General features: G+C 44.4%; 53 protein-coding genes and 2 pseudogenes (1 of these 55 running past the window's edge). 41 read left to right on the top strand and 14 right to left on the bottom strand.

Going from position 1 to position 57,671, the window contains the following annotated elements; translation table 11 throughout:
- On the bottom strand, positions 1 to 506 hold the 5' end (the start) of the coding sequence (locus NLX67_RS02575; RefSeq protein WP_254310243.1) for an efflux RND transporter periplasmic adaptor subunit. Its footprint begins 748 nt before the window's first position; 506 of the gene's 1,254 nt are visible here — the first part of the coding sequence; it begins with the start codon at positions 504 to 506; its stop codon lies beyond the left edge, outside the window.
- Between the two features lie 18 nt (positions 507 to 524).
- Positions 525 to 1,187 (bottom strand): hypothetical protein, encoded by a 663-nt coding sequence (locus NLX67_RS02570; RefSeq protein WP_254310242.1) that lies wholly within the window; start codon positions 1,185 to 1,187, stop codon positions 525 to 527.
- A 227-nt stretch (positions 1,188 to 1,414) separates the two neighbouring features.
- On the opposite strand from NLX67_RS02570, the gene NLX67_RS02565 reads away from it, so the two are divergent.
- The 3 genes from NLX67_RS02565 to NLX67_RS02555 all read left to right on the top strand — a co-directional run bounded on the left by NLX67_RS02565 (position 1,415) and on the right by NLX67_RS02555 (position 4,051).
- The gene (locus NLX67_RS02565) at positions 1,415 to 1,963 is read left to right on the top strand and encodes a 3D domain-containing protein (RefSeq protein WP_254310241.1); all 549 of its coding nucleotides are present in this window, start codon (positions 1,415 to 1,417) and stop codon (positions 1,961 to 1,963) included.
- A 358-nt stretch (positions 1,964 to 2,321) separates the two neighbouring features.
- Positions 2,322 to 3,077 carry a LysM peptidoglycan-binding domain-containing protein gene (locus NLX67_RS02560; RefSeq protein WP_254310240.1) on the top strand — a complete coding sequence of 252 codons (756 nt, stop codon included), beginning with the start codon at positions 2,322 to 2,324 and terminating at the stop codon, positions 3,075 to 3,077.
- Positions 3,078 to 3,412: 335 nt separating this feature from the next.
- Positions 3,413 to 4,051: a protein kinase family protein gene (locus NLX67_RS02555; RefSeq protein WP_254310239.1), complete on the top strand. Its 639-nt coding sequence runs from the start codon at positions 3,413 to 3,415 to the stop codon at positions 4,049 to 4,051.
- A 23-nt stretch (positions 4,052 to 4,074) separates the two neighbouring features.
- On the opposite strand, the gene NLX67_RS02550 is transcribed toward NLX67_RS02555, so the two are convergent.
- From NLX67_RS02550 to NLX67_RS02540, 3 genes are all read right to left on the bottom strand, one after another.
- Entirely contained in the window at positions 4,075 to 5,199 is a 1,125-nt protein-coding gene (locus tag NLX67_RS02550; protein ID WP_254310238.1) for a M20 peptidase aminoacylase family protein, read from the bottom strand.
- 79 nt (positions 5,200 to 5,278) lie between these two features.
- The gene (locus NLX67_RS02545) at positions 5,279 to 6,421 is read right to left on the bottom strand and encodes an MFS transporter (RefSeq protein ID WP_256519517.1); all 1,143 of its coding nucleotides are present in this window, start codon (positions 6,419 to 6,421) and stop codon (positions 5,279 to 5,281) included.
- Positions 6,422 to 6,538: 117 nt separating this feature from the next.
- Positions 6,539 to 6,949, bottom strand: a complete 411-nt coding sequence (locus NLX67_RS02540; RefSeq protein ID WP_254310236.1) for a helix-turn-helix domain-containing protein — start codon at positions 6,947 to 6,949, stop codon at positions 6,539 to 6,541.
- Between the two features lie 187 nt (positions 6,950 to 7,136).
- Between NLX67_RS02540 and NLX67_RS02535 the strand changes: the two genes are divergently transcribed.
- From NLX67_RS02535 to NLX67_RS02525, 3 genes are all read left to right on the top strand, one after another.
- Positions 7,137 to 7,559 (top strand): hypothetical protein, encoded by a 423-nt coding sequence (locus NLX67_RS02535; protein WP_254310235.1) that lies wholly within the window; start codon positions 7,137 to 7,139, stop codon positions 7,557 to 7,559.
- Between the two features lie 73 nt (positions 7,560 to 7,632).
- The gene (locus tag NLX67_RS02530; RefSeq protein WP_254310234.1) at positions 7,633 to 9,630 is read left to right on the top strand and encodes a penicillin-binding transpeptidase domain-containing protein; all 1,998 of its coding nucleotides are present in this window, start codon (positions 7,633 to 7,635) and stop codon (positions 9,628 to 9,630) included.
- A 135-nt stretch (positions 9,631 to 9,765) separates the two neighbouring features.
- Complete coding sequence (locus NLX67_RS02525) at positions 9,766 to 11,223, top strand: peptidoglycan endopeptidase (protein WP_254310233.1); 1,458 nt, start codon at positions 9,766 to 9,768, stop codon at positions 11,221 to 11,223.
- Between the two features lie 43 nt (positions 11,224 to 11,266).
- On the opposite strand, the gene NLX67_RS02520 is transcribed toward NLX67_RS02525, so the two are convergent.
- The 4 genes from NLX67_RS02520 to secA2 form a co-directional block, all read right to left on the bottom strand.
- Entirely contained in the window at positions 11,267 to 12,310 is a 1,044-nt protein-coding gene (locus NLX67_RS02520; protein ID WP_254310232.1) for a hypothetical protein, read from the bottom strand.
- 12 nt (positions 12,311 to 12,322) lie between these two features.
- Entirely contained in the window at positions 12,323 to 12,490 is a 168-nt protein-coding gene (locus tag NLX67_RS02515; RefSeq protein ID WP_254310231.1) for a hypothetical protein, read from the bottom strand.
- A gap of 463 nt (positions 12,491 to 12,953) precedes the next feature.
- A complete protein-coding gene (locus tag NLX67_RS02510; RefSeq protein WP_254310230.1) occupies positions 12,954 to 13,853 on the bottom strand; it encodes an accessory Sec system S-layer assembly protein in 900 nt (299 codons plus the stop codon).
- Between the two features lie 3 nt (positions 13,854 to 13,856).
- A complete protein-coding gene (gene secA2, locus NLX67_RS02505) occupies positions 13,857 to 16,208 on the bottom strand; it encodes an accessory Sec system translocase SecA2 (RefSeq protein WP_254310229.1) in 2,352 nt (783 codons plus the stop codon).
- A 320-nt stretch (positions 16,209 to 16,528) separates the two neighbouring features.
- Between secA2 and NLX67_RS02500 the strand changes: the two genes are divergently transcribed.
- Positions 16,529 to 17,596, top strand: a complete 1,068-nt coding sequence (locus NLX67_RS02500; protein ID WP_046178111.1) for a glycosyltransferase family 4 protein — start codon at positions 16,529 to 16,531, stop codon at positions 17,594 to 17,596.
- A 47-nt stretch (positions 17,597 to 17,643) separates the two neighbouring features.
- Here the strand turns inward: NLX67_RS02500 and NLX67_RS02495 are convergent, their stop codons facing one another.
- Positions 17,644 to 18,714, bottom strand: a complete 1,071-nt coding sequence (locus tag NLX67_RS02495; RefSeq protein ID WP_254310228.1) for an LCP family protein — start codon at positions 18,712 to 18,714, stop codon at positions 17,644 to 17,646.
- An 83-nt stretch (positions 18,715 to 18,797) separates the two neighbouring features.
- On the bottom strand, positions 18,798 to 19,436 hold the full coding sequence (locus tag NLX67_RS02490) for a YigZ family protein (protein ID WP_254310227.1): 639 nt from the start codon (positions 19,434 to 19,436) through the stop codon (positions 18,798 to 18,800).
- A gap of 323 nt (positions 19,437 to 19,759) precedes the next feature.
- On the opposite strand from NLX67_RS02490, the gene NLX67_RS02485 reads away from it, so the two are divergent.
- The 9 genes from NLX67_RS02485 (at position 19,760) to NLX67_RS02445 (ending at position 28,479) form a co-directional block, all read left to right on the top strand.
- Positions 19,760 to 20,926 carry a sensor histidine kinase gene (locus tag NLX67_RS02485; protein ID WP_046178114.1) on the top strand — a complete coding sequence of 389 codons (1,167 nt, stop codon included), beginning with the start codon at positions 19,760 to 19,762 and terminating at the stop codon, positions 20,924 to 20,926.
- Between the two features lie 13 nt (positions 20,927 to 20,939).
- Positions 20,940 to 21,620 (top strand): response regulator, encoded by a 681-nt coding sequence (locus tag NLX67_RS02480; RefSeq protein WP_046178115.1) that lies wholly within the window; start codon positions 20,940 to 20,942, stop codon positions 21,618 to 21,620.
- Positions 21,621 to 21,649: 29 nt separating this feature from the next.
- A complete protein-coding gene (locus NLX67_RS02475; protein ID WP_254310226.1) occupies positions 21,650 to 21,832 on the top strand; it encodes a hypothetical protein in 183 nt (60 codons plus the stop codon).
- Complete coding sequence (locus tag NLX67_RS02470; protein WP_052728211.1) at positions 21,829 to 22,389, top strand: YybH family protein; 561 nt, start codon at positions 21,829 to 21,831, stop codon at positions 22,387 to 22,389. The genes NLX67_RS02475 and NLX67_RS02470 overlap by 4 nt, the downstream gene beginning before the upstream one ends.
- A gap of 29 nt (positions 22,390 to 22,418) precedes the next feature.
- A complete protein-coding gene (locus NLX67_RS02465) occupies positions 22,419 to 22,886 on the top strand; it encodes an S-ribosylhomocysteine lyase (protein WP_046178117.1) in 468 nt (155 codons plus the stop codon).
- A gap of 315 nt (positions 22,887 to 23,201) precedes the next feature.
- On the top strand, positions 23,202 to 25,022 hold the full coding sequence (locus tag NLX67_RS02460) for a sigma-54-dependent Fis family transcriptional regulator (RefSeq protein ID WP_254310486.1): 1,821 nt from the start codon (positions 23,202 to 23,204) through the stop codon (positions 25,020 to 25,022).
- Between the two features lie 141 nt (positions 25,023 to 25,163).
- Positions 25,164 to 26,183, top strand: a complete 1,020-nt coding sequence (locus tag NLX67_RS02455) for a thiamine pyrophosphate-dependent dehydrogenase E1 component subunit alpha (protein ID WP_254310225.1) — start codon at positions 25,164 to 25,166, stop codon at positions 26,181 to 26,183.
- Positions 26,180 to 27,208 carry an alpha-ketoacid dehydrogenase subunit beta gene (locus tag NLX67_RS02450; RefSeq protein ID WP_254310224.1) on the top strand — a complete coding sequence of 343 codons (1,029 nt, stop codon included), beginning with the start codon at positions 26,180 to 26,182 and terminating at the stop codon, positions 27,206 to 27,208. Before NLX67_RS02455 ends, NLX67_RS02450 begins: the two co-directional genes overlap by 4 nt.
- An 11-nt stretch (positions 27,209 to 27,219) precedes the next feature.
- Positions 27,220 to 28,479, top strand: a complete 1,260-nt coding sequence (locus NLX67_RS02445) for a dihydrolipoamide acetyltransferase family protein (RefSeq protein ID WP_309143100.1) — start codon at positions 27,220 to 27,222, stop codon at positions 28,477 to 28,479.
- Positions 28,480 to 29,085: 606 nt separating this feature from the next.
- Here NLX67_RS02445 and NLX67_RS02440 read toward each other — a convergent pair.
- Complete coding sequence (locus NLX67_RS02440; protein WP_254310223.1) at positions 29,086 to 29,331, bottom strand: EamA family transporter; 246 nt, start codon at positions 29,329 to 29,331, stop codon at positions 29,086 to 29,088.
- A 388-nt stretch (positions 29,332 to 29,719) separates the two neighbouring features.
- Between NLX67_RS02440 and NLX67_RS02435 the strand changes: the two genes are divergently transcribed.
- Positions 29,720 to 30,568 (top strand): DegV family protein, encoded by an 849-nt coding sequence (locus NLX67_RS02435; protein WP_254310222.1) that lies wholly within the window; start codon positions 29,720 to 29,722, stop codon positions 30,566 to 30,568.
- Positions 30,569 to 30,703: 135 nt separating this feature from the next.
- Here NLX67_RS02435 and NLX67_RS02430 read toward each other — a convergent pair whose 3' ends face one another.
- Positions 30,704 to 32,986 (bottom strand): S-layer homology domain-containing protein, encoded by a 2,283-nt coding sequence (locus NLX67_RS02430; protein WP_254310221.1) that lies wholly within the window; start codon positions 32,984 to 32,986, stop codon positions 30,704 to 30,706.
- 147 nt (positions 32,987 to 33,133) lie between these two features.
- Between NLX67_RS02430 and NLX67_RS02425 the strand changes: the two genes are divergently transcribed.
- From NLX67_RS02425 to NLX67_RS02345, 18 genes are all read left to right on the top strand, one after another.
- Entirely contained in the window at positions 33,134 to 34,441 is a 1,308-nt protein-coding gene (locus NLX67_RS02425) for an ATP-dependent helicase ComFA (RefSeq protein WP_254310220.1), read from the top strand.
- On the top strand, positions 34,438 to 35,100 hold the full coding sequence (locus tag NLX67_RS02420; RefSeq protein ID WP_254310219.1) for a ComF family protein: 663 nt from the start codon (positions 34,438 to 34,440) through the stop codon (positions 35,098 to 35,100). Before NLX67_RS02425 ends, NLX67_RS02420 begins: the two co-directional genes overlap by 4 nt.
- Positions 35,101 to 35,158: 58 nt before the next feature.
- Positions 35,159 to 35,572 carry a TIGR03826 family flagellar region protein gene (locus NLX67_RS02415; RefSeq protein WP_254310218.1) on the top strand — a complete coding sequence of 138 codons (414 nt, stop codon included), beginning with the start codon at positions 35,159 to 35,161 and terminating at the stop codon, positions 35,570 to 35,572.
- Positions 35,573 to 35,690: 118 nt separating this feature from the next.
- On the top strand, positions 35,691 to 35,960 hold the full coding sequence (flgM, locus tag NLX67_RS02410) for a flagellar biosynthesis anti-sigma factor FlgM (protein WP_046178133.1): 270 nt from the start codon (positions 35,691 to 35,693) through the stop codon (positions 35,958 to 35,960).
- Between the two features lie 76 nt (positions 35,961 to 36,036).
- Positions 36,037 to 38,286 carry a hypothetical protein gene (locus NLX67_RS02405; RefSeq protein WP_254310217.1) on the top strand — a complete coding sequence of 750 codons (2,250 nt, stop codon included), beginning with the start codon at positions 36,037 to 36,039 and terminating at the stop codon, positions 38,284 to 38,286.
- Positions 38,283 to 38,567 (top strand): EscU/YscU/HrcU family type III secretion system export apparatus switch protein, encoded by a 285-nt coding sequence (locus tag NLX67_RS02400; protein ID WP_254310216.1) that lies wholly within the window; start codon positions 38,283 to 38,285, stop codon positions 38,565 to 38,567. The genes NLX67_RS02405 and NLX67_RS02400 overlap by 4 nt, the downstream gene beginning before the upstream one ends.
- A gap of 43 nt (positions 38,568 to 38,610) precedes the next feature.
- Entirely contained in the window at positions 38,611 to 39,048 is a 438-nt protein-coding gene (fliS, locus tag NLX67_RS02395; protein ID WP_254310215.1) for a flagellar export chaperone FliS, read from the top strand.
- Positions 39,049 to 39,051: 3 nt separating this feature from the next.
- Positions 39,052 to 39,864 (top strand): flagellin N-terminal helical domain-containing protein, encoded by an 813-nt coding sequence (locus tag NLX67_RS02390; protein ID WP_254310214.1) that lies wholly within the window; start codon positions 39,052 to 39,054, stop codon positions 39,862 to 39,864.
- 19 nt (positions 39,865 to 39,883) lie between these two features.
- Entirely contained in the window at positions 39,884 to 40,321 is a 438-nt protein-coding gene (locus NLX67_RS02385) for a YaaR family protein (protein WP_254310213.1), read from the top strand.
- Positions 40,322 to 40,334: 13 nt separating this feature from the next.
- A complete protein-coding gene (locus NLX67_RS02380) occupies positions 40,335 to 40,775 on the top strand; it encodes a flagellar protein FlgN (protein ID WP_254310212.1) in 441 nt (146 codons plus the stop codon).
- Positions 40,776 to 40,786: 11 nt separating this feature from the next.
- Positions 40,787 to 42,466, top strand: coding sequence for a flagellar hook-associated protein FlgK (gene flgK, locus NLX67_RS02375; protein WP_254310211.1), 1,680 nt, complete (start codon positions 40,787 to 40,789; stop codon positions 42,464 to 42,466).
- A gap of 16 nt (positions 42,467 to 42,482) precedes the next feature.
- A complete protein-coding gene (gene flgL / locus NLX67_RS02370; RefSeq protein ID WP_254310210.1) occupies positions 42,483 to 43,367 on the top strand; it encodes a flagellar hook-associated protein FlgL in 885 nt (294 codons plus the stop codon).
- A 16-nt stretch (positions 43,368 to 43,383) separates the two neighbouring features.
- Positions 43,384 to 43,944: a DUF6470 family protein gene (locus NLX67_RS02365; protein ID WP_254310209.1), complete on the top strand. Its 561-nt coding sequence runs from the start codon at positions 43,384 to 43,386 to the stop codon at positions 43,942 to 43,944.
- Positions 43,945 to 43,956: 12 nt separating this feature from the next.
- Positions 43,957 to 44,391, top strand: coding sequence for a flagellar assembly protein FliW (gene fliW / locus NLX67_RS02360; protein WP_254310208.1), 435 nt, complete (start codon positions 43,957 to 43,959; stop codon positions 44,389 to 44,391).
- Between the two features lie 3 nt (positions 44,392 to 44,394).
- Positions 44,395 to 44,622 carry a carbon storage regulator CsrA gene (csrA, locus tag NLX67_RS02355; RefSeq protein ID WP_254310207.1) on the top strand — a complete coding sequence of 76 codons (228 nt, stop codon included), beginning with the start codon at positions 44,395 to 44,397 and terminating at the stop codon, positions 44,620 to 44,622.
- Positions 44,623 to 44,843: 221 nt separating this feature from the next.
- Positions 44,844 to 45,068 carry a helix-turn-helix domain-containing protein gene (locus NLX67_RS23160; protein ID WP_375143341.1) on the top strand — a complete coding sequence of 75 codons (225 nt, stop codon included), beginning with the start codon at positions 44,844 to 44,846 and terminating at the stop codon, positions 45,066 to 45,068.
- An 834-nt stretch (positions 45,069 to 45,902) separates the two neighbouring features.
- On the top strand, positions 45,903 to 47,093 hold the full coding sequence (locus NLX67_RS02350) for a flagellin N-terminal helical domain-containing protein (protein ID WP_254310206.1): 1,191 nt from the start codon (positions 45,903 to 45,905) through the stop codon (positions 47,091 to 47,093).
- Positions 47,094 to 47,195: 102 nt separating this feature from the next.
- Positions 47,196 to 49,949 (top strand): hemoblobin-interacting domain-containing protein, encoded by a 2,754-nt coding sequence (locus tag NLX67_RS02345; protein ID WP_254310205.1) that lies wholly within the window; start codon positions 47,196 to 47,198, stop codon positions 49,947 to 49,949.
- A 41-nt stretch (positions 49,950 to 49,990) separates the two neighbouring features.
- On the opposite strand, the gene NLX67_RS02340 is transcribed toward NLX67_RS02345, so the two are convergent.
- The gene (locus NLX67_RS02340) at positions 49,991 to 51,010 is read right to left on the bottom strand and encodes an IS110 family RNA-guided transposase (RefSeq protein WP_254310204.1); all 1,020 of its coding nucleotides are present in this window, start codon (positions 51,008 to 51,010) and stop codon (positions 49,991 to 49,993) included.
- Positions 51,011 to 51,097: 87 nt separating this feature from the next.
- On the opposite strand from NLX67_RS02340, the gene NLX67_RS22980 reads away from it, so the two are divergent.
- The 6 genes and pseudogenes from NLX67_RS22980 to NLX67_RS02315 all read left to right on the top strand — a co-directional run.
- The gene (locus NLX67_RS22980) at positions 51,098 to 52,321 is read left to right on the top strand and encodes a flagellin N-terminal helical domain-containing protein (protein WP_375143340.1); all 1,224 of its coding nucleotides are present in this window, start codon (positions 51,098 to 51,100) and stop codon (positions 52,319 to 52,321) included.
- A gap of 428 nt (positions 52,322 to 52,749) precedes the next feature.
- Positions 52,750 to 53,012 (top strand): annotated as a pseudogene (locus NLX67_RS02330) (flagellin); the annotation flags it as partial.
- 101 nt (positions 53,013 to 53,113) lie between these two features.
- A complete protein-coding gene (locus NLX67_RS02325) occupies positions 53,114 to 53,413 on the top strand; it encodes a flagellin N-terminal helical domain-containing protein (protein ID WP_375143339.1) in 300 nt (99 codons plus the stop codon).
- Entirely contained in the window at positions 53,364 to 53,816 is a 453-nt protein-coding gene (locus NLX67_RS23155; protein ID WP_375143338.1) for a flagellin N-terminal helical domain-containing protein, read from the top strand. The genes NLX67_RS02325 and NLX67_RS23155 overlap by 50 nt, the downstream gene beginning before the upstream one ends.
- Positions 53,817 to 54,488: 672 nt before the next feature.
- Positions 54,489 to 54,733 (top strand): annotated as a pseudogene (locus tag NLX67_RS02320) (flagellin); the annotation flags it as partial.
- A gap of 365 nt (positions 54,734 to 55,098) precedes the next feature.
- On the top strand, positions 55,099 to 57,671 hold a 2,573-nt coding region (locus NLX67_RS02315; RefSeq protein WP_254310203.1), incomplete at its 3' end, for an Ig-like domain-containing protein.

Here is a 57,671-nt window from a genome sequence, read left to right as displayed (position 1 = left end):
TCAATCGATGTGCTCGCATCGCCGTTTTGAATAATCATTGTACTGCTGTCACTAGTAGATGAAGGTGTCTGCGTGCTGGAAGTGTTGCTTTCTTCACTCTCAGCTTGTGACAGCAAAATCTGCAGCTGGCTTAACTGGTTATCAATTAACGAGATTTGCTGCTGTGTTTCTTCTTTTTCAGCGGTCAGGCGGTCAATTTCTTCATCTACTTCAGTGGATGAATACTTGAAAAGATTCTCACCGGGCTGGATCGCATCGCCCTCTTTGACAAGGACTTCCTCAAGTGTACCTTTCGTTTCGTCAAAATAAATCGGATATTCGTCAGATGGAACGACAACGCCTTCTGCAGAAAAAGCTTCTACCACATCACCCGTTTTGGAGCGGTCCCATTCCGTCAGCCATTCTGTCCGGCTCGTCTTGCTGTCTTCTTTGAAAATCAAATATAAATTGCCGGCTATTACCGCAGCGCTTGCCGCGAGCCACACTTGTTTTTTTATTTTCTTCACTGTATCCACCTCTTTTCGTTAAAACAAGTTTTCGACATGAATCGATGTAAATAATGTCGCTAAAATCCAAAATGCAAGCCCGAGCAAAAAAACCATGAAGAAAACAAAAAGAGGTTTTCTTGCCTGCGATGTACGCAGAAAACGATATTGGATCACAAGAATCCAAATTTGAAAAATCGTAATGAAACTAAAAAAACGAATGGCAATCGCATTTTCTGTTGCATATTGGGCGACGACGCCAAGTGAGAAAGGCGATGAGTCACGTGGAATGGAAAAAAACACATTCCAGGCGATAAGCAAGGCAAATTCAATTAAATAAATAGAAAACGTTATGCATTGCAGGGCAATGAGTTTCTTGAATTCGAGTTCAAGGAACGTCCAAAATAAAAGAGCTGGAATAAAAACGAAGAAAAAAGGAAGCAGAAGGCCAGCAACTCCGGACCCTGCGGTAAATAATAGTTTCAGCCATTCATATGTATACATATCGGATTCGGCCATATAAGCAGAAATGCTTTCGCTTTGTATACCTAACGCGCCGGCAAGCAAAGACAAGAGCACACTGATTAGAACCAATAATGAAAACTTTGTCCATAAACCGCGGATTTTTTCGGCCTGTGACAGCTGTGCGAGTTCATGGGTGGAGCGAAACAGCCCTTTCAAAAGCTGAAGCCGATAAGCCATTGTAAAATCTCCCATCAAATAGAATAAATAAAGATCAATCTTCATTATATACAACTATTGTTGGATGAACCAATAATAATTTCATATTATTGGTCTATTCATCAATTGTCAGAATTATTAAACTCTTGAAATATGAATGTAATGTAACGAACATCCTAGTGTAATAGTCTTGAAATAGAACCGTGATACAATCAATCTCGTGTTACAAAACTAGGGGGTAATGATACGTGAAAAAAATGGCCATGTCTTTCCTTGCTGCAATGATGATTTTCTCAGCTTCTGCGGCACAAGCAGCAGCCGCTACTTACACGGTTCAAAAAGGTGATACACTTTACAACATTTCAAAACGTTACAGCACGACTGTGGATCAAGTGAAGAAATGGAATAACCTTTCCTCTAATACTATTAATATCGGACAAAAGCTTTCCATCGGCAGCACGGCAGCTGCAACTTCTGCTCCTGCGCTGAAATCAAGTAAAAATGTTTCAAAAGAAATTACCGTTAAATCAACCGCTTATACTGCAGATTGCAGTGGATGCTCAGGTGTCACTGCAACAGGCATTAACTTAAAGAAAAACCGGAATGCAAAAGTCGTTGCCGTGGATCCGAAAGTGATTCCGCTCGGCACAAAAGTATATGTTGAAGGATATGGAGAAGCCGTTGCCGGCGATACTGGCGGCGCGATTAAAGGAAATAAAATCGACGTACATATGTCCACAAAGCAAAAAGCGACAAACTGGGGCGTTCGTACAGTGAAAGTTCAAATTTTAAAATAAATCATTAAGGGAGCTGGCTGAGGTCGCTTCCTTTTTTGTCTCTAAATGGCTTCTATATGTCAAAATTATTACGAATCCGAGATAAAAGCTTTTATGTAACATGAACGTCATATTTGAACATGTAAGCGTAATGTTCTTTTAAAATCATTACACTCCTGGGCGTGTTACAATGAATCTCGTTAGGCCGATGAAGACGACGGCCATCCGAGGAAAAGCGTCCTCATTTAAGCGTTTATCGCTTTTATTTTATATAGATTAGCTGTTGTCCCTACAGTCACGGAGAAGTACAGTACTAAAAAATTCTTGCGTACGCATGCTCAGTCATGCCGGCAGGAACAATCCAGGAGGTTTTTTTATTATGAAAAAGCAAATCATGGCACTAGCAGCAACGACAGTAATCGGCGGCAGCGTATTCGGCACTGCTGCATCAGCTAGCTCATATACAGTACAATCAGGCGACACATTATGGAGCATTTCTCAAAAAACAGGTACAACTGTAGATCAGTTAAAATCATCGAATGGCCTTTCATCTAACATGATTTACGTGGGAGAAACAATCCAAACATCCGGTTCAGGCAGCACAGCTGCAGCTTCGTCTAATGGTACATATACTGTTAAAGCAGGCGATACACTTTATAAAATCGCAACAGCGCAAGGTATTTCAGTTGACTCATTGAAATCAATCAACGGTCTATCATCTAATATGATTTACCCTGGTGATCAGTTGTCTACAAACGGATCAGCTGCACCGGCGAAAGCAGCATCAGCACCACAATCAACACAAGCAGCCGCTGAACCTGCGCAAACATCATCAGCACCACAAGGCAAAACATTAACAATGACTGCAACAGCATACACAGCAGAATGTGCAGGCTGCTCAGGTGTGACAGCAACAGGAATTGACCTTCGCAACGCACCGAATAAAAAAGTCATTGCCGTTGATCCAGGTGTCATTCCACTAGGTTCACGCGTATACGTTGAAGGCTACGGTGAAGCCGTTGCCGGCGATACAGGCGGCGCAATTAAAGGCAATAAAATTGATCTTCACGTACCAAACAATGATGCAGCATACAACTGGGGCGTACGTACAGTAAACGTTACAATCCTCGACTAATATAAAATGAAAGAGAGGCTGTCCCAAAATGGGGCAGCCTTTTTGATTAGGGCGGTATTTATTATTTTAAGGCGGTATTTTTTGCACTAGGGGCGGTAAAACTTTTTAACGCCCCTAGTGCAAAGGAAACCGACCCAAATTTCATTATACCGGCCCAAGAAGTGCACCTTGCTTCTTCATGATGAAAAAAGAAACCATGGAGCCACAGGACGTAGCAGCTTTGAAGCGTTGCGGCACGATGCCATGTTCTTGGGCCTACAGGATATATAAACAAATGAATCGTTTTTAAGGGATTGCCCGTATATAATAGAAGAAAGAAGAAAAGAGGAATGAGCATGAAACGGTATAAGCATTTTGCCGAAAGCATCCGATTCAAGCGTCAGGGGGGGCATTGGCGGTCTGTTGTAAGTGACTCAAGGCTTTTATTTGCCGGTGAAGGAAGGAGCGCAGTCGTTTTTCGAATTGCGGAAACCAATAAAGCGCTGAAGGTTTTTTATCCTGATAAAGTCCATATTGCCAAAGAAGAAGCAGATATATATCGCCTTCTTTCAGGTGTTCCTCATTTTCCGGTTTTACATGAAGCCGGTGGAACGTACATTGTCATTGACTGGGTGGAGGGCAAAACATTTTTTCAATGCTTGGAAGAAGGGATTGAGATTTCTACCCGGCACATTCAAGAAGCTGACCTGGCGCTTTTGGCGGCACGAAAGCGGGGCTTAAATCCATCTGATGTGCATTTGAGAAATATTATGATTACAACAGCGGGCAGTGCAATGATTATTGATGTCGCCCGTTTTCGCCAAACGAAAGACTGCATGAACTGGGAAGACATTAAAACGGCACACTCAACCTTTTACATGAAACCTTTCTTCCCGAAAAGATTGCCAAAACGACTGCTAAATATGCTTGGCATTTTGTATAAAAAACGATTGCTGCCGGTTCATCGGACAGCACACGCAAAAAATCCGCAGTGACGCCGGTCTACTGCGGATTTGCTTTATTCACTTTTCAGTGCATGTTTAACACTGGCAGCCAGTGTTTCAGCACCGATTTTAATAATGCGCCTGTCAAATGTCATATTCGGGTGGTGCAGACCCGGTGTGAGACCCGAACCAAGCCCCATCATACACGCTTTAATATGAGGCCGTTTAATCGTATAAAAGTGAAAATCATCACTGCCGGATGTAATAAGCGGATCAGCCAGTGCTTCTTCACCACATACTTCAATGATTCCTTTTCGTAAAAGAGCTTCTGCATCCTCAGATACTTCAGCGGCCGGCGTGAAATCCATCCACTCGTAATCAATTTGCACTTCATACAGCAGGCTAATCTGTTCGATTTTATGCTCCACTGCTTTTTGAAGTTCCAGTAGTACTTTATTGCGCTGCGCTCGAACGTCGAGGCCGAACTTTCCTGAGCCGGGAATAATGTTTAAGCTTTGGCCGCCCGCTTCAATGCGTGTCATTTTTGCTGAATATGGCTCAAATGGCGAAAAGTTAATTGTGTTCAGCTGCCGGCTTAATGATGACATGACTTCAATGGCATTAATACCTTGATGTGGACGCGCTCCATGTGCATCATCGCCGATCACTTTTCCGTTTAAAAAAGCAACAGCGCCATGGTGAACCGCCGGCGTGATTTTTCCAAATGGCACTTCTTCAATTGGACGAAGATGGATGCCGAATAAGTAATCGACATCATCGACAACGCCCTTGCCGACCATTTTCAAGGCCCCGGTGCCTGTCTCTTCCGCCGGCTGAAAAATAAACCGGACAGTCCCATTACCATCCGCTATTTCATTCTTTAGAGCTAAAATCGCGCCGATGACGATCGACATGTGCGCATCGTGTCCACACGAATGGTTGGCGCGAAAATCCCCGTTTACTTGCTGCCAAAGAGCATCAATATCGGCCCGAACCGCTACAACCGGTGACCCACTGCCAATTTCTGCAATGAGTCCAGTACAGTCGTCAAATGTATAAGATCGGACTCCTTCTTCTGTCAATAGCCGCGATATATACGCGGTTGTTTCAGTTTCTTTCCAGCTGATTTCTGGATGTGCGTGCAAATGTTCGAAAATCTCAAGAAGTTTATTTTCAAATGTCAATTCCGTTTGAGCCATCGCAAGCCCTCCCCCAGTCATTCTTTCTATTAGTATAAGCGAAAACCATACGTTTGGCTTGAAAAATAACTGAAAATTCTTATCTTTTTCCTTTTGTCATCCAAAAACTAATAAAAACAGCCGGCAGTGCAACCATTGCCATGCTTAAAAAAGCAAGGCGGGGCTCTATGTCATATAAATAGCCTGCCCCAAAAGTTAAAATTGCTGTACTTAATCCCATTCCAAGAGAGGAATACACTCCTTGAGCAGCTGGAATTTCGAACGAATCAAACTCTTGGTATAAAAGGCGAATGAACGCATAGTGTGCAAGACCAAATGTGAAAGCGTGAAATACTTGGGCAAAAACGTAAATGGTGACGGTCGGAAATAAAAACATGATCGACCAGCGGAAGACAGCTGCAAACGCCGCGCCCATAAACATGACTGGTACCGAAACATGACGTAAAAAACGGTCCGCCACACTGAAGAAAATAATTTCTGCTGCAACTGCAATATTTAAAATAACGCCTGTCCAAATGCTGCTTACACCAAGGTGCTGCAAATACAACACGCCATAATTATAATAAGCGGCATGCGCTCCTTGAATCAGCACACAAACAATGAGTGCCGTCACAAACCGCTTTGAACGAAATAATTGGCGGAAGGGAACGCGCCGAAGATCACCACGTTTCACGAGTACAGGCGGCGTATAATAGAAAGCAGCTGCTGTCATGAAAATTAAACTTCCGATTAAAATGTATAAAATGGCTGCATCTGTAAAAACAGCGGTTGCGATGCCGATGAGAAACACAGAGACTGTGTAGCCAATCGAGCCCCATGAACGGCTTTTTCCATAATGAACGCGATCTGTTTTCATCAAGAGCGCACCCATGCTGTCTGCCATTGGCATGATAATCGGATAAATGATGCTAAACACCACCATGACAAGAAGCAGCGGGACGTAGCCAGAAGCCGGGATAAAGAAAAGCGAGATAAGAGCCGCCATGACCGTGAAACATTTCAGAAGCGTACCGGCCGGGAATTTAGCGCTTACTGCAGGATAAAGAAAAAAGGTAGACGCAGCCCGGACGAGCAAGCCGATCGCAATGAGTGAAGAAGCCGCTTCAACGGGCAAACCTTTTTCAGAAACAAGCCAGGCATTCCAGTAAGGCATAAATACGCCCCATGAGAAATAAAAAGCAAAAAACGTAATAGAGAGCCAAAACTGAGAGGTGAAAATCATCCAATCTTCCTTCGTTTAGTAAGTATTTATCCATTATAGCGAAAAATCAATCCTTTTGTGCCACATTGAAAAAAGAAGAAGATGCTGTCTCAGATTTTTTTGAGACAGCACCTTTTGTTAAAGGGTGGACATATGGGCTTTAATCATATCGCTAATTGCTTTTATATGTTTCTCATATTCTTTTGGCTGAAGTGTGGCAAGGCGGAGAAGTTCACGTTTTAAGATCGGCTGGTCTAGTAAGAGCGTTTCGAAAAACTTCCATTCTTCTTTAAACACATCTTGCTGCCGTTCATGTACAGAAATAGTGTCATAATAAATAGGCTGCTCTAAAATAGCTGCCGCAAATTCATCTTTTGGAATCTGATACGCGCTCATGATCTTCTGCAGCATTCGGCTGTCGATGCCTGCTTCGCCTTTTTCATACTTAGAAATGCTTGACTGTGTAATATTCAAACGTTCAGCCATTTCTTTTTGTGAAATATGGAGAACGTGCTGGCGATAATAGCGCAATAGTTCATTCAACTGCATAAAAACACCCCATGCGTGTAATGTTCGTTCTTTACACCTTACCGGTCCGAGAAGTAAAAAAGGATAGAATATTCCCTTTTGGAATTTATTTTTATATTCTTTATTAGTATAAAAAAATTAAAGGAAATTGGAGGAAATTGTCGAAATAGGAAAAAGGGATGATTAAGACAATTAAAAGGAGAATTGGATGGAGAAACCAAATGAATCAATGGAGAGTTCGCTCGTTTTTGTCAATGGACGGCAAGAAGACTGCATGATTCGCTTTATGACGGTATATCAGGAAGGGCTTGTGATCGATGCTAAGTTCACAAAGCGGGCTGCCCCAACTGAAAAAGAGTGGAGTCTCGGGATAAAAGGTGCGGTAAAAATGATCGTGTCTGAAAAAGATTCCTGGCAGGAAATTATAATTGATTACAGTTTGCCAGAAGGCTACCTGCATTTAACAGCTGTTACCGCTTTGTCTTTATCCAAGTCAGTGGTTCTATCAATCGCGAATCAATTTTTTATTCGAAAAGGAGAAGCTGTCCAATATTTATCGACCCGGGCTTTGCTCGAACATGCACCGATTCAGTGTGAACGTTTTCTCACCATCCGAATTCCTAAATCATAAGGGTACGCCACAGCCTTTTTAAAGGGCTGTTTTTTTCTGTTATACTAATAGAAAGATGGAAAGGAGCGGGATTATGAAACGTTTCGCAATTCTTTTAACAGTGGGAGCTGCTGCTTTGCTCGGTGGCTGCGGCGGACCAGATGCGCCGGAAGCGGAGCTGGAAGCGTATATGAATGATTGGCAAGAAGGCGATTACAACGGCATGTATGCACATTTCACAAATGAAACAAAGTCAGCAATAACGAAGGAGCAATTTGTGGAGCAGTATGAAAAAATTATGACAGATATTGAAATGAACAAGCTCAAGGTGGAGCTTCCGAATGAAGAAGATGTCAAGCAAGACAACGAGCAAACAGTACGTCTCCCATTTAGGGCAGATATGGAAACAATCGCTGGGCCGGTTTCATTCCAAAAAGAAGCGGTCATGAAGCTGGAAGAAACAGAAGAAGGGGAAGAATGGCTCATCGACTGGGATCCTTCTTTTTTGCTGCCCAATTATGCAGAAGGCGACAAAGTCCGCATTCAAACGCTTGAAGCAGAAAGAGGCCTTATTTTAGACCGGAATGGCAGCTCGCTTGCTGTGAATGGGACAGCCGCCCAAATTGGCGTGAATGCCGGAGCGATTGACGAAGCGGGGAAAGCGGCGCTTGCAAAAGTGCTTGGCATTAAGACGGAATTCATTGATGAACAGCTGGGGCAAAGCTGGGTACAGGACGGGTATTTTGTCCCGCTTAAAACGGTTGATGAATTAAATGAATCAATCATACAAAAAGCGACCGCTATTTCAGGAGCCACGACGTCTTCAAAACCAGTCCGCAAATATCCGTATGGTGCATCTGCCGCTCATTTAACTGGCTACACAGGTGAAATTAATGCGGAGGAGCTAAAGGAAAATAAGGGATACGAACAAGGGGACCAGATTGGCAAAAGAGGACTTGAGCAGCTGCTTGAAGAACAATTAAAAGAAACAGACGGTGTTCAAATTTTTATTGAAAAAGAAAAAGGAGAACCGGTCGTTATTGCGAAAAAAGAGCCGCAAAACGGCCAGGATGTGAAAGTCACCATTAACGCGGAAATGCAAAAGCTTTTGTTTGAACAGTATGGGGGAACGGCGGGGACGGCTTCGGCAGTAGAACCGAAAACAGGAGATGTGCTGGCGCTTGTTTCATCTCCATCTTTTGACCCGAATGAATTTGCACTTGGAATTTCCGGAGAACGGTATACGGCGCTTCAGGATGATCCTAAACAGCCGCTTTTGAACCGGTTTGCAGCTGCTTACTCACCGGGGTCAACGATGAAACCGATCACGGCATCGGTTGCGATGAAAGCAAAAAAGCTTAATCCGGCGGAGGGCAAAACGATTACCGGCCTTCAGTGGCAGAAAGATTCTTCATGGGGCAACTACCGGGTTACGCGCGTAAGTGAGTCAACGGCGCCTGTCACGCTGGAGTCAGCGCTTGTGGCATCGGATAATATTTATTTTGCGATGGCGGCACTCGAGGCAGGGTCAGACCAAATGAAGACGGGGCTGCAATCATTTGGATTTGGAACAGAGTATCCATTTGCTTATCCGCTGCGGGATTCACAAGTGTCGAACAGTGGCGAATTTGAATCTGATATTTTGCTTGCTGATACGGGGTACGGGCAAGGAGAGGTTTTAACAACGATGACGCATTTAGCCAATGCATATGGTGCTTTTTTAAATAGCGGCAGCATCATGAATCCTCTTTTGAAGCTCGATGATGAACCGTCCGTTTGGCAAAAAGAGCTTGTGACAGACGATCAGTCAGCGATCATTAAAAAGGGATTGCGCGGCGTAGTAGAGCATGGAACAGCGCAGGCGGCGAATATTGAAGGAATCGCTGTTTCCGGCAAAACAGGAACGGCTGAAATCAAAGCAGAGCAGGGAACAACCGGCAAAGAAAATGGCTTATTTGTTTCGTATGATGCGAACAATCCAGCCGTTGTTTTAGCGTTTCTGGTCGAAGATGCTGCCGGGGCAGGAGGCAGCAAATTAGCGGTCGAAAAAGCAGGGGCTTTTTATAAAAAATGGATGGTATATAACAAATAGGGGAATATAGGTTTTTTTATAGATAAATAGAACCAAAAAAATCAGATTTACAGGAATCCTATGAAAAAGATAGAATATAGGACGATAGAATGAGAGAGTATAAAAGTAGAAGAGTGTGAGTGGGGGAGCGATTGAATGAATAAAACGGTTATTTCTTTAGCAGCGGCGGCTGTTATTTCAGCAGGCACAGCTGCGGCTGCAGAAGCTTCAGAGCTACACACAGTAAAGCAGGGAGACACGCTATTCAGCATCGCCAATCAATATAAACTATCGGTTGTTCAGCTGAAGGAGCTGAACAATCTTGAATCCGACGCGTTGTCAATTGATGATCCGCTCATTGTATCAGAGGAGGAGAACGATCTTTCGGCTGAGTCAGGGCAAACAGAAAAAGCAGAAGAAAAATTGGTGTTTTCAGCAGCGGCGTCTTCGTCTTACACGGTTCAAAGCGGCGACTCGCTCAGTGTAGTCGCATCGCGTCATAAAATGAGTGCTGCTTCGTTAAAACAGCTGAACGGGTTGAAGTCCGATGTTATTTTTGTGGGCCAAAAGCTGAAAGTGAGCGGGAAAGCGGCTGTCACAAGCAAGCCATCGTCTACGAAAACGACGAAAAAGCCGGCTGCATCAACCGGTACGTACACAGTTCAAAGCGGTGATTCGCTCGGATTGATCGCGGCGCGTCACAAAACCAGCTTGGCTTCATTGAAGCAGTTGAACGGGTTGAAGTCTGATGTTATTTTTGTGGGCCAAAAGCTGAAAGTAAGCGGCAAAGCGTCTGTTACAAGCAAGCCGTCGCCGACGAAAACGACGACAAAGCCGTCGTCATCGACTGGCACGTATACGGTTCAAAGCGGTGATTCACTTGGCGTAATTGCGTCCCGTTATAAAACAAGTACAGCATCTTTAAAGAAGCTGAACGGACTGACTTCTGACGTTATTTATGCCGGTCAAAAGCTGAAAGTAAACGGAAAAGCAGCGACAACCGCTACAACGAAACCATCGTCAACAGCGAAACCCGCTGCTACAGCATCCAAGGGCACATATATAGTGAAAAGCGGCGATTCCTTAGGCCTGATTGCTTCTCGAACCGGCATGACCGTTGCGTCATTAAAGCAAATGAACAGCTTGAAATCGGATGTTATTTTCGCGGGCCAAAAATTAAAAACAGTGGGCGGCCCCAAAACAAGCACCACACCAGTAAAAGTGAGCAATCCATCTTCTTCAGGCGGGTACAGCACGTCAAAGCTGATCAGTACAGCCAATTCTGTCATGGGTATTCCATACGTATGGGGAGGGTCTTCCACATCGGGCTTTGACTGCAGCGGCTTTATTTATTACGCATACAAGCAGGCAGGTAAAAGCATCAGCCGAACGAATACAGAGGGCTACTACAATCGGTCGCACGAAGTGTCAAGCCCCGCTGTAGGCGATCTCGTCTTTTTCAGCAATACGTATAAAAAAGGAATCTCCCACATGGGGATTTACATCGGCGGCAACCAGTTTATTCATGCCAGTTCTTCTGCGGGCGTGACCGTTACAAGTCTTAGTAATTCCTATTTCAAATCAAAGTTTACAAGTTTTAAGCGATTCTACTAAAAAGAAGGACCTGTCTCGAAATGGAGACAGGTCCTTCTTTTGTTTACTGCCGTTTCAATACGGCGCTGCGTACTTCCTGCAGATGACGTTCAATATTTTCTTTTGTAACGTAAACGCCAAATGAACTTTCTGCATCAGGGCCGGCATTGATCCGCTCGGCGATTTTGTCACCGGTTTCCGGGTAGAAATGGTGCCCATCAAAATAGTTGGATAAGTCATTTGTCACGTCATTCGGATACATAAAGTTATAAATGCCGCCGTACAAATCAACAAGGTCGCGGAGCCATTGTTCATAGTCTGAAAGATGGCCCGTTTCAACGAGCGCATCAAACAGCTCCATTGAAATCGGCGTCGTATAAACAATTTTGTTTACATTCGGATGACGCTCGTTAAAGATAGTCAAAAATTCTTTGTATCTTGGATTATATACGTAGCTGTCACCGTAAAACTCTTTTTTAAACCGCTCAATTTTCTGAGACGTGTTTTGATCGCGTTCTTTTTTTGAAATTCCCTTCGCATCTGCAACATTTTCCCTGTTATAAACACGTTCAAGTGAAACGTCGTCTTGACTGGACATGCGAGCATTTTGAATGGAATAGTCAAGAGTGTCCAAAGACAGCAGGTTTTTGAACCGGTACAGTGGATCTTCGAATTTCGTTTCGTAATTGGCCAGGGAGTAAGGCTTGCTGCTTTCCTTAACAGAAGATTTGAAAAAATCAAGTCCCAGAATGACGTTTTGAACGGGTTCTGTACTTTGTTTTTCCGCAAATGCAAGAAATGTGTCGTACTCACGGATCGACATATTGCTGACAGAGTAATTGTACACATTCATGTTTTCAAATTGATGCTGGTCAATGTAAGTGGACCGGCTTGAACCGAGCAGAATCGTGTCATAAGAAAAAGGCTGGAAATACATCTGGTTTGTTTTTTGCTGCCGCTCATTGATCACATCCTGATGGTCATTCCATTCGTTTTTCGAACTGAATGTCCAAAGCGGATCAATCGCATAATTAAACGCGGCGAGCGGAACGAGCGTTAAAAACAAGATAGAGAAAAACATGACTAGAAATTGTCTGGATTGCTTCACACACATCACACCTTAAAAGTTGAAATAAAGAAACTCGGATACTTTTTGCAGCTGCAGGGCGCAGCAGATAAACATCATCGCTGCTGCGGCTGCAATCCACGGCTTCGGTGTAAATTCGTTACGAAGCTGGATTGAATTTTTCGCTAGTAACATCAGCAGCCAGGCAAGAAGGGCTGGCATTTTGCGTCCGGACAGCGTCCATTATTGAGTAAAAAGTACAACAGAAACCAGGCAGAAAAAAAGGAAAATAAATTCAAACGAATTAAAGATTAAGAAATCTCCTCCAGCGAGAAACGAATAATAATGACAGCATTAATCATACTACAGCTGTCTTTTTTCGACAATAAGGCGGGAGACCGCCTCATTTTTCAAAATAACAGTTGTAAGTGCAAAAAGATATGATAAAATGGACATATAGTTTCCGTTTTGTATGTAAAATAACTCGTTTTGCTAGAACGTGGTTGGTAAAAAATGTGAGCACCTGCCTTATATGGCAGGTGCTTTTCTCTTGTTTTTTTATGAAAAAAGGTGTCCCAAAAGTCAGTAGTCTGGACTTTTGGGACACCTTTTTTGCCAACGGCGCATTTTTCAATAAAAACGCGCCACTTTTCAGGAGAATTGCGCCTTTTCCTGCTGCTTTACGTTACTTTGTCACACGGACGCTCCATTTCGAGAAGTCCGGGTTTTCTTTCTGAATCATTGACGCCGGGAAGACGAATGTCCATGGTTTTGTTGTATTGGCTTTTACTTCAAAATCGCCGACGTTGAATTGACCTTGTGCGACTAGTTCGCCTGTCGCATCAATAAGCTGCAACGGCAGCTTTTCAATGTTTACGTTCCGGTCGTATCCGTTACGGATTAACAAAGAAATCGTTAAATTTCCGTTTTCAAGCGTTGCTGCACTTAATCCAGTAAAGTTCAACTCGTTTTTAGCCGGGTCGCCAAGTTTTTCAACGATTTTTTTTAAATTTTCTTTTTGCTCATCTGGCAGTGTCTTTTCCCATTTTTCATCAAGCTCCAGCTTATGTTTGCGGGACGTTAAGTCAAACGCAATCGACCAGTTTTCTTTGCCAAGCTCTACTTGTTTGTTGAGTGACGCGGAAGGGAATAGGAACGTCCACGGGCGGCTTGAATCAGCCGGCAAGGAACCAAGTTCTTTCAGCTTGAATGTATCCCGCGCTTTTAGTTCGTTTTTCTCATTTAGCAGCAGAAGGGGTACGTCTCCGAGTGTGATATCCCGTTCAACAGTATTGCGGACGAAAGCGGAAACCGCGATTCCGTTTGGCTGCTCGTTCCATTCAATGCCAGATAAAGAAAGCTGGTTCCGCTTTAATGGCGGCAATTCATTATTTAAAAAGCGCAGAACGTACATTTGCTCCTGTGAAACTGCTTGGGATGGGTGAAGAGACAAAGCTGTTGTCACTTCTTCCTGGCCCGCTTCCGCTTCCACGCCTGTTACTTCGCCGGCAGAAACAGCCGTTTCAAGCCCGTCATTTTTTAATGTATCATCATTTTTGCCTTTTCGTTTAAAGAAAGAAAACATAGGTTAATTCTCCTTTTTTGTTAGTTCCGTCATTAAAACGGCCGTTTTGGCAGAAATAGAACGAAGCAGGTCGCGGTAAGACGTTTGGAATAGCTGCAAGCCTTCACGTGCGTAAATACGCATCGGATCTTCCTGCTGGTAGTGGCGCAGGCCGATGCCTTCTTTTAAGCGGCTCATTTGTTCAAGGTGATGAACCCAAATGGCATCGATATCTGCCACCATAATCCGTTTCACCAATTCATCCCACTCCGGCTCATATTGGCTGTCGATCCATTCTACATAATCGAATAAAATGGGTTCGACTGCGTGATCGACCTCTTTTTGGCTTGATGCTTCTTCTGGGATCGGTACCGTGCGTCCGCCAAACATTGCCTGTAAATGTCCGGAAAGCCTGTCAAGCGGCCATTCTTCCGATGCGATGTCTTCCTGGCAATGATGATCAATTTCTTCACGGGAAGAACGCTTGATCATATCCGTGAGCCGTTCTTTTTGTGATTCATCATCAATAATCGCATTGCGCAGACCGAAAATGACCCCCCGCTGCTCGTTAATGACATCATCAAGTTTTAAATTATACTCACGCATGGCGTAATTGGAGCCTTCAACAATCCGCTGGACACGATCGACGAATTCATGCATTTTTTTATTTTTCACGAGTCCGTCGTCTGCTGTCTGCAATTTTTTCTCGAGCTTGGCAAGGTCATCTTTTGCAAAGCGTTGAAACATCGTATCTTGAAGTGAAATCAAAAATTCGCTTGAACCCGGGTCACCTTGCCGTCCAGCCCGGCCTTTCAGCTGGTTGTCAATCCGTCTGGACTCATGGCGTTCAGTGCCGAGCACGTGAAGCCCACCGAGTTCTGGTATACCGTCACCAAGCAAAATATCGGTGCCGCGCCCGGCCATGTTTGTCGCAATCGTAATATGGCCTCGCTGGCCGGAACGGGAAATAAGCTCTATTTCCTGCTCGACACTTTTCGCGTTTAAAATTTCAAAAGACAAGCCGGCTTCTTTAAAGTAATCGGCGATCTTTTCAGACTGCAAAATAGAGGTTGTCCCGACTAAAACGGGCTGTCCTTTTGCGTGGCGCGCAGCAGTTTCTTTTGTCACGGCTGCGTATTTTTCTTCCGATGTCCGGTAAATCCGGTCCGGCATGTCCACACGCTGTACCGTTCGGTTCGTTGGTACTTTAATAACCTGCATATTGTACACATCAAGCAATTCTTTTTCTTCTGTTTTCGCTGTACCGGTCATGCCGGATAAAAATGGGTACATGCGGAAGTAGTTTTGAATCGTGATCGAGGCCTGCGTTTTATTTTCATCGGTTACTTCCAAGCCTTCTTTTGCTTCAATGGCTTGGTGCAGCCCGTCTGAAAGCGTCCGGCCTTCCATCGTCCGGCCGGTAAACATATCAACGAGTAAAATCGCCCCATCCTTTATGATGTAATCCACGTCCCGTTCGAACATGACGTGTGCCCGGACCGCCTGAATCATATAATGGTAAAGCGTCTGATGCTCAAGCTCATATAAATTGTCAACGCCAAATGCTTTTTCCACTTTTTCAATGCCGTCGTCTGTCAGGCTGACGGCTTTCGTTTCATCATCAAGGTGATAATCTTCATCACGGACAAACCGTTTAGCCACACGGGCACCAATATAATGAAGATCCGCTGCCGGCGGCATTTTGCCCGCGACAATAAGTGGTGTTTTCGCTTCATCAATTAACACGCTGTCTACTTCGTCGATAATCGCAAAATGATACGGGCGCTGGACGCGCTGCGTTGGATGCCACACCATGTTGTCACGTAAATAGTCGAAGCCAAATTCCGTTCCGACCCCATATGTAATGTCCGCGTTGTACGCTGCTTGTTTTTCTTTTGAGTCCATCAGCGGCAAATTCAAGCCGACTGTTAAGCCAAGAAATTCATGAAGCGGTCCGATTGTGTCGCGGTCGCGGTTTGCCAGGTATTCATTGACCGTAATGACGTGAACGCCTTTGCCTTCGAGCGCGCGCAAATAACTCGGAAGGGAAGCGACGAGTGTTTTTCCTTCACCGGTGGCCATTTCGGCAATATTTGCATCTGATAAAATAAGTCCGCCAATGAGCTGAACATCATAATGACGCATGCCAAGAATACGTTTTGCCGCTTCACGTACAACAGCAAACGCATCTATTTTTATATCATCAACGGATGCGCCGCCAGCAAGACGTTCTTTAAATTCGGCTGTTTTGGCACGCAATTGTTCATCTGTTAAAGATTCTATTGCTGCTTCCTGTTCATTAATAGAAGCGACTAGTTTTCGATATGTTTTTAGCTGCCGGTCAGCAGCATCTTTTTTTCGAAACAATGAGACCATTCTTTTCACTCCCCAGAATACGTTCCATGGGCCCGTCTTGGACGGTTCACAAAGGCATGATAACTGAATGCGGTGCATGCAGTCACCCATCCTTATCTTAACAGAAGATAGGATGAAAGAAAATATAACGTCTTTTTCATGTTTATGGTGGATATAATGATGGTTTGCCATTATAATGTTGAAGTTGAGAACAAATATAAAAACAAAAGACGTTCGGGCCTGCTGAGCAGGTCACAAAAGCGATGCGGCAGGACGCCGCGCATTTAGCTTTTGGTCATTTCATATAAAACTATGCTTCTGACTGATAGAGGGAGGATCTTATGGTTGTTGCTTTTATTATCTGTGTACTGGCTTCTTTAGCCCTTACGCCACTTGTGAAAAAATTTGCCATTGCCATTGGGGCCGTTGATAAACCGAATTATCGGAAAGTGCATATGCGGATTATGCCGCGCATGGGAGGTCTGGCGATTTTTATCAGCTTCCTGATCGGTATGCTGGTCTTGCAGCCGGCTGCTCCGTATGATTTGCCGCTGATGAATCCCGCGATTATTCTCGGAAGCTTTATTATTATTTTGACAGGTGTCTTTGATGACCGTTTTGAGCTTTCAGCGAAGGTCAAGCTGGCTGGGCAAATTGCCGCAGCGCTTGTTGTAGTCGTATACGGAGATGTCCGCTTGGATTTCTTTAACTTGCCGTTTGGCGGAACGATTGAATTCAACAGCTTTTTAAGTATTCCACTGACAATCATTTGGATTGTCGCGATTACAAATGCCATCAATTTAATTGATGGATTGGATGGATTAGCGGCAGGGGTATCAACTATTGCATTGTTTACCATTAGTTTTATGGCCTTTTTAAAAGGTGATGTGTACGTTATGAGCGTGGCGCTTATTGTCGCGGCGAGCACAATCGGCTTTTTAAAATACAATTTTCATCCTGCTAAAATTTTTATGGGTGATACTGGAGCGCTATTCCTCGGGTTTATTATTTCAGTCGTCTCACTCCTCGGCTTTAAAAATATTACCGTCGTGTCGTTGATTATTCCAATTATTATACTCGGTGTTCCGATTTCTGATACGATTTTTGCGATTATCCGCCGGAAGCTGAACAAGCAGCCTATTTCTGCACCAGATAAATCCCATCTTCACCATTGCCTGCTTCGGACTGGCTATACGCACAAACAAACTGTTTTAATCATTTATATGATTGCGCTGATGTTTGGTCTGGCGGCAATCATCTTCTCGATGGCGACCATTTGGGGTGCTCTTATTATGATGGCGGTTATTACGCTTGCGATCGAGCTCTTCGTCGAAAGTGTCGGCCTGATCAGCAATGACTACAAGCCGCTTTTAAACTTTGTGAGAAGCGGAACGAAAAAGAATCTATAGAATAAAAGAAATGCCGCTCCGTTACATCGGAGCGGCATTTCTTTGTTTTATTCACCTGTGCTGTACGATTCGTCTTCTGTGTCACTTTCTTCTGATTCCGTGCTGCTATTTTCTTCATCAGAATATGAAGAGGATGTTTCAATACCAAGGTGTCTCTGTAATTTGCCTTTAATAACTTCAAGTTCTGTTTCATCCGCACGGTAAATGTAAGCGCCTGAGTTTAAGAAATCGTCCGTTCCGGGAAGGGTAAGAGATTCATAACTTAATCCTTTGTCATTTTTACCGTAGTCAATTAAAGACTTCATTTCGCTGAATGTCATATCAGTGCGGAGATTTTCACCGATTGCTTCTAATATTTCGTCGTATTTCGTAACAGAATTCACAGAAAGAGCTTTTTTCACGACTTTCTGCAGTATTTGCTGTTGGCGTTTGCCTCGCTCAATATCACTATCGTTCATACGGGTGCGGGCAACTGCAAGTGCTTCTTGTCCATTCAGCACTTGGACACCTGGTTCCATATTAACGTAATGGACATCACTGGAGTCTTTTACTCTGAATTCATACGGTACATCAAACTTAATGCCGTTTAATGCATCTACTACATCTACAAATGCATAAAAGTTCATGCGAACGTAGTAATCAACCGGCACGTCAAGTAATTCTTCAACCGATTCAATGGTGGCAGTTGGTCCGCCCACAACATGCGCGTGGTTAATTCTGTTGTAATCGTCTTCTGCTGGTATATATGCATACGTGTCACGCGGAATGCTGAGCATTTTAATTGTTTTATCTTTAATATTTAAAGTTGCTAAAATCAGCGCATCTGTACGAGTATTGTCTCCGTAATTACGTTTGAGGTTGTCATCAATCCCCATAAATAAAATAGACACATTGTCTTCTAAAGGGTGGACGTCTGCATCACGCAATGCTGATTTTTCGCGTCCGTCATTCATGTACGATTCAGATAAAACTGTTTCCGCTTTTTTATACAAAAAAGCACCGTAGCCTGCTCCTGTGAAAAGAACCAGCAGCAATGGAAGAACGAGGGTGAAAAACACAATGCGGCGCTTTTGCGTTTTTTTCCGGCGTCGACCCGTGCGTTGATAGGGTGAACTCATATATTTATCTCCTTTTAGTGTAATGGTCAAATTTCGAGCCATTTATTATTTTACTATGAAAGGATCAATACGTTCAAATTTTTTTAAAATTCGACGTCTTTCTCCATATATAAGACGCCGCCTTCTGTAAAATCAGCTTGCCCATTTGTCAGGTCAATCATCCAGTCATGAAAGGTTTGTACATGCTCTTCTTCAACAAAGACATCCACGTCAACGTGTTCGCCGTAACGGATTTCTTTTATTTCATAAACCGATGCATGCAGCTCGTTTTCAATTTTGCCAAGCCATGTGTAATCAATCGAGGCCGTCACGACTTTCATCAGACGGCGTTCGACAATGCCGGCTGCGTTCAAGCCTTCGGATGCTGCTTTGCCGTAAGCACGGATCAATCCGCCCGCCCCGAGCTTAATGCCGCCGAAGTAACGTGTAACTACAATTACTGTATTCTTTAATTCCCGTTTTTTAATGACTTCAAGAATGGGCAGGCCGGCGGTGCCGGACGGCTCACCGTCATCATTTGCTTTTTGGATATTGTCGTGTTCACCAATGAGGTAAGCGGAGCAATTATGGGTAGCATCTTTATGTGCCTTTTTTATTTTTTCAATAAATGCGATCGCTTCTTCAGCTGTTTCTGCCCGAGAAACATGGGCGATAAAGCGGGATTTCTGAATGGTGATTTCGTTTTCACGGTTTATTTTAACTGTTTTATAATAAAGCAGCAATGATTTTTCCTCCTAAAGATAGGTTTAGCTTTCGAAAATTAGGGTAATCAGTAGTGATAATCATCGTAAAGGAAAAAAGTCTGAATGAAAAGAGACATGCTTCGAAATACTTTTAAACGAATCGTAAATAAACTTTAATATTCGTTCATTAATCTAATGATATAATGAAATAGTCCTTTCCGTGTGAGGTTTTCACCGGGTCTTTTTTGAGTTATTTAAAATGAACCATGTATTATTTCCACCATCGAAAGACACAGTAGTATGAAATATGAGCTGTACCTTTCGTATAGGTCCAGACCATCAAATTGGGAAGGAAATTGCTTATGTCGATACGAAATTCAGATACGAAACTTCTTGATACAATTTTGGATAAAATGGTGGAAACGGTCGATCAAAGCAAGGACCAGATTTTTTCAATTGCAGAACAAAGCAGAGTAGATTATGAAACACTTATGACAGAGCTTGAACTCATCAAACACCAGATTCATTTTGCCATTATTGAACAAGAAGAACTAGAACGGAAAGCAAAGATGGCCCGTAAGCGGTTATCAGAAGTGAGCCGTGACTTTTCGATTTATTCAGAAGAAGTTGTGCGTCAAGCATATGAACAGGCGCATGATTTGCAAATGAAGCTGCTCGTTTTGCGGCAAAATGAAAAACAGTTAAGCGAGCGCCGCAATGACCTCGATCGACGCTTGTTATCGGTACATAAAACGATTGAGCGGGCAGAGCATCTAGTCTCACAAACCGCGGTTGTTCTAAATTATTTAACACAGGATATGAAGGCATTTGGCCGTGCACTTGAAGATGCCCAATCAAAACAGGCATTTGGCCTGCAGGTGATGGAAGCGCAGGAAGAAGAAAGAAAACGCTTATCGCGTGAAATTCATGATGGACCCGCACAAATGATGGCGAACGTCCTTATGCGTTCTGATTTAATTGAAAAGTTGTACCGCGAGCGGGGCGTGGAAGCGGCATTTAACGAAATCCGTGATCTGAAAAAAATGGTTCGATCTGCGCTTTATGAAGTACGGCGTATCATCTACGATCTGCGTCCGATGGCGCTTGACGATCTCGGTTTGATCCCGACATTGAAAAAATATTTGGCCACTGTCAGTGAATACAGCCGCTCTAAATCGGCTGCACCTGATATGAAATTTGTAAATATTGGCCTTGAAAAGCGGCTTCCGTCCAATATGGAAGTAGCGTTATTCCGGCTTATTCAAGAATCGGTCCAAAACGCACTAAAGCACTCGGATGCATCCGTCATTCAAGTGAAACTGGAAATTAAAAAAGAACAAGTATTAGCTGTCGTGAAAGATAACGGCAGAGGATTTGACGCAAACGAGAAAAAATCAGGCTCTTTTGGCATAATGGGAATGAAAGAGCGAATTGACCTACTGAGTGGAGATATTACCATTCATTCGAAACCAGGTGAAGGGACCGCTGTTTTAATTAGTGTCCCAATAATCAAGCAGCCATTGACTTAGAGGAGGAACCAGGATGACAACTAAAATTATTATTATTGATGATCATCAGTTATTTCGTGAAGGGGTAAAGCGTATTCTTGATTTTGAAGAAACGTTTGAAGTGCTTGCAGAGGGAGATGACGGAACAGAAGCGCTTACGCTCGTCGAAGAGCACAACCCGGACGTTGTCATTATGGACATTAATATGCCGGAAATGAATGGCGTTGAAGCAACGCGCAAGCTTGTTGACAAATACCCGGATACGAAAATCATTATTTTATCGATTCATGATGACGAAAACTATGTTACACATGCACTGCAGTCCGGTGCGCTTGGCTATCTGCTGAAAGAAATGGATGCGGAAGAACTAGTAGAAGCGGTTAAAGTAGTGGCAGATGGCGGTTCCTATTTGCATCCACGCGTCACACATAACTTAATCGCGGATTACCGCCGCTTGTCCAATGATGATGGCAAAGGAAAAGGATTCCAGCAAGCGGAAGTTGTACGTCCGCTTCATTTATTGACACGCCGCGAATGCGAAGTGCTTCAGCTGCTCGCTGACGGAAAAAGCAACCGTGGCATCGGCGAGGCATTGTATATTAGTGAAAAAACCGTCAAAAACCACGTGAGTAACATTTTGCAAAAAATGAACGTAAACGACCGGACGCAAGCCGTAGTCACAGCCATTAAAAAAGGCTGGGTGGAAGTTCGCTGATGCAAAAAGTCCCTTCAAGGGGCTTTTTTTTGAATGGACATAACGATGTGCAAATTGAAAAAAACGGTTCGCGCCGGTTGAGCGTGAACCGTTTTTCTTTTACAATGAAAGACATAATACAAAAAGGATCAAAGGCGGCAAACGCGACATCTTGTCGCACCGCCTTTGTGACCCGCATCATGCGGGCCCGAGAGGACGTGCAAAAACGTTGACATATAAATGGGTACCCGCGCTTCTTTTAATGGGTGCACTGCTGGGCGCCTGCGGGGAGGAAAAAAGCGACGAGGCCGCAAACTCCACATCAGATGGTGAAACGCAAAGCTCTACACAAGAAACGCATACGGCCGAAGAGGAAAAAGCAGGCGGAACATCAGTAAAAGCGCCGATTGAAGAAACGGAAAATGTACCGAAAGAGGAAAGAGAAGCGATTCTCGCCGCACTCAACCAACAAATTCAATCGTTTAACGAAAAAGACATCGATGCATACATGGCGACCATTTCTAAAACGCCGGAATCATTTGATTATGAAGAAGAAAAAGCATACATCGAAAAAGTGTTTCAAACATTTGATGCCACGATGACGCCAGAAAATACAAAAATTATTCAATACGATGAAGACAAAATGACGGCCAATGTATTCATGAATATGGAATCGACATCGAAAGACTTAAGTTCGGGCAAAGAAGTAAGCCAGAAGACCCGCCAGATTATGGTGTTTCAGAAAGAAAAGGACGGCTGGAAGCAAGTTTCCCTTTTTGCCATGGAATGATATAGTGAAAAGAAAAGAGGTTATTAAACATGACAAAAGAAATGAATGTAGAAAGCTTTAATTTAGACCATACGAAAGTAAAAGCACCGTACGTCCGTCTTGCGGGTGTAAAAGAAGGCCAAAATGGCGACAAAATTTTAAAATATGATATTCGTTTTTGCCAGCCGAACAAGGAGCACATGGAGATGCCGGCGCTTCATTCCCTGGAGCACATGATGGCGGAATTCAGCCGCAACCATTCAGATAAAATTGTTGATATCAGCCCAATGGGTTGTCAGACCGGCTACTATATTGCGGTGATCAATCACGAGGACTACGACGATATTTTAACCATCATTGAAAAAACATTAGAGGATGTCCTTGAAGCAACAGAAGTGCCAGCGTGCAACGAAGTGCAGTGCGGCTGGGCAGCGAGCCATAGTTTAGAAGGCGCGAAAGAGATCGCGCGCGATATGCTTGCGAAACGAAGTGAATGGACAGAAGTATTTGCCGGGTAAGCCATGTGCCGACAAGCGGATAAAAGCATTTGCCTTTTATCCGCTTTTTTTATTAGCTAAAAACGTATATGTTTTGGAAATTGTCCAGCTTCAGGCGGACAGTCCCTCGGTCATAAGCCGTCACAGCTGTGTGGCAAAGAGCGCCACCCTGCTGGTCCGTCTTACGCTTTTCTTACGATGTCCAGCTATCATCGGCTCGAGGTCATAAGCCAAGCCCTTCTGGAGGCAAAGAGCGCCTCCGTCAGTGCTCGTCTTATGCTTGTCGCCGATAGGCAGGCGCCTTGCGCTTTCTAATAAAAAGGGGGCTTTTTTGTGATGAATGAGGCAGTTAAGCGAAATGTATGGCAGCGGTTCGTGCGGGAGGGAGTCTTGGATGCAGCGCGGCTGCAAAAACGGATTGAAGAGTCATGGTACATGTGCCAGAAAAAAGGTGTCAATCCGTATGACGGCAAAGGAAGCGACATTTTAACGACCGATCAGCTGCACCAGCGGCTTGAAAAAAATGACCGGCTGACGTCTATTGCGGGACCGATTATGGATAAAGTGATCATGTCCATCCAACAGGCGAATACGATGATCTTGCTTGTAGATAAAGAAGGGTATATTTTGGCTGCATGCGGTCCGGACCCGACGTTAAAAAGGGCGTCGGAAATCAATTTTGTTGAAGGATCGAAATGGACGGAAGATGTTGTTGGGACGAATGCGGTTGGAACCGCTCTCAGAACTGGCGAAGCGATTACCGTTGTGGGCACCGAACATTATTCTGTCGCCTCACAGCACTTTTCTTGCTCCGCCGCCCCCATTCATGCGCCCGACAGGACACTTCTCGGCGTCCTCGACATGACGGGCGCACTGGCGGATTCCCGCCATGAGCATATGCTGGCCGCCGTCTGTGCAGCAGCTTTTGCGATTGAGCAGCAATGGGCGTCACTCGAGAAAATGGACGAGCAGTCACTCATCATGGCTGCGTCTTTTTACCGTCAGCACACCGCTCCAATGGCTGCTGTTTCCATGTTAGGTTCTGTAGTCTGGATGAATGAAGTGATGAAAGAGAGATGCCAGATGACTGTACCGTTTTTGCTGCGTGAACTGCCGAAAAACGTCTGGAAGCAAGATGTAATGCGGAATGTATTCGAGGAATCTGGTTCACTTCAGATTGGGCAGCTCATTCAGTTTTCCAATGTGAAAAAAACACCGGCCAGCTCCGGCTGGATTAATACGTTTCATTACAACGGAGTGATCGGCACAGCAGAATCGTTCCAGCACGTTCTTTGGCAGGCGGAACGTGTCGCAAAAACAGATGCGGCGGTGCACATATACGGTGAAACCGGCACGGGGAAAGAAATACTGGCCCGGGCAATTCATCGAAATAGCAGCCGTAAAAACGGTTCGTTCGTTGCGGTAAACTGCGGTGCCATTCCCGCTTCATTAATGGAAAGCGAGCTGTTTGGCTATGAAGGAGGCGCGTTTACCGGAGCAAGCCGGAGCGGCTATCAAGGGAAAATACGCGATGCGGATGGCGGAACGCTGTTTTTAGATGAGATTGGGGATATTCCGGAACAGATGCAAATTTCGCTGCTGCGCGTGCTGCAGGAACAGGAAGTCATGCCGGTTGGCGCATCTAAGCCGATTCCGGTCAATCTCCGGATTATTACGGCGACTCACCGCAATTTAATTGAACGCGTTAACGAGCGAAAAATGCGGGAAGACTTGTTTTACAGAATTTATGTTTTTCCGATTGAATTGCCTCCGCTTCGTCAGCGGCTTTGTGACATGGAACGATTCATTGCGGATTATAAAAAACGAACGAATTGGAACGGCAGTGTGCCGGAATCATTGATTCGTGTCTTTAAGCAGCACTCGTTTCCGGGGAATTTCCGTGAGCTGTTCAATATCCTCGACCGCATCCGCATTTTGTACGGTGATCACGTACCGGCGGATTTAGCCGCTTCTGACTGTATGATCTCGCTGGAACGGGAATGTGAGAAACAGTGGACAAGCCGCCAGGAAATGGAACGGGAAGAATTGATGCAGGCGCTTAAAGACGCAAAAGGCCATGCCCCAACCGCCGCTAAACAAATGGGTATGCCGCGCAGCACATTTTACCGGAAGCTGAAACAATATGAGATGAATTGAGACAGATTAGGATAATGATGAGAAAAGAAGACACGGAGAATCCATAAACCCTTTGTACAGCCTTCCTTTTAGGTTGGCACGCTGATTGCATTAAAGAAAAAGAAAGCGTTTTCTATTTAATCAATCAGTGAAAGGGAGAGGATGACGGTGTCACAAACGCAAACAAATCAAGCAGCGATTTCAAAAGAAGAAGCGACATGGATGTTTCAAAAAATGCTTGAAATACGCCGTTTTGAAGACCGGGTTCATGAGATATTTGGGACAGGGGTTTTGCCGGGATTTGTTCATTTGTATGCCGGCGAAGAAGCCATTGCGGTCGGTCTTTGCTCGCATCTGGATGACAACGACTACATTACGAGCACACACCGCGGCCACGGTCATTGTATTGCCAAAGGATGTGACTTGGATGGCATGATGGCGGAGATTTACGGAAGATCAACCGGGCTTTGTAAAGGAAAAGGCGGCTCCATGCACATTGCCGACATAGAAAAAGGGATGCTTGGTGCCAATGGCATTGTCGGCGGCGGATTCCCGCTGGCAGTCGGTGCCGGACTAACGCATAAATTAAAAAAAACAGGCGGCGTCGCGGTTTGCTTTTTCGGAGACGGTGCCAACAACCATGGAACGTTCCATGAAGGCATAAATATGGCGGCGATTTGGAATTTACCGGTCATTTTTGTTGCGGAAAACAACGGATTTGGGGAAGCAACGCCTTTTCATTACGCGTCCAGCTGTAAATCGATTGCAGACCGGGCGATCAGCTATGACATTCCGGGTGAAAGAGTGGATGGAAAAGATGTCATAGCGGTTCGGGAAGCAGCACAGCGGGCGGTCGAGCGGGCCCGCAGCGGTGAAGGACCGACATTAATCGAATGTGTGACGTACCGGAATTATGGTCATTTTGAAGGAGACGCCCAGACGTATAAAGGCGAAGAAAAAGTGAAGCATTTAAGTGACTTAGACGCCATCAAGAAGTTTTACACGTATCTGACCGAGCAGGGCATTATGACAGAAGAAGAACTGGACCGGATGGATGAAGAGGTACAGGGTGCGGTGGATCGTGCCGTTGAATTTGCGGAAAAAAGCCCGCATCCGCTTCCCGAGCAGCTGCTTGAAGATGTCTATGTGTCGTACAAAACAGAGGGAGGTGCGGTATCATGACCCGTCAATTAACATTCTCACAAGCAGTGAATGAAGCAATGGCCATTTCAATGAGAGAAGATCAGGATGTGATTTTGCTCGGGGAAGATGTGGCAGGCGGGGCAGCCGTCGATCATTTGCAGAACGAGGAAGCATGGGGCGGCGTTATGGGTGTCACAAAAGGGCTCGTGCAGGAATTCGGGCGCGACCGGATCATTGATACGCCGATTTCGGAAGCGGGCTACGTCGGGGCAGCTGTCACAGCTGCGGCCACTGGCATGCGGCCGATTGCGGAGCTTATGTTTAACGACTTTATCGGCAGCTGTCTTGATGAAGTGATGAACCAGGGCGCCAAGCTGCGCTACATGTTTGGCGGCAAGGCAAAAGTACCGCTGACGATTCGGACGATGCACGGAGCCGGATTTCGCGCTGCTGCCCAGCATTCCCAAAGCTTGTATTCATTCTTCACTCATATACCAGGTATTAAAGTTGTTATCCCATCTACACCGTATGACGCAAAAGGACTTTTGCTCCAGTCCATTTTTGATGATGACCTCGTTGTCTTTTTTGAAGACAAAACGTTATATACGATGAAAGGCGAGGTGCCGGAAGGATCGTACCGCATCCCATTCGGCAAAGCGGATATTAAGCGAAGCGGGGAAGATGTGACGATCGTCGCGATCGGCAAAATGGTGCATACGGCAATAAAAGCGGCAGACGAGCTGTCGAAGAATGGAATAGAAGCGGAAATCGTTGATCCACGCACACTGTCTCCGCTTGATGAAGACACGATTTTATCGTCTGTGGAAAAAACGGGCCGGCTTGTTGTCGTGGATGAAGCGAATCCACGCTGCAGCGCGGCAACTGATATTGCTGCACTTGTGGCCGATAAAGGCTTTGACTACTTGGATGCGCCGGTGAAAATGGTAACGGCACCGCATACGCCGGTTCCATTTGCCCCGTCGCTTGAAGATATTTACTTGCCGACGCCGGATAAAATAGTGAAAGCCGTTCAGGAAATGACCGGCAGCGAACTTGTCATGTAAAAGGAGGAGTTATGATGGCTGTAAAAGTGATTATGCCGAAGCTTGGGATGGGGATGGAAGAAGGAACGGTTGTCGAATGGCTGAAGCAGGAAGGCGACGAAGTGAAAAAGGGAGATTCTGTTGCTGTCATCAGCTCCGATAAAATTGAAAAAGACGTCGAAGCACCGGAAGATGGGGTGCTGTTAAAAATTCAGGCTTCTTCAGATGACGTCGTAAAGGTGGGCGAGGCGATCGGGTTTGTCGGTGCCCCAGGAGAAGAAACGGATGCAACCGCTGCTCCGCAGGCTGAGCTTCACCAGGAAGCGCCGGATATGCCGACAGAAACGCCGCAGTCGATTCAGCAAACGCTGGAGCCAGTCGCTGCAAAAGCAGAGAAAAATGGCGGCAGAACCCGCATTTCACCAGCAGCCCGCAAGCTGGCAAAAGGACATAACATTGATGTGACGGGGATTCCGGGCACGGGACCGAACGGCCGTATTACCCGGTCAGATGTGGAACGGCATATGAACCATGAACCACAGCCGGCTGCTATGGCGAACCCGGCACCGGAAGCAGATGTGGAGCCGATGTCATCTCGTTCCTCCGCAGTTGGAAAGCCGCTTGCCGGCATGCGTAAAGTCATTGCGGAGCGCATGCTTGACAGTCTGCAGACGACCGCTCAGCTCACTATTACGATGAAAGCGGACGTAACCGATTTAATGACAATCCGCAAACAAATGAATGAGTCACTGGAAGAAAGCGGCGTGAAGCTGACACTGACCGATTTTGTTGCCAAAGCTGTGATCGCGTCGCTGAAAAAACATCCGGCGATGAATGCGACACTCCAAAACGGACGGCTCGCGCTGCACGAACGCGTTCATCTCGGCATCGCGGTGGCGCTTGACGGAGGCTTAATGGTGCCGGTCATTAACGACGCATGCTGCTGGTCGATGAAGGACTTATCCGAACGGATTCGCTCGAATGCCGATGATGTCCGGAGCGGCCGCGTTCAGGCCGAAACATTAAAAGGATCAACATTTACCATTACGAACCTCGGAAACTACGAAGTCGAGTACTTTACACCGGTGCTCAATCCGCCAGAAATCGGTATTCTCGGCCTTGGACGTGTGATGCCGGAAGCTGTTTTTGTTGGGGATGACCTGCAAAAACGAATGATCCAGCCGCTCAGCCTGACATTTGACCACCGCGCAATCGACGGCGCGCCGGCTGCTGCCTTTTTACAGACAGTGAAAACGCTGCTTGAGCAGCCGTATCGGATGCTTGCCGAATAACGACAATTACCTCCTGCATTCGCAGGAGGTTTTAGACTGTAGACAAATAAAATTTTTAACGGAATCTCCTTTTGTTTCTTCACATGAGAGCTGTTTTGACGGGAGCCGATAAGGCGGCGGGCACGCGGCTTCGCTTTCCATGGGGCGGGCTCTGGCAGATCCATCTTTTGCAGCAGCGGCAATGGCGCAAAAGTATTCAGAGATGTCCCTGGCGTGTGTTCAATAAATGCAGCCTATCACAGGACTTGCTTCCTCTCGCTGCTTTTCTAAAACATTTGGTGAAGCCGCACGGACGAAGACTCCTGCGGGACGTACAGTGAGTCGGGAGATCCCGCAGGCGCAGCCGAGGAAGCGCCTGCACTGCCCGCGGAAAGCGAAGTCCGGGTGGTTTCACCTATCGGCTCCAGGTAAAAAAACGAGCCTGCTTTTCTGAAAGATGCCTGCCTTTTTCGGCAATAGAAATTTTTAAAAAACGAATGTTGACTTTGTCGACAGTCTCTAACCTCCTGCATTCGCAGGAGGTTTCTTTTTCTCACCAATGGGAAGAAAATCGTACAAGGTGAGCAGATATCACACACAAAATTGAAAAGTCGCACAAGCAGCCGTTTAAGCTGGGTTGATCCGCCGCCGCCGTTCAATTGTAAATAAAACGGCACCTAAAATGCAGATTACCCCAGCAGTTTGCCATACAGTCAACGCATCTCCAAACACGAGCATCCCAATAAAAAGCGATACAACCGGCTCCGCTGTTGCTAAAATCGCTGCGCGGCTGGACTCCATTTTTGACAAACCTGCTGTGTACAAAATGTAAGCAAAAATCGTCGACAACATAACAAGACCGGAGGCGTTCATAAGGATGTCCAACTCCAACAGCTGCGACTGTAAAAAAGCATAAATCAAAAAATACGATGCTGACAATGCCTAAACTTGCAAAAAACGGCAGATCCCGCAGCCGGATTTTGAGCAAGTGCCACTTACAAAGTGCTAAAAAAGGAAATAAAACGAGCGCTGAACCCAATACCCGAAGTGCAACGACATCGATTGGTGTAAGTCCTTCTTTATAAAGTCCCTGTACAAATATGCCGATCATGCCCCATAGGGAAGCACCGGCTAAAACAACCGATGGCGCTTTCGCATTTATCTCTCCTGCTTCTCAATCTTATCGAAAAAAGATGCAAAATAACCTGTATTGAGATAAAATGTAAGAAACATGAGAAAAAGAGAAGGCAGGTATAAGCAGATGAAGACGGCCATTTTGACCGACAGCACAGCTTATCTTCCAAAAGCGCTGCGCGATGAACTGAATATTTTTATGATCCCGCTCAGCGTGATTTTTGGCGAGGATGCGTACCGTGAAGAATTTGACATCACGATGAAAGAGTTTTATGGAAAAATCAATGAGGGGGGCAAGCTGCCTACGACGTCCCAGCCGGTCATCGGTCACTTCGTTGACATGTACGAGCAAATTGCCAAGGAATATGATGCAGTGATTGGCATTTATTTATCAAGTGGTATTAGCGGCACGTATCAATCGTCGATGACGGCGGCCGATATGGTTGAGGGACTTGACGTTTATTCATTTGATACGGAACTGAGCTGCACGCCGCAGGCATTTTACGTCCTTCGTGCGGTTGAAATGGTGAAACAGGGCAAAATGCCAAGCGAGATTTTGGCCGAGCTGACAGAAATGAAGAAGTGGACGAAAGCGTATTTTATGGTGGACGATTTAAACCATTTAAAACGAGGCGGCCGGTTAAGCGGGGCACAGGCACTGATTGGCAGCTTGCTGCAGGTAAAACCGATATTGCATTTTGAAGACAAAGTAATTGTGCCGTTTGAAAAAATCCGGACGAGCAAAAAAGCGCTGAAGCGAATCGGCGACTTGTTTGAAGAAGAATATAACGAAGGAGACAAGTTTCAGGCTGTCATTATCCACGCCAACCGGGAAAACGAAGCGCGCATGTGGATGACAGAGCTAAAAAAACGGTTCCCGAACGCGGAATTCGGCATCTCAAGCTTCGGTCCGGTCATTGCGACGCATTTAGGTGAAGGCGCCCTTGCGATGGGCTGGACGAAAAAAAGTTCATAGATTTTAAAGTTGGTCACGAAACACGTCAATTGGCCGCGAACAGCGCTGATTGGTCACGAAAAAACAGAGTTAGTCACGAAATCAGCGGCGTCACAATATAAAAAAGCGCTCCGGCTGTTAACCGGAACGCTTTTTTTATTGCGGAATAGAGTTAAGTACGTCTGTAATCATCTGCATTTCTTCTGCATCAATGCGGTCTATGCTTGCAGCCCTTGTACCGCTAATTAAGTCACCGAAGCCTTGTTCATTCAGCTTTTTAATGACTTCGTTAATGAATGGACGGTTGTTTTGGACGAGATACGTTGTTTTCGTCCGGATCATTTGATCGAAAATCGCACTGCGCTGCATGCCGATCCGCTCAAGTGATTCCTGGTTTAGCAGCAAATCCAACAGCGTCAGAAGCTCATAGTCGCCACCGGCGAATGTTAAGTCCGGATTCACCTGATACCAAAGGTCGCCGTTTGAACGAACCCATTCCGGATACAAGTTTTCAATACCGGCTTTTAGTTCGCGCATCGTTTTCAAATACTTTTCGTCGCCCGTTTGTTCATACGCGACGATCAAGAAGCGCATGCCGCCGAGCACGTGGTTAAGCGAAGAGTGTGTTTTAGCAGAGCTAGACTTATAGTAATCTGAAATCACGTAGCTTGAAGACGTAACCGGAATGGTGTTGCCGAGCGCTTTTTGATTCACAAGGAAGTTGGCATACGATAAGTTGTCATCTTTCAATGACTCAATGCCAAGCGCTTCACCGGTATTTTTCAAAAACATCGCCGCGTTTTCATTTAAACGTGTATCGACATATGGTGCTGTTGTACTGTAGGCGTTTTTCAGCCATGTGCTCGTATATTCTGTATAAAAGAGCGGCTGTGTTCCTTTTGTCACTTCACCGCCGGAAAAGACATCCAGATCCGCAACCGAATTCAATACGATATCGTATAAATACCGGTCGTTATGCTGCTGATACGCGGTTAAATAAATACCGCCCTGCATCCGGTTAATACTGCGGCCATAACCCATCTTATAGCCCGGCTCAATCGACCACGGCAGTTTTGTATACGCGCCATCCGCCGTCAGCCAGTTATTAATGGAAATGTACTCCGCAATCGTGCGTTTAAACCACTCATTTCGTGTTGACTCGCTTTTAAATAATGACTGGTCCGAAACAAGTGCCCATGAATCGGAAATAGCTTTGCCGCGCACCGTCATGTTCATGCTTGCGGTTACGGTATTGTCTGCTTGGGCAATATCATAGCCTGCATACTCTTTGTCAAGCACATGAAGGCGGGAAACCGTTCCGTTTGAATAGGTTTGCTGCTTTGGAAGTGACACATAGTTTTTACCCATCATGACTTCGTTTTTCACAGTGGAGCCCTTTTTCACAGACAACACGCCAATCGGATGACTTGTTTCGTCAATACCAAATACATCGTGATGTTCTTGAACGACTGTCCCTTGATCACTATATTTGGCTAATGAATAGCTATCAGACTGTGAAAATGGCAATGAAACTGTTGCGGAATATGTATTGTCCGCATTGTGAGTGAATTTCGTAAATACGAACGTATCGCCATTTTCAAGCTTGCGAAGCGTGACACGAAGGGAGCCAAGCGGATTCGACGCATAGCCCATGTGATAGTAATAGTGATAATCAGTGGACAAAATATGTTTCTCGGTTTCATTGCGGATATAGGAAAGTGGTACACCGCGTGAATTCATTCGGACTTTTACATACTGAGATTCGTTTACTGGAACCATCACTTCTTGATTATCTGCCGGCTTCGGAATCTCAATCGGATCCTTGTCTTCACCAAGTAATCCAAGCTTTGTCATCATCCGGTGAATGAACACCGCAGATTCGCCGCGTGTCGCGACTTTAGACGGCAAAAATGCATTCTCAGCTGTCCCGTAAATTAATCCATAATGCGTCATTCGTTCAACAGCCGCATACGCATATCCGCCAATCTCTTTTGCATCTGTAAATGTAAGAGGTGACCGGTCTGTGTAACCGCCATCGAGACGCATAGCCCGATCAAGCATAACCGCTACATCTGACCGCGTAATCGCTTCATTTGGAAGCGCAAGGCCATCTGTTGTACCTGCAATAATACCTGCTTTTTTCGCTGCGGCAATTTCAGTATACAGCGTGCTGCCCGGGCCAACGTCTTTAAACGCAGTATCGCCGTCAGGCAGCTTAAGAGCCCGGACAAGATACGCCAAAAACTGGCCTCTTGTTACATTCGTATAAGGACGAAATGTTCCATCATCATAACCGGCAATGACACCTTCTGACACGAGTTCGTCAATTTCTGACTTTGCCCAATGACCTGATGTATCGCTGAAGCTCTGTGCCGACACGTGAAACACGAATGTGAATACGAGTAAAAATGCCGTCAGGCTTCCTCCAATTTTTCTCATAAAATCCCCTTTCTTTTTAACCACATATTACAAATAAAAGTATACCATATCAAAAAAATGCCCTAATGTTAAATTCCGATGACAATATGACAATGATTGTCATATTTAGATAAGACGCTGTATACTGAAGGCGAAAGGACGTGACCTATGACAAATTTTTCGTTTTTTTCCGGACGTGAATTAACAGATGAAGAAATACCGACAATTTCTGACCTTCATCTTTTTGCGGCCCGCCCCGGTTTATCTGACTTGCCACACTGCCACCGCTGCGGCAATACGTCAACTTTTTCCTCTCATCCATGCGCCCGCTGCGGCAAACGCTGCACATACTGCCGAAACTGTATTGAAATGGGCAAAATTTCATCTTGTACGACTCTTTATCGCTGGACCGGGCCCGAACCGGAGCATCCGGAAAAAGCTGGAACGCTGCATTGGTCCGGTATATTATCAACCGGACAAAAAATCGCTTCTGACAATGTATGGCGCGCTATACAAAACGAGAGCGAGCATACTGTCTGGGCAGTCGCCGGTGCCGGCAAAACGGAAGTGCTGTTTGAAGGAATCGCGGCGGCACTGTCTGATGGAAAACGCGTCTGCATTGCCGCCCCGAGAGCAGATGTTGTCCGGGAGCTGGCACCGCGTCTTGAAAAGGTGTTTCCAGACACACCGCCTGCCGCATTGTACGGAGGCAGCCCGGACCGCCACATATACAGCCCGCTTGTCATCTCCACCACTCATCAACTGTTCCGCTTTTATGAAGCGTTTGACGTCATGATCGTTGATGAAGTCGATGCTTTTCCGTACACGTTTGACCAATCTCTTCAATACGCCGTTCAAAAAGCACGCAAGCCGGATTCGTCGCTCATTTATTTAACCGCCACCCCAGAAACTTCGTGGCAGTCAGAAATCCAATCCGGCAGACGCGATGCGACGCTTATCCCAGCCCGTTATCATCGTAAGCCGCTTCCGGTACCGAACATGGTCTGGTGCGGAAACTGGAAAAAATCAATCGTTTCGGCATCTGTTTTAAATTGGGTCAAAGAAAAAGAAAAAGCGCTTATCTTTTATCCGCATATCGACGCGATGAATAAAGCGCTGCCGATTTTTAAAAACATAAACCCGCGCATTGAAAGTGTCCATGCGGCCGATCCGCTCCGAAAAGAAAAAGTCGAAGCGATGCGCCGGGGTGACGTGCCCATTCTGCTCACAACAACGATTTTAGAGCGAGGCGTCACGTTTCCAAGTGTCGACGTCGCAATTGTCGGTTCGGAAGACCGAGTGTTTACCGAAAGTGCGCTCGTTCAAATTGCTGGTCGGGCCGGGCGCAGCGCCAATTGTCCGACAGGTGACATTGTATTTTTTCATTACGGAAAAACGGAAGCGATGGTGCGGGCGATCAAGCAAATCAATGAAATGAATACGCTCGGACAAAAAAGGGGGCTTTTGGATCCGTGAGCCAATGTCTGCTATGCGAAAACGACACAGCGGTCCAGTCGTGGCGTGTTTTTTTTGGTGCCAAAGCCCCGGTTCTTTGCAACATCTGCCTCAATCAATTTGAAAAAATAGACGGTCCGTCATGTGAAGTATGTTCAAGACCTATGGATCAAAAAGGAATATGTCCCGATTGTGCTGCGTGGGAGAAAAATATTTTTAGTTCAAATCAATCTTTGTATCATTACAACGACGCCATGAAAGCACTGATCGCCCGGTTTAAATATCGGGGCGATTACGCATTGGCCGAACTATTCGCGGAAGACATTCAGGCGGCTGCCAAGAAAACGGCTTGTGATCTCGTTTGTGCGGTGCCGCTCCCGCCGTTACGCCTCGCTGAACGGCGCTTTAACCAGTCGGAAGCGCTTATTGAAATGGCGGGACTCTCGTCTACACCGCTTCTTGCCCGGCATGAATCGGACAAGCAATCCAAAAAATCGCGTGCCGAACGAATAGAGGCGGCGCAGACATTTTATCCGATTGGCAATGCTGCCGGTAAATCTATCCTTGTTATTGACGATATATATACGACAGGCGCGACCATTCGGCTCGTGGCGGAAGCACTTGGACAGGCAGGAGCGGTCTCTGTTAAAAGTATAACCATTGCGCGAAGCGGTTCTTGACATTTTGACATTCCGCTATGAGAATAGAACTACAGATTAAAGACTTGAGGTGAATGGGATGAATGAAATCGTTGACTGTCCACGGTGTGGCGCACTGTATGCGCAAAATGCATTTCGTGATGTCTGTCCAAAATGTTCTCGGTCGGAAGAAGAACTTTATCAAGCCGCCTACACATTTTTACGGAAACGGGAAAACCGCGCGGCGACAATTGAACGGATTATAGAAGTAACAGGTGCCACTGAAGGCATGCTTCATAAGTGGGTGAGAAAAGGCCGTCTGCAGCCGGCACAGTTTCCGAACCTTGGTTACCCGTGTGATCGCTGTGGCACTGTGATTCAAAAAGGAAAAATGTGCAGCAGCTGCCTGCAGGAAATTGAAACAGATTTGAAGCTGCACGACCGGCAGCAGGAATTCACCCGGGAGCGCAGCAAGCAGAACCAAAGAGCATATTTAGGAAAACGCTCAGACTAAACCCGCCATTTGGCGGGTTTTTTGCGCTAAAAAAATATGCAAAATTCCTCATTAAACATTTTCACCGTAAAGACGATATAATAAGCACAGGAATAAAAAAGAAAGCGAGGATACGGAGATGAAAATAAATCAGACACCCGGATTAAACGGGATCAATCCGTATCAGAAGCAGCTGAAACAAGCGGACGCGGCCAAAGCCGCCAGCCCGGCAGCCGGCGACAAGCTCGAAATTTCGAGCGCCGCCAAAGAGATGCAAGACTCATCAAGAATACTAGCTGAACGCCGCGAAAAAATCGCGCTTCTGAAAGAAAAGGTCGAGAGTGGCACATACAAACCGGATGCAAACGCAACCGCTAAAGCCATGCTCGACTTTTACGGAAAGCTGTAACCGTAACCGGATCGCCCACGAGATTTCTTTGGGCGATCTTTCTTTATGTACATACACAGGAAAAGGAGCCCGACTAATGAAAATTCAGCCACAAGCGACACTAACGCCCATTCAGCCGGCTGCTGCATCTACACAAGGAGAAAGTGCCGCAGCGTCCATTGAATCCATAGCGGGAACGGCCCCGAAAACGGAAAAACAGCCGCTGGAACTCGCCGTTTTCTCGGAAAAAGGAATGACGCTCACAAAAGAAGCCACCCAGGCCGTAAAGACGTTTATGGAAACAACACCTGGAACAGAAGCGGACAAGCTTGCCACGGTGAAGGCGCTGGCCGATAAAGGCATTATGCCTTCCGAATCATCGTTAAAAGCGGTACATGCTGCTTTGACAGGAACACCCTTTGGCAAGCAGGCGGCTGAGTGGCTGACGCAGTCGGGCATCGAATTTCCTGAAAATACACGCGCTGCGATTGAAAAAGCATTGCAGCTCGGGCGTACTCAAGAAGCGCTGCAATTGACCAAAAGCAATGATCTTTTCAAAGCAGTTGAATCAATTATCAAACAGCAAATGCCATCAAGTGCTGTGAAGGACGTAATGAAAGCGTTAGAGCCGATTTTAAAGCAGGCAGATAAAATGACCCAAATTGAGATGCAAAAAGCGGTCGAATCCGCATTAAAGCCTTTTCAAATCAGTCCAGAAGCGACCAAACAGATTCAAGCGGTAGTAGCGGATACGTCCGTAACAGACGCGGAAAAGCTGTTGAAAACAGCTATCAGCAAAGTAGAAGCGGCGATTCAAACACTTCTGAAGCAGCAGCCAAACAATCCACTGCTACAGCAATTAAACCAAAAAATTCAAAACGGTGAGCCGATTCAAATGATCGTCCAGGCGATTCGTACGTTGTTTACAGGGGACAGAGCTGTTGCGATCAAGCCGCTCGCCGAAGCACTACAGCTGGCAGACTTGGCACAGGCGAAAATGACCGCTTCTCTTCCTGCGTCCAGGATTATCATTCCGGAAACAAACGAAACTGAACCGTCACTGCCGCAAAAAGCAGCGGTCATGATTCAAAAAGAACCATCATTTGAACGGATTGCCTCTTTTATGAAAGATGCAATGCCAGAACTCGGGGGCACGATTGAAAAAGCGGAAGCCTTTATGGCCTCAGGGAAAGAATTGGCGGCGCGCAGTGAGCTTATGAAAGCGGTCGAACCGCTTATCCAGCCGCCTGTTGCGGACAGCGCGCCAGTGATCCCGGATGAACTATTCGCCCACGTGCCTCCTGCTTCGAAAACCGTCATCATGACGACGATTACGGAAAAAATGTCGCAGTCCGCGATTGATTTTAAACAATTTAAGCGCGACATTATGCGCAATTTGCAGACCGCTGAACTGCTGATCAAAACGCCGCAGCAGGCAAAACCTATTGTAGAAACCGCCATCAAGACACTCGACAACGCCATTTTAAAAGGCGATTTTATGCTGTATACCGATATGAAAACCGAAAAGCAATTAATGCAGGCGTCTCAGCAGTTAGCGGATGCACGCAAGCTGCTTGCTAAAGGTGACACGCCAGCAGCCGCCCGGATTGTTGCGGACGTTAAAGCGTTGATCGACAAAGTGACATTTAAACCATCCGACTCACGCGTCATGCACATGATCACGCAGGAACTGGCAGAGACGCCGCAGCGAAACCTTGCCGGAGCGATGGCCGGTCTTTACGAGACACCGAGTGCGAGAAATGTATTTGAACTCGTGCGTGCGACCGGTTTTAACTATGAACACGAGCAGGCTAATGCTTTATTAAAAGGAAAAGCAGAAGTGCCGAATGCGTTAAAACAGGCCCTGCTCGCGTCAATGGGCCAGCAGTCAGGCGGCTCCGGCGAACAGGCAGCTGCGAACTTAGCCGGCCAGCAGCTGTTAAGCAAGCCGGAGCCAGGCCTTCAGTCGATGATGATGTCCTTGCCATTTTTACTTGGCGGCCAGGCAGAAAACGTCAATGTTTTTATCCGTTCTAAAGATGCCGGCCAGCAGGTCGACTGGGAAAACTGTTCGATCCACTTTTTATTTGAAACGAAAAAACTCGGCCCCGTGGGCATGACCATTTCATCCGCAGACCGAAATTTGTCTGTGAAAGTTCAAAATGACCAAGAAGACTTCCAACAAAAAATGGAGCCGCTCACCGTCGTGTTGAAAGACCGTCTTTCAGACATCGGCTACCGTGTCGGTGCGGTGCAATTCGGCACATTCGCTAAAAAAGAAGAACAGGCAGAAGTGAAAACGGGGAAAACGTCATCGTCTTCGAAAGGGTTTGATTTCACGATATGAGCTATTACAACCAGATCAACCGCCGCAAGCTGAACGGTCCGTCGGCAGCGGTCATCCGCTACGAAGAAGGAAGCGCGCCGACTGTCGTTGCACAGGGAAAAGGGGCGCTCGCCGCCAAAATTCTGGAGCTCGCCGGCCAGCACGGCGTCCCGATGGAGAAGGACTCTTCTCTTTTATCGGAGCTGATCGACATCGACCTTGGCGATTCGATTCCACCTCAACTGTATTCCGTTATCGCGGAAATGCTTATTTTGATCGAAGAAATGGAATCCACGTATTAAATTCCGGCAAATTTTGCCGATACATACAAATGAGGTGACAAATGTGATCACAAAAGAAATGATTTATCAAAAAACACCGCAGCAAATTACGGCTCTCCTATATGAAGCAGGACTAAAGCAGTTTGAAGAAGCAGCAGCATGTTTAAAAAAAGGAAAGTATGCAGAGGCGAATGGCGCCATGCAGAAAATTAATGATATTACCGAGCGCCTCGGTGCCGGTTTGAACTATGAAGCGGGCATTATCGCCGACCAGCTCGACCACATCTATAACTTTATCGCTGATATGGTCATTCAAGCGAACATTCATAAAGATGCACAGCGGCTCGCGGATGCACAGCAGCTGTTTCAAACGATAGCAGATGCCTGGAACGAAGCATTAAAACATGCGCCGTCTAAACCGGCAGTCCGTAAACAAAATGCCTATGAACAAAATATCTTTGTCGAAGAACAACCGGAAAATACATTTGAAACGGGGAAATAATCGATGAGAATCAACCATAACATTCAAGCATTAAATGCTTACCGGAATTTAAATAATACAAACAATGCCACATCCAAAAGTCTTGAAAAACTATCTTCAGGTCTTCGCATTAATCGTGCGGCAGATGATGCAGCGGGTCTTGCCATCTCTGAAAAAATGCGCTCACAAGTCCGTGGTCTTGATATGGCAGAGCGTAATTCACTCGATGCTATATCGCTTATTCAAACAGCCGAGGGTGCTCTTGCTTCTACACATGATATTTTACAGCGGATGCGCGAGTTGTCTGTTCAAGCATCAAATGGTACGTTAGAATCTGAGGACCAGCAGGCAATTCAAGATGAAATTGATGCGTTAACTGACGAAATTGATCGCATTGCAAATGAAACAGAATTTAACGAAAAGAAACTTTTAGATGGAAGTATACCGGCTGGCGGCATTGAATTCCAAATCGGTGCTAATGCAAATCAAATGCTCAGTCTGGAAATCACGGCAATGGCCGCTTCTGATTTAGGTGTCGACAGCTTAGACATGATAACTGACCCTTCATCGGCTATTTCAACAATTGATGCAGCCATTTCAAAAGTATCTGAACAGCGGAGCAAGCTGGGTGCTGCTCAAAACCGGCTCGAGCACACAATTACGAATTTGCAGACAGCAAATGAAAACTTAACGGCTGCTGAATCCCGCATCCGTGACCTGGACATGGCGGAAGAGATGACACACTTTACAAAAAACAATATTTTGAACCAGGCGGGGCAGGCGATGCTCGCGCAGGCGAATCAGCTTCCGCAGGGTGTTCTGCAGCTTCTTCAATAAGCAAACGGGGTGAATCAGCATGGAAATACAGCGCGTAAATAAAGCTTCCGCATCCCGGACCGAACGGAAAGAAGAAACAGCGAAAGCATCCGTAGCGTTTACGGATGTAATCGCGGGTAAGCGCCAAAATGCCGCACTCGAAAAAATGACCGGCATGATGAAAGACATTGAAACGCAAGGCGAAAAGCTCGCTGAACACCGGACGATTGACGACTTGCGCAAATATAAAAAGATGGTCAAGGAATTTATGGAAGAAGCAGTGAATAGCGGCCTTCAGCTGGAAGAACAGCGCGGCTTTAACCGGCGCGGCCGGACGAAAGTATATAAAATCGTCAAAGAAGTCGACAGCCGGCTCACTCAGCTTGCTAATGACGTCATCAACAAAGAAAAGTCACAGCTTGATATTTTGAGCAAAGTCGGCGAAATTCAAGGCTTGCTTATTAACATTTACACGTAAAAGGGGGAGCGTCATGCTCATCATCGAAACGCTCGAAAAACAGCTGGCGCTTCATAAAAGCCTGCTTGGACTGGCATACGCCAAAACAGAAGCGGTCAAACAAAATAAAATGGACGAATTGAACCGGATTATCCGCGATGAGCAAAAGCATATCAGCGCGATATCGATTTTAGAAAAACAGCGCGCCTCTCAGTCAGATGGAACGATCATGGATCAGCTTTCACAGCTTCCAGAAGAAGAGCAGGAGCATGCGGCGCATCTTCGTGACGGACTGATGAGTGTATTGCTGGAATTAAAGAGGGTCAATGACTTAAATGCTGAATTGTTGGATCAGTCGCTTCAATTCGTTCATTTGCAGCTGGATTTGTTAGCCCCGCCGGATGCGGGGAATTACGCGCCTGAGGGTGATCAGAACGAGCCGTCTTCCGGGCCGGTATTTGATTCGAAAGCATAGGAGAGAAAATCATGACATCAACATTTATGGGACTTGAAACAGCGAAGCGCGGCATGTTTACGCAGCAAAGTGCTCTTTATACGACAGGTCATAACATTTCTAACGCGAACACACCAGGTTATTCACGTCAACGTGTTAATTTTCAGACGACAACTCCTTATCCGGCTGTCGGATTGAACCGCCCGGATATTCCCGGTCAAATGGGGACAGGGGTAGAAGCCGGTTCAGTTCAGCGTATTCGGGATGGATTTTTAGATGTCCAGTACCAGAATGAAAACACAAAGCTTGGTTACTGGAGCGCACGTGCAGATGCGCTTACAAAAGTGGAAGACATTATAAACGAACCGACCGATGAAGGTCTTGCTGCGACAATGACTGAACTGTGGAAATCGTTTCAGGATTTAGCGGGTGCTTCAGAAAACGAAGGCGCGCGCGGCGTTGTACTCGAACGCCTTCAAGCGGCAGCTGATACATTCAATTACTTGTCTGATTCATTGCATTCGGTCAAACAAGATTTCGGCAATCAAGCAGGCATCACCGTGAACGCAGCGAATTCCGTCATTGAAAAATTATTTACTGTGAATCAGCAAATTAGTGAAATAGAACCAAACGGTTATTTGCCAAATGACTTGTATGATGAGCGTGATCGTCTTGTTGACGAACTATCACAGTATATGAATGTATCCATTGCAAAAGAGCCGAGCGGAGGAAATGCGGTTGCTATTGCAGAAGGGATCTATACAGTCAGCATCATGGATTCGAGCGGTGCAAAAATAAATGTAATTGATAAAGAGTCATATTCATTGCTCAGTTTCGCTAATTCGACGAGCGTTGATACCTCTATTCCGGTCGGTAGCAATCGGGTGGATAACTTTTATTTAATTGAACACGACCGGGCAAACACACCAGGGGCGATAATAGAAGTGCCATTTGCTGATGCAAACGGCAGCCCGGTATTTCCAAATGGTGAAATCAAAGGGCTAATCGAAGCTTATGGCTATAAAGGAATGAAAGATACGGACGGTGACGGCACAGTCGAGGCAGCCACTGTCGGCATTTACCAGAATATGATTGATGAGCTTGATAAATTTGCTTACACATTCAAAACACTCGTGAATGATATTCATAAAATGGGGTTTGATGCAGAAGGAAATCCGGGTCAGGATATGTTCTTGACTAACGCAGCTGCGGCAGGCGAACCTGTTTACACAGGTGCCGCAAGCTCTTTAAGTCTGACTGGAATTACGACGAAACAAGTGGCAGCTTCGGCTGTCGGACCGGATGGAACGGTCGTGAACATTGGAGACGGAAACAACGCATTGAATCTTTCTAGTATTGGTGCCATGCTGCTGAAGCCAGGCAGCACGATCGATCTTTTAGGAACGGGCACAGACTACACGATTCCAGCAGACCTGCCAATTAAAACTGGATCGATGAATTCATTTTATGAAGGGGTCATCGGGCGTCTTGGCGTTGACTCACAGCAGGCCTCACGCATGGAGAGCAACGTAGAAGTACTGCGTGCATCGGTTGTCACAAATCGTGAATCTGTTTCTTCTGTCTCACTAGATGAAGAAATGACAAACTTAATTAAGTATCAGCACGCATACAACGGTGCGGCCCGCATGATTACCATCGTCGATGAAATGCTGGATAAAATCATTAACGGTATGGGCACAGGCGGCCGTTAATAAGGAGTGAATGTATATGCGCGTCACACAATCAATGCTGTCATCAAACATGATGAAAAATTTAACATCGAGTCTGTCTCGGCTTGACAAGTTAAATACACAAGTCGCGACACAGAAAAAAATCACCAAACCGTCAGACGATCCGGTTGTCGCCATGAAAGGAATCGTCTACCGCCGCAGCCTGCAGGAAGTCGAGCAGTTCCAGCGCAATTTCAGCGAAGCGTACAATTGGGTCGAAAACACCGATTCCTCGCTGGATAAAGCAAAGCTGGCAATGGACCGGATTCGCGAACTCGTCGTGCAGACGTCAAATGATACGTACGATGCGGAACAGCGTGAAGCGACGAAAGCAGAAGTAGTTCAGTTAAAAGAGCATTTACTGGAAATCGCGAATACAAAGTTTGGCGAGAAGTACTTGTTTAACGGTACCGCGACAACAACGAAGCCGGTAGAAGGAACCGCTACAGGCGCAACGGTTTCAAGCAATGCAGGAAAAGCCGAGCTGGAATTATCCAAAGGCGTGCACATCCAAGTAAACATTACGGCTGCTGAAGCGTTCCCCGCCGGTCTATTTGAAGATGTCCAAAAAATTATCGACACGTTAGAAGACGATACAACAACAGGCGCTGACTTAAGCGGACTGCTTGAAGACTTGGATGTTCACATGGAAAACAACTCAACCGCACGCGCGAAAATCGGCGCCCGTTTCAACCGGATTGAGCTGATGGAAGCCCGTGCAGCGGAACAAAGAGTGGTCGCTTCCCGTATTTTATCCGAAAATGAAGACGTCGATTTTGAACAGGTCGTCACAGATTTAACGGTGCAGGAAACCGTTCATAAAGCCGCTCTTTCTGTCGGTGCCCGCATTATTCAGCCGTCCTTGATGGATTATCTACGTTAATAGGGGGGTTCTTTTAGTGAATATCCCAGCAATTCAAATTAGCACAACGCCAGCCAATCTTGGCATTTCTTCATCACCGGGAAGGCTGTCCATCCAGCAGCCGCCCGCAACGGTGGACTTAAAGCAGCCAAAAGCGGATATGCGCATTCAGACAACACCCGGCAAGCTGACAATTGACCAGCGCCAAGCGTGGGACGACATGGACCGGAAGCACATTTTTACTCGGATTAAAGATGCCGCAGCGAATGGACGCCAAAAAGCACTCGAAGGCACCGGCCGCCGGGCAGCGGAAGGACGCGAGCTTGCGGACATTCATAAAGGCGGCAACGCCATTGTAATGCAGGCGGCGCGGCGTGTGGACCGGACTCACGAACTCGGTATTGCTTATATTCCGTCGTACGGAAGTGTAAAAATCAACTACCAGCCGGGCGACGTTCAAATTGACGTACAGGCTCATCAGGTGGAAAACAACACGCGCGCCAATAAGCCGATCATCAGCTATCAGCCAGGTGACGTCAGCTTTCAAGTGAAACAATACCCGTCTATCCAATTTCAAACGGTCAATAAAACGATTTAAAGGATGATCAACGTGAAGATCGAAACAAAATACCACGGTGAAAAAGAAATCGAACAAGAAGATATCATTACCTTTTCAAATGGCATTCCGGGCTTTGAAAACGAAAAGAAATTTGTTCTATTAGCGTTTCCAGACAATAACGTCTTTTACGCGCTTCAGTCTGTTTCAACACCAGATTTAAGCTTTGTCGTCACTGATCCCTTCTCCTTTTTTGTCGACTACAACGTGAAAATTGACGATGCGACCATTGATTCCCTTGCCATTAAAAAAGAAGAAGACGTCACGCTTTTAAACATCTTAACGTTACGCGATCCCTTTGAAGAGACGACAGCCAATTTGCAGGCACCGATCGTCATTAATAAAAAAACGCACAGCGGACGCCAGGTGATTTTAACCGGCACACCGTACGAAACACGCCACAACCTGTTTCAGGCAAAGGAGGCGTAACCAATGCTCGTCCTTACACGAAAACCAGGTGAATCGCTCATGATCGGTGACGATATCGAAATCACCGTCGTTACCGTTTCCGGCGACCAAGTAAAGCTCGGCATCAATGCGCCGAAGCACATCGACATTCACCGGAAAGAAATTTACGTCGCCATCGGTAGCGAAAACAAATCCGCATCCGCCGGCGTTACCGATCTTTCCGGCCTGTTCAAACTCCCTCCAATGAAATAATGGACGGGAGTTTTGATTTTTTGTGTGTAAATTTATGGAAGTGATTAGCAGGGAGAAAGAAGTGAGTGATAAATGACTTTTATCCGGTCAGCCCCAATTGTTTTCCGGTTAAATAGCGACGTGTATCGGTCAATTCTTCCTTTATTATTAAGCGGCAGCAAGGTCTAAATGTTACGAATGGACGGGAGGAAAGTGAACCGCAATATCAGTTAGCAAGAAACATGATCCGTCATAGAAAAAAGCGAGGTTGGACACAGGAAAATTTGGCAGAAGAGCTTCAAACAAAACAAAGCGTCATCTCGCGCATTGAATCAGGCAATCAAAACCTTACACTCGATACATTAAAGAGCATTGCAGACATTTTTGATACAGACGTTCCTTCGTTATTAAGCAGCCGAAAACAAGTAAAACTCAAAAAGAATCGTTTTAGGTTAGTCAGACGTTAATCTAAGCAAATAACCGCCTTATCTAAGGAAGAGAGACGGTTATTTTTTTTGCGAATTTTATGCTTCCTTTTTCCTCATTCCAATCATTATTTTCGTCAATTCGTTCCAACCCATAAATCGTATATGCATGGATTTCGCTAGCTTCGCCGATGTATCCGTAAAAAGCTGTTTGTCACTACCCCGAATCGAATGATTTGTAATAAAACTCTGCCGCTTTCACTTCCTGCACCGCAATCGTCCGGCTGCCTTTTTTAAAAGCAGGTCCACCCTGTAATCCTCTGCCGCTGGTACTACCTGAACTGTGTAACCCATCTATCCAAAAAGCTCACATGAATATAGCTCAAATTCACGCCCGCTCATAGAATCAATCTCGCTAATCTCCGGCTGGCGCAAATGGTTTTTCAGCAAAGAGCAAGCACAGCAATCATACCCGTAATAATTACCACTGTGATCGCTTGAAAAAGAGAATTCTTATAAATGAAAAGAACCGCTGTTGTAAAAGAAAAATAACTGCGGCTCGTTCTTTAGCGAAATTTCTCTCTTTTTTACATTTGAACCATTTTTGGTTAATTTTACCTGTATTCTAGTAAAACATATAACGTTGGATAAAATTTCCTATCGTGTAGTTATGTTTCTTATAAATATAAAATTAATTTCACAAATTTGCTAAAAAAAATAATAAAAACCTAAAAAATCTATTAAACATTTTTTAAATGTGTCGATAATACTAGTGTAAGCAAAACAGAACAGGGCGGCCGACCTGAAACGGATTGCTAAACAAACAGAAAACTGTTCACAAGGATGTGAACAGCCAAACTCAAGGAGGAACAAAAAATGATTATCAATCACAATATTGCAGCACTTAACACACATCGTCAGTTATCAAGTGCATCAGGCGCACAAGCTAAATCAATGGAGAAACTAGCTTCAGGTCTTCGCATCAACAAAGCAGGCGACGATGCAGCAGGTCTTGCAATCTCTGAAAAAATGCGTGGGCAGATCCGTGGTTTGGATCAGGCTTCTCGTAACGCTCAAGATGGTATCTCTTTAATTCAAACAGCTGAAGGAGCTTTGAATGAAACACATTCAATTCTTCAACGTATGCGAGAACTATCTGTACAATCTACGAACGATACCAATACTGAAGATGACCGTGCAGAATTACAAAAAGAAGTTACTCAGTTAAAAGAAGAAGTAGATAGAATCGCTAACAATACTGAATTTAATACTAAGAAACTTCTAAATGGTGACTTGTCTGCAAAAGGGTACAAAGATGAATCTGCCACTATTGCAAGTAAAACAGGCGATTTTGCTGTAGATATTACAGATGCAACCCTTTCAGATGGAGATGCCTCAACAACTGCAGTTGTAACAGCTGATGATACCTTTACTGTCAAAGTTTCAAGCTACGATGCTCAAAGTGATACTTATTCTTATACGATCACACCAGCATCTACAGGACTGGAAAGCTCAGAAACAGCTTTTACTCCAGCAGGATCTACTACTGATGCAGTTGGAGATGCAAGTACTATGGGCGGATTAACTGTAACGATGGATTCTACGAAAATTAAAGTAGGAGATTCATTTACTTTAGTCACTCGTCAAGAAGAAAATTCTACAGGTACTCCATCAGAGGCTTTGAAATTTCAGATTGGCGCAAACTCAAACCAAACAATTGATGTTGGGATTGAATCAATGAAAACAGCTGATTTACACATTAATGAAATTGATGTGTCTTCACAAAGTGGAGCTTCTGCAGCGGTTTCAACTCTTGATGATGCTATTAAATCAGTTTCCGCAGAACGTTCTAAACTGGGTGCTGTTCAAAACCGTCTTGAACACACTATCAACAACCTAGGTACTTCTTCTGAAAACTTAACAGCCGCTGAGTCTCGTGTACGTGACGTAGACATGGCGAAAGAAATGATGACTCAAACGAAGAACTCAATTCTTTCTCAGGCTGCACAAGCTATGCTTTCTCAAGCTAACCAGGCGCCACAAGGTGTTCTTCAGTTACTTCGTTAATTTTATAAAAAGAGGCTCTTTAGGAGCCTTTTTCTTCGGTGTTTTACTGGTAAATATATCAATAAAAGCAGTACTTTACTAATAAATATGAGGTGGGAAATAATGAAGATAAAATACCCTTATTCAAAAAAATTTGTTAATGCGGCGCTGGCATTAGCATTATTAGCTACACCTTTAGCAGGAACTGGTGTTGCCCAAGCTGCTGGAACTTCAGCAGCAGCAACTACAACCGCTGTGGCTAAATCAAACGTGGAGTTGACAATTACAGATGGAAAGGGCATTGCCATTGATCCTTCTTTGATTACCCTATTAAATTCTAAGGGAGAACAAGTGGCTTTAACACCTTCCACGGATTCAAAAAAGTATACTAATTTAAGTGTTGATTCTGGAGAGTACACCCTGGTTATTAAAAATGCTAAAGTTAAAATGACCACAAAGTTAAAGGTTACTGGAGCCAACTTCAAGAAATCTTTTATTTTCTCAACAGCATCAGGGAACGTCGATACTAATAAACAAGGTGCGATTGGCGGAGTATTATTTGATGCAGATGGCAAAATTGTAACAAACGCTGCTATTAAAATTACTGATGCTACTGCTACGACTACGTGGGAAACTAGTTCCGACACAAAAGGATCCTTCAAAGTATTTGTTCCAGCTGGCAGCTATAAATTATTCACTATTGGACAAGATGTTGAAGACGATTCTGCTACAGATGAAAATGAAGCTGTCGATTATAAAAACAGCGTCTACGATGTGAAAGTAAGTGCAGGAACAATGTCTTCCCCACTAGACGATTTAAATCCAAAACAAGCTTGGGCTGTCAATGAAAACAAACTTGGTTACGACAAACTAACTTTTGGCACGGCTACCACTGCCCAAACAATTAATGATATTACTAATGCGACAAAAGAAATTAAAGGGACAGCTATTCCAAATGCGGTCGTTTCAGTTTATGAAGTTACTTCAGAAACATTGCCGGCAGCACCAGCAGCTGCGCCTGCTAGTTTAGGTGTAGTAAACGTATCAGCCGCCGGAAATGATGGAAAAATCACTGGCACAACAACAGATATGGAATATAAATTGAAAACAGACACAGCGTATACAGCTGTAACAGATACTGAGATTGCTTCATTGGCACCTGGAGAATACGTTGTTCGTTATGCAGCGGTAGCAGCGGATGGAACACCTGCAAGCTTAACGACTGCGGTAACAATAACAGATGGTTCAACTGAAGGATCGGTAGTGCCAGAAGAAACACCGGTACCTCAAGAACCAAAGAAAACTTATACATTGGTTACGTCCACTGTTGCTAAACTAGACACAATTGCTAAAACAGGTAAGTTCGCATTGAAACTGCCTGTCGTACAGCCTGGGAAAAAATTAGCCATTAAAGTGGTGGACCCAGCTGGAAATGAATATCTGGACGAAATGACTTCAGGAACAGCAAAATTAACGATGAGTGCACCACCCAATATTCTTGCTGTCCCGTATAGCAAAGATGCCGTTATCACTTTAGTGGATACGAATAAACTGATGACAACTGCCAACACAAAGGTAAAAATTGGGGAAACAGTGTTAACAAAAACAGAAGATTATACAATTGTGTCTGGTAAACTGACGTTAAAAGCACATGTCTTGAATGTAGGAGACAACCAGATTACATTGCAGCATGATTCCTTTAATGATGTTTCATTTAAACAAGTTGTGGGCGGGAACGCTCAAGCACTAACAGTTAGTGCTGTAGCAACAGGGTTAACAGTAGATGGAACAACTAAATTAAATTATTCAGGTGTGGCTGCAGGAAATAAAGTTCAGTATAAAATTTCAGATGCCACTATCTCTACTCCTAAGGGCGGAGATGCCGTAACAGAATTAGGCCTTTCCGACTTATCTGCTGACACTAAGACGATAAGTGGAGTTGATGCAGTTGCGAATAAGTATGTAGGTGTGTATGAAGTTGACGCAAATGATAAGATCGTAAAATTCAAACTTCTTACGTTAACCGCTACATCAATTAAAAAAGACGCTGTAGCACCTAGCAAGTCTAAGGAATCATTAGATGAGTCTAAGAAAATTATTACCATTGAGTTTAGTGAGGATATTTTTAGAGTCGGTTCTACTGCAGCCTCATTAAAATCAGCTATTAAGTTATCGACAAACGGAACAACATTTAATGCATTGGCTACAGGCGACACGGTTGAGATTGTAGGAAATAAACTAGTAATCACTCGCAGCACTGCATTAGAAGGTACAACTAATATGATTCAAGTTGCTGCTAGTGCCCTTCAGGATAAATATACCAATAAAGTTGCCACTTTTAAAACTGCTGCTTTAGCATATGTTGCCCCAGCAGCAACAGAAGTTACATTGGCAGAAGGCTCTCTTGGAACAGCTGGTAATAACGAAATTACTGGATTAACTTCAGCGAAAAAATACAAAGTAACTGAAGGAACTACAGTATCTTACGTTAAAGCTGATGGAACATTAGGTACATTAGCAGATGTTGCAGCATTAACAGGAGCGAAAATTACCGGTTTAACAAACGGTAAAACTTACAAGGTAGAAGATGCTAATAGCGTACCAACAGTAGCTACTACGATTACGAATCAAACTGGAGTTGTAGGAACTGCAGTAACAGTGGATGCAACTAACACGTTTGCTGACGCTGATACAACAGATACGTTAACTTTAACTGCTGTTTCCGATACTACAGCTACAGCAACAGTAGAGGTTACAGGTAAGACAATCACTATAACACCATTAGCTGCAGGCACAGCAACTATCACATTAACCGCTGATGATGGGTTCGGTGGAACAGTTTCAACCACATTTACAATTACGGTAACGGCATCATAAAAAAGAGAAAGAGACTCTAGACATTCTAGGGTCTCTTTTTTTTATGCACTCTTATTTTCTATCACAGGCTGTCTGTAAGGTATTTTATTCTTCATAATGCTAAACACTATGTTTACTAGCCTTCTTTCTACATAGACCATAGCTTGTTTCTTCTTCCGCCCCTCTTTGATCTTCTTTTGGTAGTAGTCATGCATGATTGGGTTCATATTTTTACGAATTTGTGTGAGGGCAAGGGAATAAAAGGCTTTGTTTAGTTCCCTGTTGCCTAGTTTATTAGAGTAGTTTCTCTGGCTTTCCCCCGAACTGTGCTCCAGAGGGGCTATTCCCGCCAGTTTAGCCAGTTTGTCAGATCTCGAAAATCGGCTTATATCTCCAATATTGGCGATTAAGGTAGCGGCGAGAACTGTATCAATTCCATTGATTGTCTTCAGCGGATAGCCTGTTACTTCGATTAAATCATCAAGTATTTCATCAAGCCCAGTAACTTGGCTTTCCAAATGTTCTAGAGAAGTAATAAAAGAGATTACACTTTCATTTTGTTCTTTCTGATACTCTGTCTGACTCCAGCCATTGCTTTTAACGGCAGTGAGTATCTCTTGTGCCTTCTTTTTAGGTGCGGATTTATTAAATTGTTGCAATACGGCCATTAGCTCTCCCTCTGTAACTCCTTTCAATAGGTCTGGAGAAGGGTAGGTTTTGAAGAAGCCCTTGGCTGTTTTGCTTTCTAGATCTTTAAAAAACTCTTTATGCATCGGATAGTGGTGAACGAGAATATTTTGGAGGGACATTTTAATGTTGGCCGCCATTTGAATATAGTTATTTCTAGTGTTAAGGGTTTGTTTAATGGCTAGGTATACGTCTTGGGGATTGGCAAAAGGGAGATTTTTGTACTCGAAAATAAGTGTTTTGGAAATGGCAAGAGCGTCAAGTTCATCTGATTTATTGTGGTTAGTGCCGATAGTTCTTTGTTTCTTTGTATAAGAAGAATTGACCTCTTTTACTATATAGCCAGCGTCAAGCAGATACTTTGCAAGGCTTCTTATCCACAAAGAGTAATTCATTCGGCACTGGGTGCCCCCGCCTATAAACTTGAACATAAGTACACGTATCGTCAGTTCGGTAACGCAAATAAGGCACAAGGCGACTCAATGGAGAAATTATCTTCAGGTCTTCGTATCAACAAAGCTGGGGATGACGCTGCAGGTCTAGCGATCTCCGAAAAAATGCGTGGACAAATCCGCGGTTTAGATATGGCATCTAAAAATGCTCAAGATGGTATTTCTATGATAAAAACAGCTGAAGGAGCTTTAAACGAGACTCATGACATCCTTCAACGTATGCGCGAATTAGCTACCCAAGCGGCCAACGATACTAATACTGAAACTGATCGTGGCGAAATTCAAAAAGAAATTGATCAATTAGTTGAAGAAGTTGACCGTATTTCTGGTACAACTGAGTTTAACACTCAAAAGTTATTAGATGGTTCAAAAGATACTCAAACTGCATTTTCTAGCATTGGTGGAGATAACGTTGATTTTTCAGGACTTAGTTTCCCTAAAGGTTCATATGGTTTAACTGATGCAACGCATACAATTAGTGTAGATTATACTGCAGGACAAGCAGCAAGCAGTTTCGATGGAACTCAAAATGCAACTCCAGTAGGAACACCTACTGGTTCTGGTAATATAACACTTGACGGAGACTATACTGGAGCTACTGATAAAACATTAACTGTTAGTTATGCTGCAGCAACTGAGTTCAACACAGCAACCCCTTCTGACGGAGGATCTCATGCTGATGCTATAGGTGACATTAGTGTTACAGGTACTTACACAGGATCTCAGAACACGTTAACTGTTACTTATAATGCTGCTGGAACAGATGGTGGTGGAAACCAAACTGCTGGAGTAAACGGTAGTGGTGGTGCTACTAATACAGCTTCAGCTTTGTCATTTGGTAGAGATGCTGGAGCTTTAGCGGGAGATATCGATGCTGCTGATGCAGGAGCCTATCAAGTACAATTCTCAGATGCCACTAACTATACAGTATTTAAAAGTGATGGATCTGGAGGATGGACTACTACTGGGGTATCTGGAACGGCCGGTGGTGGAGCAGTAAATATTAATGGCATAGCGGTTACAGTTGCAGCTGGCCAAGATGCAGTACCAGCCCCTGCTCCGTATGACGCTACTACAACTATGAATTTTTCAATTACTGCAGATACTCAAGAAAGCTTTGATGTATCAGATGGAAATACTACTCATACAGCTGTTGCCTTTGGTACTAACAGCCACTCAATTGAAGGATCGACAGTTGATCTTTCTAATGTTACTGTCGGGAAACTGACAATAATACTTTTACTCTTGATCTAACTGCTAATACAACTGCTTGGTCTTTTTCTGATGATGGTGGTACTACAAATACTGCTATTTCAGGCGATTCTTTCACCTACAATGGTGTTACAGTAGATACGTCTGGTGATAGTTGGACTATAGATTTAGATGCTGCTGTTGCTGATAGATTTCAAGCATCACTAGATGGTGGTACAGCTAAAGATATTACTTCAGGCGGTGGAGAAGTTAAATTATCAAATGCTGCTGGAGGTGCATCTGTCACAGTAGACTTAGGAACATTTAATATTAGTGCAGATAAAAGTATTACAGTAGATACTGAAACAACTGATAATTCTGCAGTGATTCATATTGGAGCAAATGCTGGTCAAAATATGAGTGTTAATATTGGAGATATGAGTTCTTCAGCTTTAGAAGTAGGTAACATAGATGTTACTTCTCAAACAGATGCAGATGCAGCAATTACAACAATCAATAATGCAATTGAATCAGTTTCTGCTGAACGTTCAAAACTAGGTGCGTTCAAAAACCGTTTAACAACCTAGGAACATCTTCTGAAAACTTAACAGCTGCTGAGTCTCGTGTGCGTGATGTTGACATGGAGAAAGAAATGATGAACTAAACGAAAAACTCTATTCTTTCTCAAGCAGCTCAAGCGATGTTGGCTCAAGCAAACCAACAGCCACAAGGCGTACTTCAATTACTTCGTTAATTTTAGTCGTTTCTTAAAGGAGGGCCTTAGGAATTTCCTAAGGTCTTTTTTGTATATATTTTGAAGTAAGTTGAGTCTGTTAACAGAGAGGGGGATACCATGTGAAGATTAACCATAATATTGCCGCATTAAACACCCACCGCCAATTAGCGTTAAATAGCAAAAAGGTTAACCAGTCTATGGAAAAATCATCATCCGGTTTACGAATTAACAGAGCAGGCGACGATGTAGCGGGCCTTGCCATTTCTGAGAAAATGCGTAGTCAGATCAGAGAATTAGAACAGGAACAACGAAATATGCAGGACAGCATTTTAATGCTTCAAACCGTAGAAGGAGGCATGGAGGAGGTTCATGCCTTGCTGCAGCGTGGACGGGAACTATCAGTACAAGCAAAAAAATGACACCCTTGTAGAAGAAGATCGTCAATCAATCCAAGGGGAAATTAATGAAATCGTCAAAGAAGTGGACCGAATTGCTAACAACACGGAGTTTAATACGATTAAAGTATTAAACGTTACGTCCTCAGCCGATAGTCAGGAACAGCAGAAGGCGGTAGAAGCATTACAAAAATACTGGCTGAAGAATAGTGAATCGTTAGTAGCTACCCACTTCGGTTTACAAGCAGGGATGGATGATGTACCCCTCGACATCCAATTCATACAAAATTCTGGGGACGGAAGAGTGGCAGGGGTACAAGGTTCTTACTACACGACAGGTGCTGACGGACGATACTTCAACCGGAAATTATTCCTGGATATGAGCGATTTCTCTCCTGTTTCCATGCCGAACGGCGGGGGATCATAGATCTCGAATGACCGCATTATTGCCCATGAGATAACTCATGCCATTATGGGAAGAACGACGAATATGCGAGACCTCCCCACCTGGTTCATAGAAGGTGTAGCTGAATTTATTGCTGGTGCGGATGAACGCTTAAAGGGAGATTCCAATAATGGAGCTGATTTTGCCGCTCTGAAGAACGAAATTGATTCTTGGGAGAGTACTAGTGCAGACTATTCTGCCGCTTATGCCTCTGTAAATTATCTAGATGCGAATTTAGCAGGAGGAATTAAATCATTATTTAATGAAATCAAAGTTGGGGGGGGGGGCGAAAAAACCTTCGATCAGGCATTAAATACTCTTTTGGGTTCTACTGGCGGTGAGGCGGCCTTTATTGCAGGTTTTAAGGCAAATGCGACACTAGCCAACTCCAATATTGATTTGAATGATATAGACACTGGCACCATTGGTGGTGGAGATGATAACACAACCGTACCAGATGCAGTCAATGCAGATTTACTGAATCCTTTAACGGCTTTCTTAGAGAAATGGCCTGCCTTTAGCGCAGGATCGACATTATTACGTGTCAGTCCAACAATGAATATTGAATTATCCAATGTAACGAGCAAGATTTTAGGTATTGATAATGTTAACATCTTAAATAAAACTAATGACAACATATCCATATTTGATGGAGCGATTACCTATGTTTCTTCTGAACGGTCACGTCTAGGGGCTTATCAGAATCGTCTGGAAAAGCCATATCCGTTTCGGTTTTCTCTGAAGAAAACCTTACTACAGCAGAATCTCGAATAAGTGATGTTGACATGGCGGAAGAAATGATGAACCAGACAAAAAGTTCTATTCTTTCTCAAGCAGCACAAGCCATGTTGGCTCAGGCGAATCAACAGCCACCAGGGGTATTACAATTACTTCGTTAATCTTGTAACTGAATTCATTTTAAGAACTTCTTTATTAAAAGACTCTTGTACTATGCAAGACTCTCTTTTTCAGCTCTTTTAGTATAGAAAGCTTCATCTTTAGGAAAAAAATTGAATTCTTTCTATTTATATAGCATTCTTGATATGGTAATATAGTACTAAGTTATAGTAATTGAAAATTTTGATTAATATCAATGCAAAGGCAAACTCAAGCGGGAACTGAGGAAGCAAATCTATTGGTTTAAGTTTCAAAAAACCAAGAAAGCTGAGCATGGATATCAAATAATCAAAAACAAGAACATTTATTCGTTAATCTGTTTTTGTTTTAATTTTCAGTGTAAAATAAGTGGGAGAAGGGGAAAATTATGTTTAATAAAAAAACGTTTTTTAAGAAATTCTTAGTACAATTAATGGTGCTTACATTAATATTTACACCATTAGCCGCTAATGCAGCGGAGGAAGTAGTTATTGTAGATCCAACACCGGATACAACTCCTCCTGTGTTAACAAGTTTAAGCATATCTTCAAATCAAGCATCACCAGGAAACCCTATTAAAATTACCGCAGAAATTAGTGATGATTTGTCAGGGGTTAAAAAGGCTCACATATCTTATAGAAAACCTAGTGGAACTATCACATGGGCATCCCTTTATTTAAATCAGACCACCCAAAAATATGAAGGAACTATGAGCATAGACACTTATGATGAAGCGGGTGAATGGGTACTATATTCCTTGGGTTTAACAGATAATAAGGATAACGGTGGTAGTGTGTATGATGACAATAGTAATTCTTCAGGGCAAAAATTTGATCTGGACCCTTATAAGTTTACTGTTTCAGGAGTTTCAATCCGACCTGTAACACCAGAACCTACAGATAAGGTTCCTCCTGTTCTAAATAGTATTACTATAAGTACTTCCCAAGTTAGTGGTCCTGGAACGGTTAAGTTAATCGCAGATGCCAGCGACGATGATACGGGAGTAAGTGGTGTCAACGTCCAGTATTTAAAACCTAGTGGCATGTATGAGTATGCTTATCTGTATTTTAATAGCACTTCCGGTAAATATGAAGGAAGCCTTAATATTGATCAGTATAATGAAAGTGGGGATTGGAAGCTTAATCGTGTTTATGTAGGGGATAAAGCTAAAAACTCTACATATATATATGATTCTGTCCTCAATCCAAACAGCTCAGAAAAACAAGATTTTAGTAATTATAAAATTCACGTGGAGGGTATAACTCCGGATTTTATTGCTCCATCACTGGGTGACCTTGCTCTTACTTTGGTTCAGAACACTAACAATACTGCACTAATTAAACTTTTTGCAGAATTTAACGATGAGTTGTCGGGAGTTTCCCCAAACTTTTTATACGCTGTTTATGCAAAACCTAGTGGCAAAACCATAAATGTAATATTTAATCGCAATGGAACCACGGGAAAGTATGAAGCATCCATTCCGATTGACAGGTATGACGAACTTGGCACATGGAAATTGCGTTATATACATGTAGAGGATAATAAAAGAAATGATAGAATAATTAGTGATAAATTAGGTAGCAAGTCACTAAATGAATGGGATTTTAGTCCATATTATTTCACTGTAAGAGGAGTTATTACAATACCTCCTGCTGTTCCGTCCAGTATTGGATTGTCCACTAAAGCGATTACCATGGAGCCTGGGGAAACTCAACAATTAAAAGCAACGTTGAACATGTCGGACACTACATCTAAAGACATTACACCAACTTCAAGTGGAACGGTATACACGAGCTCTAGACCTGAGGACGTTAGAGTAGACGCCAATGGTCAAATTATCGTAAGTCCGAATGCAAAACCTGGAACAGTTACTATACAAGCATCTAATAGTGGTCTGTCTGAACAATGTGAAATAACCATTCCAGGTGCTGAAAAAGAAAGTTATATTATTGTTAATCCTTTAAGTGTTAATCTTTCTTCTGGACAAACCAAACAGCTTAATGTTGTGGCGAAATTAGGAGGTGGCACGACAAATGATGTAACGAACAATATAGAAACAACTTATACGAGTTCTAATACCTCTCTAGTTAGTGTAACAAACAAAGGATTAATCTCTATTCCTGCAGACGCTAAACTGGGTTCTGCTAAAGTTGTGGTAAATTACAATGGATTAATAGCTGAAACGACGGTTACGTTCACGGGGCCACCGACTATTAAATCTATTGCTATGACACCTGCAACGGCAGGTATAAACTATGGAGAAAAAGTCCAAATGAGCTTAAGGGCTACAATGTCAGATGGCACAACAAAAGATGTAACGAATGGTTCAACTGGCACCACTTATACAACATCAGATTCAAAAAGAGCAACAGTAGATGCTAACGGCTTAGTCAGTATTGATAAGGAAGCGCGTAGCGGGACGGTAACGATAAAGGCAATTAACAATAACCAAATAGTTCAATCGATAATTACAATAAACGGTGTTCCGGAGGTAACCAGTATTCAAGTTACTCCTGATACATTAACAATGAAACCAGGAGATAGTAAGGATCTTCAGGTCATGTTTCTATATTCTGATGGAACATCAAAAGATATAACTGCAAGCAGTGAAGGAACGGTGTATACAAGCAGTGCTCCAACGCGAGCAACGGTGGATGCAGAAGGGAAAGTGACCATTCCGCTTACGTCAACAGCGGGGACGGTAACGATTACGGCTAAGAACGGAACGTTTCAAAAAGCAGCGGTCCTGACTTTAGTCAAGGATCCAGCCAAAGAAATAAAAAGCCTGACAGTTACTCCAGGCACAGCAACATTGAAATTTGGAGCTGACCAGCAGTTGACAGTGATGACAACGATGGGAGACGGCACACAAAAAGATGTGACAGCAAGCAGTGAAGGAACGGTGTATACAAGCAGTGCTCCAACGCGAGCAACGGTGGATGCAGAAGGGAAAGTGACCAT

Source organism: Domibacillus sp. A3M-37 (assembly GCF_024213455.1).
Lineage (GTDB): Bacteria > Bacillota > Bacilli > Bacillales > Domibacillaceae > Domibacillus > Domibacillus tundrae.
The sequence above is the reverse complement of the archived record's forward strand: the minus strand, read 5'-3'. Positions and strand labels throughout refer to the sequence as shown.

Excerpts from the sequence above, each read along its gene's own strand:
- NLX67_RS02570 (WP_254310242.1), bottom strand. The coding sequence starts at position 1,187 with ATGGCTTATCGGCTTCAGCTTTTGAAAGGGCTGTTTCGCTCCACCCAT.
- NLX67_RS02560 (WP_254310240.1), top strand. The coding sequence starts at position 2,322 with ATGAAAAAGCAAATCATGGCACTAGCAGCAACGACAGTAATCGGCGGC.
- NLX67_RS02555 (WP_254310239.1), top strand. The coding sequence starts at position 3,413 with ATGAAACGGTATAAGCATTTTGCCGAAAGCATCCGATTCAAGCGTCAG.
- NLX67_RS02550 (WP_254310238.1), bottom strand. The coding sequence starts at position 5,199 with ATGGCTCAAACGGAATTGACATTTGAAAATAAACTTCTTGAGATTTTC.
- NLX67_RS02545 (WP_256519517.1), bottom strand. The coding sequence starts at position 6,421 with ATGATTTTCACCTCTCAGTTTTGGCTCTCTATTACGTTTTTTGCTTTT.
- NLX67_RS02540 (WP_254310236.1), bottom strand. The coding sequence starts at position 6,949 with ATGCAGTTGAATGAACTATTGCGCTATTATCGCCAGCACGTTCTCCAT.
- NLX67_RS02535 (WP_254310235.1), top strand. The coding sequence starts at position 7,137 with ATGGAGAAACCAAATGAATCAATGGAGAGTTCGCTCGTTTTTGTCAAT.
- NLX67_RS02530 (WP_254310234.1), top strand. The coding sequence starts at position 7,633 with ATGAAACGTTTCGCAATTCTTTTAACAGTGGGAGCTGCTGCTTTGCTC.
- NLX67_RS02525 (WP_254310233.1), top strand. The coding sequence starts at position 9,766 with ATGAATAAAACGGTTATTTCTTTAGCAGCGGCGGCTGTTATTTCAGCA.
- NLX67_RS02515 (WP_254310231.1), bottom strand. The coding sequence starts at position 12,490 with ATGCCAGCCCTTCTTGCCTGGCTGCTGATGTTACTAGCGAAAAATTCA.
- NLX67_RS02510 (WP_254310230.1), bottom strand. The coding sequence starts at position 13,853 with ATGTTTTCTTTCTTTAAACGAAAAGGCAAAAATGATGATACATTAAAA.
- secA2 (WP_254310229.1), bottom strand. The coding sequence starts at position 16,208 with ATGGTCTCATTGTTTCGAAAAAAAGATGCTGCTGACCGGCAGCTAAAA.
- NLX67_RS02500 (WP_046178111.1), top strand. The coding sequence starts at position 16,529 with ATGGTTGTTGCTTTTATTATCTGTGTACTGGCTTCTTTAGCCCTTACG.
- NLX67_RS02495 (WP_254310228.1), bottom strand. The coding sequence starts at position 18,714 with ATGAGTTCACCCTATCAACGCACGGGTCGACGCCGGAAAAAAACGCAA.
- NLX67_RS02485 (WP_046178114.1), top strand. The coding sequence starts at position 19,760 with ATGTCGATACGAAATTCAGATACGAAACTTCTTGATACAATTTTGGAT.
- NLX67_RS02480 (WP_046178115.1), top strand. The coding sequence starts at position 20,940 with ATGACAACTAAAATTATTATTATTGATGATCATCAGTTATTTCGTGAA.
- NLX67_RS02465 (WP_046178117.1), top strand. The coding sequence starts at position 22,419 with ATGACAAAAGAAATGAATGTAGAAAGCTTTAATTTAGACCATACGAAA.
- NLX67_RS02460 (WP_254310486.1), top strand. The coding sequence starts at position 23,202 with ATGAATGAGGCAGTTAAGCGAAATGTATGGCAGCGGTTCGTGCGGGAG.
- NLX67_RS02455 (WP_254310225.1), top strand. The coding sequence starts at position 25,164 with ATGACGGTGTCACAAACGCAAACAAATCAAGCAGCGATTTCAAAAGAA.
- NLX67_RS02450 (WP_254310224.1), top strand. The coding sequence starts at position 26,180 with ATGACCCGTCAATTAACATTCTCACAAGCAGTGAATGAAGCAATGGCC.
- NLX67_RS02445 (WP_309143100.1), top strand. The coding sequence starts at position 27,220 with ATGATGGCTGTAAAAGTGATTATGCCGAAGCTTGGGATGGGGATGGAA.
- NLX67_RS02440 (WP_254310223.1), bottom strand. The coding sequence starts at position 29,331 with ATGAACGCCTCCGGTCTTGTTATGTTGTCGACGATTTTTGCTTACATT.
- NLX67_RS02435 (WP_254310222.1), top strand. The coding sequence starts at position 29,720 with ATGAAGACGGCCATTTTGACCGACAGCACAGCTTATCTTCCAAAAGCG.
- NLX67_RS02430 (WP_254310221.1), bottom strand. The coding sequence starts at position 32,986 with ATGAGAAAAATTGGAGGAAGCCTGACGGCATTTTTACTCGTATTCACA.
- NLX67_RS02425 (WP_254310220.1), top strand. The coding sequence starts at position 33,134 with ATGACAAATTTTTCGTTTTTTTCCGGACGTGAATTAACAGATGAAGAA.
- NLX67_RS02415 (WP_254310218.1), top strand. The coding sequence starts at position 35,159 with ATGAATGAAATCGTTGACTGTCCACGGTGTGGCGCACTGTATGCGCAA.
- flgM (WP_046178133.1), top strand. The coding sequence starts at position 35,691 with ATGAAAATAAATCAGACACCCGGATTAAACGGGATCAATCCGTATCAG.
- NLX67_RS02405 (WP_254310217.1), top strand. The coding sequence starts at position 36,037 with ATGAAAATTCAGCCACAAGCGACACTAACGCCCATTCAGCCGGCTGCT.
- NLX67_RS02400 (WP_254310216.1), top strand. The coding sequence starts at position 38,283 with ATGAGCTATTACAACCAGATCAACCGCCGCAAGCTGAACGGTCCGTCG.
- NLX67_RS02390 (WP_254310214.1), top strand. The coding sequence starts at position 39,052 with ATGAGAATCAACCATAACATTCAAGCATTAAATGCTTACCGGAATTTA.
- NLX67_RS02385 (WP_254310213.1), top strand. The coding sequence starts at position 39,884 with ATGGAAATACAGCGCGTAAATAAAGCTTCCGCATCCCGGACCGAACGG.
- NLX67_RS02380 (WP_254310212.1), top strand. The coding sequence starts at position 40,335 with ATGCTCATCATCGAAACGCTCGAAAAACAGCTGGCGCTTCATAAAAGC.
- flgK (WP_254310211.1), top strand. The coding sequence starts at position 40,787 with ATGACATCAACATTTATGGGACTTGAAACAGCGAAGCGCGGCATGTTT.
- flgL (WP_254310210.1), top strand. The coding sequence starts at position 42,483 with ATGCGCGTCACACAATCAATGCTGTCATCAAACATGATGAAAAATTTA.
- csrA (WP_254310207.1), top strand. The coding sequence starts at position 44,395 with ATGCTCGTCCTTACACGAAAACCAGGTGAATCGCTCATGATCGGTGAC.
- NLX67_RS23160 (WP_375143341.1), top strand. The coding sequence starts at position 44,844 with ATGATCCGTCATAGAAAAAAGCGAGGTTGGACACAGGAAAATTTGGCA.
- NLX67_RS02350 (WP_254310206.1), top strand. The coding sequence starts at position 45,903 with ATGATTATCAATCACAATATTGCAGCACTTAACACACATCGTCAGTTA.
- NLX67_RS02345 (WP_254310205.1), top strand. The coding sequence starts at position 47,196 with ATGAAGATAAAATACCCTTATTCAAAAAAATTTGTTAATGCGGCGCTG.
- NLX67_RS02340 (WP_254310204.1), bottom strand. The coding sequence starts at position 51,010 with ATGAATTACTCTTTGTGGATAAGAAGCCTTGCAAAGTATCTGCTTGAC.
- NLX67_RS22980 (WP_375143340.1), top strand. The coding sequence starts at position 51,098 with ATGGAGAAATTATCTTCAGGTCTTCGTATCAACAAAGCTGGGGATGAC.
- NLX67_RS23155 (WP_375143338.1), top strand. The coding sequence starts at position 53,364 with ATGCCTTGCTGCAGCGTGGACGGGAACTATCAGTACAAGCAAAAAAAT.